54 protein-coding genes and 1 pseudogene (1 of these 55 cut by a window edge) are annotated in these 55,549 nt (G+C 65.8%); 23 read left to right on the forward strand and 32 right to left on the reverse strand.

Features of this window, described 5'->3' with window-relative positions:
* Positions 1–121: 121 nt before the first annotated feature.
* Both QRO95_RS04590 and QRO95_RS04595 read right to left on the reverse strand, forming a co-directional pair.
* Positions 122–1,087: a sodium:calcium antiporter gene (locus tag QRO95_RS04590; RefSeq protein ID WP_180838409.1), complete on the reverse strand. Its 966-nt coding sequence runs from the start codon at positions 1,085–1,087 to the stop codon at positions 122–124.
* Positions 1,088–1,160: 73 nt separating this feature from the next.
* Complete coding sequence (locus QRO95_RS04595; protein ID WP_049401679.1) at positions 1,161–1,814, reverse strand: hypothetical protein; 654 nt, start codon at positions 1,812–1,814, stop codon at positions 1,161–1,163.
* 125 nt (positions 1,815–1,939) lie between these two features.
* Here QRO95_RS04595 and QRO95_RS04600 point away from each other — a divergent pair, with 125 nt between their 5' ends.
* Positions 1,940–2,473, forward strand: a complete 534-nt coding sequence (locus QRO95_RS04600) for a hypothetical protein (protein WP_121504228.1) — start codon at positions 1,940–1,942, stop codon at positions 2,471–2,473.
* An 84-nt stretch (positions 2,474–2,557) separates the two neighbouring features.
* Here the strand turns inward: QRO95_RS04600 and hmgA are convergent, their stop codons facing one another.
* On the reverse strand, positions 2,558–3,856 hold the full coding sequence (hmgA, locus tag QRO95_RS04605) for a homogentisate 1,2-dioxygenase (RefSeq protein ID WP_285301770.1): 1,299 nt from the start codon (positions 3,854–3,856) through the stop codon (positions 2,558–2,560).
* Between the two features lie 103 nt (positions 3,857–3,959).
* On the reverse strand, positions 3,960–5,072 hold the full coding sequence (hppD, locus tag QRO95_RS04610; RefSeq protein ID WP_176433087.1) for a 4-hydroxyphenylpyruvate dioxygenase: 1,113 nt from the start codon (positions 5,070–5,072) through the stop codon (positions 3,960–3,962).
* A 66-nt stretch (positions 5,073–5,138) separates the two neighbouring features.
* On the opposite strand from hppD, the gene QRO95_RS04615 reads away from it, so the two are divergent.
* Positions 5,139–5,696 (forward strand): MarR family winged helix-turn-helix transcriptional regulator, encoded by a 558-nt coding sequence (locus QRO95_RS04615; RefSeq protein WP_005411341.1) that lies wholly within the window; start codon positions 5,139–5,141, stop codon positions 5,694–5,696.
* A gap of 380 nt (positions 5,697–6,076) precedes the next feature.
* Positions 6,077–7,132, forward strand: coding sequence for a YhcG family protein (locus QRO95_RS04620; protein WP_285301771.1), 1,056 nt, complete (start codon positions 6,077–6,079; stop codon positions 7,130–7,132).
* 31 nt (positions 7,133–7,163) lie between these two features.
* Here the strand turns inward: QRO95_RS04620 and QRO95_RS04625 are convergent, their stop codons facing one another.
* The 4 genes from QRO95_RS04625 to QRO95_RS04640 form a co-directional block, all read right to left on the reverse strand.
* Positions 7,164–8,303 carry a hypothetical protein gene (locus tag QRO95_RS04625; protein WP_285301773.1) on the reverse strand — a complete coding sequence of 380 codons (1,140 nt, stop codon included), beginning with the start codon at positions 8,301–8,303 and terminating at the stop codon, positions 7,164–7,166.
* 166 nt (positions 8,304–8,469) lie between these two features.
* Positions 8,470–9,078, reverse strand: a complete 609-nt coding sequence (locus QRO95_RS04630) for a thioredoxin family protein (protein WP_285301774.1) — start codon at positions 9,076–9,078, stop codon at positions 8,470–8,472.
* Positions 9,079–9,097: 19 nt separating this feature from the next.
* Positions 9,098–10,597, reverse strand: coding sequence for a peptide MFS transporter (locus QRO95_RS04635; protein ID WP_032127146.1), 1,500 nt, complete (start codon positions 10,595–10,597; stop codon positions 9,098–9,100).
* 181 nt (positions 10,598–10,778) lie between these two features.
* Positions 10,779–11,654: a tryptophan 2,3-dioxygenase gene (locus QRO95_RS04640; protein ID WP_121504224.1), complete on the reverse strand. Its 876-nt coding sequence runs from the start codon at positions 11,652–11,654 to the stop codon at positions 10,779–10,781.
* Positions 11,655–11,989: 335 nt separating this feature from the next.
* Between QRO95_RS04640 and pdhA the strand changes: the two genes are divergently transcribed.
* The 5 genes from pdhA (at position 11,990) to QRO95_RS04665 (ending at position 17,091) form a co-directional block, all read left to right on the forward strand.
* Positions 11,990–13,072 carry a pyruvate dehydrogenase (acetyl-transferring) E1 component subunit alpha gene (gene pdhA, locus QRO95_RS04645; RefSeq protein ID WP_285301776.1) on the forward strand — a complete coding sequence of 361 codons (1,083 nt, stop codon included), beginning with the start codon at positions 11,990–11,992 and terminating at the stop codon, positions 13,070–13,072.
* Positions 13,065–14,132 (forward strand): alpha-ketoacid dehydrogenase subunit beta, encoded by a 1,068-nt coding sequence (locus QRO95_RS04650; protein WP_019338598.1) that lies wholly within the window; start codon positions 13,065–13,067, stop codon positions 14,130–14,132. Before pdhA ends, QRO95_RS04650 begins: the two co-directional genes overlap by 8 nt.
* Before the next feature lies 1 nt (position 14,133).
* A complete protein-coding gene (locus QRO95_RS04655; protein ID WP_005411349.1) occupies positions 14,134–14,487 on the forward strand; it encodes an SH3 domain-containing protein in 354 nt (117 codons plus the stop codon).
* Complete coding sequence (locus tag QRO95_RS04660; protein ID WP_285301778.1) at positions 14,484–15,872, forward strand: dihydrolipoamide acetyltransferase family protein; 1,389 nt, start codon at positions 14,484–14,486, stop codon at positions 15,870–15,872. The genes QRO95_RS04655 and QRO95_RS04660 overlap by 4 nt, the downstream gene beginning before the upstream one ends.
* A 235-nt stretch (positions 15,873–16,107) precedes the next feature.
* Positions 16,108–17,091: a hypothetical protein gene (locus QRO95_RS04665; RefSeq protein ID WP_285301779.1), complete on the forward strand. Its 984-nt coding sequence runs from the start codon at positions 16,108–16,110 to the stop codon at positions 17,089–17,091.
* A 36-nt stretch (positions 17,092–17,127) separates the two neighbouring features.
* Here the strand turns inward: QRO95_RS04665 and QRO95_RS04670 are convergent, their stop codons facing one another.
* The 3 genes from QRO95_RS04670 to QRO95_RS04680 form a co-directional block, all read right to left on the reverse strand.
* Positions 17,128–17,514 (reverse strand): VOC family protein, encoded by a 387-nt coding sequence (locus QRO95_RS04670; RefSeq protein WP_285301780.1) that lies wholly within the window; start codon positions 17,512–17,514, stop codon positions 17,128–17,130.
* 324 nt (positions 17,515–17,838) lie between these two features.
* A complete protein-coding gene (locus QRO95_RS04675; protein WP_121504220.1) occupies positions 17,839–18,546 on the reverse strand; it encodes a YafY family protein in 708 nt (235 codons plus the stop codon).
* Complete coding sequence (locus tag QRO95_RS04680; RefSeq protein WP_134951860.1) at positions 18,546–19,181, reverse strand: NAD-dependent dehydratase; 636 nt, start codon at positions 19,179–19,181, stop codon at positions 18,546–18,548. The genes QRO95_RS04675 and QRO95_RS04680 overlap by 1 nt, the downstream gene beginning before the upstream one ends.
* 105 nt (positions 19,182–19,286) lie before the next feature.
* Between QRO95_RS04680 and QRO95_RS04685 the strand changes: the two genes are divergently transcribed.
* Entirely contained in the window at positions 19,287–20,825 is a 1,539-nt protein-coding gene (locus QRO95_RS04685) for a GGDEF domain-containing protein (protein ID WP_253144325.1), read from the forward strand.
* A 272-nt stretch (positions 20,826–21,097) separates the two neighbouring features.
* Here the strand turns inward: QRO95_RS04685 and QRO95_RS04690 are convergent, their stop codons facing one another.
* On the reverse strand, positions 21,098–22,024 hold the full coding sequence (locus QRO95_RS04690; protein ID WP_285301781.1) for a DUF808 domain-containing protein: 927 nt from the start codon (positions 22,022–22,024) through the stop codon (positions 21,098–21,100).
* A gap of 208 nt (positions 22,025–22,232) precedes the next feature.
* Here QRO95_RS04690 and QRO95_RS04695 point away from each other — a divergent pair.
* Positions 22,233–23,879: pseudogene (locus QRO95_RS04695) on the forward strand (ABC1 kinase family protein); the annotation flags it as partial.
* Between the two features lie 244 nt (positions 23,880–24,123).
* Positions 24,124–26,229 carry a phosphoglycerol transferase I gene (locus tag QRO95_RS04700; protein WP_285301783.1) on the forward strand — a complete coding sequence of 702 codons (2,106 nt, stop codon included), beginning with the start codon at positions 24,124–24,126 and terminating at the stop codon, positions 26,227–26,229.
* Positions 26,230–26,756: 527 nt separating this feature from the next.
* Here the strand turns inward: QRO95_RS04700 and QRO95_RS04705 are convergent.
* Positions 26,757–29,126: a DUF3772 domain-containing protein gene (locus tag QRO95_RS04705; protein WP_285301784.1), complete on the reverse strand. Its 2,370-nt coding sequence runs from the start codon at positions 29,124–29,126 to the stop codon at positions 26,757–26,759.
* Positions 29,127–29,273: 147 nt separating this feature from the next.
* Entirely contained in the window at positions 29,274–29,522 is a 249-nt protein-coding gene (locus QRO95_RS04710) for a hypothetical protein (protein WP_006399378.1), read from the reverse strand.
* A gap of 182 nt (positions 29,523–29,704) precedes the next feature.
* On the opposite strand from QRO95_RS04710, the gene QRO95_RS04715 reads away from it, so the two are divergent.
* The 3 genes from QRO95_RS04715 to QRO95_RS04725 all read left to right on the forward strand — a co-directional run bounded on the left by QRO95_RS04715 (position 29,705) and on the right by QRO95_RS04725 (position 32,030).
* Positions 29,705–30,199 carry a lipocalin family protein gene (locus tag QRO95_RS04715; RefSeq protein WP_285301785.1) on the forward strand — a complete coding sequence of 165 codons (495 nt, stop codon included), beginning with the start codon at positions 29,705–29,707 and terminating at the stop codon, positions 30,197–30,199.
* Positions 30,200–30,212: 13 nt separating this feature from the next.
* Entirely contained in the window at positions 30,213–31,421 is a 1,209-nt protein-coding gene (locus QRO95_RS04720; protein WP_285301786.1) for an FAD-binding oxidoreductase, read from the forward strand.
* Positions 31,422–31,547: 126 nt separating this feature from the next.
* Positions 31,548–32,030 carry a hypothetical protein gene (locus QRO95_RS04725; protein WP_285301787.1) on the forward strand — a complete coding sequence of 161 codons (483 nt, stop codon included), beginning with the start codon at positions 31,548–31,550 and terminating at the stop codon, positions 32,028–32,030.
* 123 nt (positions 32,031–32,153) lie between these two features.
* Here the strand turns inward: QRO95_RS04725 and QRO95_RS04730 are convergent, their stop codons facing one another.
* On the reverse strand, positions 32,154–32,588 hold the full coding sequence (locus QRO95_RS04730; RefSeq protein ID WP_032127132.1) for a PepSY domain-containing protein: 435 nt from the start codon (positions 32,586–32,588) through the stop codon (positions 32,154–32,156).
* Between the two features lie 151 nt (positions 32,589–32,739).
* Here QRO95_RS04730 and QRO95_RS04735 point away from each other — a divergent pair, with 151 nt between their 5' ends.
* The 3 genes from QRO95_RS04735 to QRO95_RS04745 are packed head-to-tail and all read left to right on the forward strand — an operon-like array spanning position 32,740 to position 35,005.
* Positions 32,740–33,030 (forward strand): PepSY domain-containing protein, encoded by a 291-nt coding sequence (locus QRO95_RS04735; protein ID WP_285301788.1) that lies wholly within the window; start codon positions 32,740–32,742, stop codon positions 33,028–33,030.
* A complete protein-coding gene (locus QRO95_RS04740) occupies positions 33,030–33,689 on the forward strand; it encodes a response regulator transcription factor (RefSeq protein ID WP_121504215.1) in 660 nt (219 codons plus the stop codon). Before QRO95_RS04735 ends, QRO95_RS04740 begins: the two co-directional genes overlap by 1 nt.
* Entirely contained in the window at positions 33,686–35,005 is a 1,320-nt protein-coding gene (locus tag QRO95_RS04745) for a sensor histidine kinase (RefSeq protein ID WP_285301789.1), read from the forward strand. Before QRO95_RS04740 ends, QRO95_RS04745 begins: the two co-directional genes overlap by 4 nt.
* A 258-nt stretch (positions 35,006–35,263) precedes the next feature.
* Here the strand turns inward: QRO95_RS04745 and QRO95_RS04750 are convergent, their stop codons facing one another.
* Together QRO95_RS04750 and speA are read right to left on the reverse strand one after the other, a co-directional pair.
* The gene (locus tag QRO95_RS04750) at positions 35,264–35,584 is read right to left on the reverse strand and encodes a DUF6122 family protein (RefSeq protein WP_005411369.1); all 321 of its coding nucleotides are present in this window, start codon (positions 35,582–35,584) and stop codon (positions 35,264–35,266) included.
* Between the two features lie 44 nt (positions 35,585–35,628).
* Positions 35,629–37,518 carry an arginine decarboxylase gene (gene speA / locus QRO95_RS04755; protein WP_005411370.1) on the reverse strand — a complete coding sequence of 630 codons (1,890 nt, stop codon included), beginning with the start codon at positions 37,516–37,518 and terminating at the stop codon, positions 35,629–35,631.
* A gap of 191 nt (positions 37,519–37,709) precedes the next feature.
* Here speA and speE point away from each other — a divergent pair, with 191 nt between their 5' ends.
* Positions 37,710–38,561 (forward strand): polyamine aminopropyltransferase, encoded by an 852-nt coding sequence (gene speE / locus QRO95_RS04760; protein WP_032127130.1) that lies wholly within the window; start codon positions 37,710–37,712, stop codon positions 38,559–38,561.
* A gap of 113 nt (positions 38,562–38,674) precedes the next feature.
* Here the strand turns inward: speE and QRO95_RS04765 are convergent, their stop codons facing one another.
* Positions 38,675–39,580 (reverse strand): aspartyl/asparaginyl beta-hydroxylase domain-containing protein, encoded by a 906-nt coding sequence (locus QRO95_RS04765; protein WP_029550749.1) that lies wholly within the window; start codon positions 39,578–39,580, stop codon positions 38,675–38,677.
* 436 nt (positions 39,581–40,016) lie between these two features.
* On the opposite strand from QRO95_RS04765, the gene QRO95_RS04770 reads away from it, so the two are divergent.
* Complete coding sequence (locus QRO95_RS04770; protein WP_285301790.1) at positions 40,017–40,676, forward strand: RIO1 family regulatory kinase/ATPase; 660 nt, start codon at positions 40,017–40,019, stop codon at positions 40,674–40,676.
* A gap of 132 nt (positions 40,677–40,808) precedes the next feature.
* Here the strand turns inward: QRO95_RS04770 and QRO95_RS04775 are convergent, their stop codons facing one another.
* Positions 40,809–41,147, reverse strand: a complete 339-nt coding sequence (locus QRO95_RS04775; RefSeq protein WP_005411374.1) for a P-II family nitrogen regulator — start codon at positions 41,145–41,147, stop codon at positions 40,809–40,811.
* Positions 41,148–41,302: 155 nt separating this feature from the next.
* Here QRO95_RS04775 and QRO95_RS04780 point away from each other — a divergent pair, with 155 nt between their 5' ends.
* Entirely contained in the window at positions 41,303–41,554 is a 252-nt protein-coding gene (locus QRO95_RS04780; RefSeq protein WP_285301791.1) for a ubiquinone biosynthesis accessory factor UbiK, read from the forward strand.
* 125 nt (positions 41,555–41,679) lie between these two features.
* Positions 41,680–42,114 carry an NAD(+)--rifampin ADP-ribosyltransferase gene (gene arr, locus QRO95_RS04785; protein WP_285301792.1) on the forward strand — a complete coding sequence of 145 codons (435 nt, stop codon included), beginning with the start codon at positions 41,680–41,682 and terminating at the stop codon, positions 42,112–42,114.
* Between the two features lie 173 nt (positions 42,115–42,287).
* Here the strand turns inward: arr and QRO95_RS04790 are convergent, their stop codons facing one another.
* The 5 genes from QRO95_RS04790 to QRO95_RS04805 form a co-directional block, all read right to left on the reverse strand.
* Positions 42,288–42,725, reverse strand: coding sequence for a hypothetical protein (locus QRO95_RS04790; RefSeq protein WP_285301793.1), 438 nt, complete (start codon positions 42,723–42,725; stop codon positions 42,288–42,290).
* Positions 42,726–43,125: 400 nt separating this feature from the next.
* Positions 43,126–43,314: a caspase family protein gene (locus tag QRO95_RS25295; RefSeq protein WP_343237321.1), complete on the reverse strand. Its 189-nt coding sequence runs from the start codon at positions 43,312–43,314 to the stop codon at positions 43,126–43,128.
* Entirely contained in the window at positions 43,311–45,473 is a 2,163-nt protein-coding gene (locus tag QRO95_RS04795; protein WP_285301794.1) for a hypothetical protein, read from the reverse strand. The genes QRO95_RS25295 and QRO95_RS04795 overlap by 4 nt, the downstream gene beginning before the upstream one ends.
* A 602-nt stretch (positions 45,474–46,075) precedes the next feature.
* The gene (locus QRO95_RS04800; RefSeq protein WP_285301795.1) at positions 46,076–46,441 is read right to left on the reverse strand and encodes a hypothetical protein; all 366 of its coding nucleotides are present in this window, start codon (positions 46,439–46,441) and stop codon (positions 46,076–46,078) included.
* Between the two features lie 55 nt (positions 46,442–46,496).
* Positions 46,497–47,099: a DUF998 domain-containing protein gene (locus QRO95_RS04805; RefSeq protein WP_285301797.1), complete on the reverse strand. Its 603-nt coding sequence runs from the start codon at positions 47,097–47,099 to the stop codon at positions 46,497–46,499.
* Positions 47,100–47,769: 670 nt separating this feature from the next.
* On the opposite strand from QRO95_RS04805, the gene QRO95_RS04810 reads away from it, so the two are divergent.
* Both QRO95_RS04810 and QRO95_RS04815 read left to right on the forward strand, forming a co-directional pair.
* A complete protein-coding gene (locus QRO95_RS04810; protein WP_049401575.1) occupies positions 47,770–48,126 on the forward strand; it encodes a hypothetical protein in 357 nt (118 codons plus the stop codon).
* Positions 48,123–48,596, forward strand: a complete 474-nt coding sequence (locus QRO95_RS04815; RefSeq protein ID WP_285301798.1) for a hypothetical protein — start codon at positions 48,123–48,125, stop codon at positions 48,594–48,596. The genes QRO95_RS04810 and QRO95_RS04815 overlap by 4 nt, the downstream gene beginning before the upstream one ends.
* A gap of 17 nt (positions 48,597–48,613) precedes the next feature.
* Here the strand turns inward: QRO95_RS04815 and QRO95_RS04820 are convergent, their stop codons facing one another.
* From QRO95_RS04820 to QRO95_RS04855, 8 genes are all read right to left on the reverse strand, one after another.
* A complete protein-coding gene (locus QRO95_RS04820) occupies positions 48,614–49,345 on the reverse strand; it encodes a hypothetical protein (protein WP_049463452.1) in 732 nt (243 codons plus the stop codon).
* A 104-nt stretch (positions 49,346–49,449) separates the two neighbouring features.
* The gene (locus tag QRO95_RS04825) at positions 49,450–49,671 is read right to left on the reverse strand and encodes a hypothetical protein (protein ID WP_049463373.1); all 222 of its coding nucleotides are present in this window, start codon (positions 49,669–49,671) and stop codon (positions 49,450–49,452) included.
* On the reverse strand, positions 49,668–50,291 hold the full coding sequence (locus QRO95_RS04830) for a nucleotidyltransferase family protein (protein ID WP_285301799.1): 624 nt from the start codon (positions 50,289–50,291) through the stop codon (positions 49,668–49,670). Before QRO95_RS04830 ends, QRO95_RS04825 begins: the two co-directional genes overlap by 4 nt.
* The gene (locus QRO95_RS04835; RefSeq protein WP_285301800.1) at positions 50,267–51,328 is read right to left on the reverse strand and encodes an XdhC family protein; all 1,062 of its coding nucleotides are present in this window, start codon (positions 51,326–51,328) and stop codon (positions 50,267–50,269) included. The genes QRO95_RS04830 and QRO95_RS04835 overlap by 25 nt, the downstream gene beginning before the upstream one ends.
* A gap of 9 nt (positions 51,329–51,337) precedes the next feature.
* Positions 51,338–53,542: an aldehyde oxidoreductase molybdenum-binding subunit PaoC gene (gene paoC / locus QRO95_RS04840; RefSeq protein ID WP_285301801.1), complete on the reverse strand. Its 2,205-nt coding sequence runs from the start codon at positions 53,540–53,542 to the stop codon at positions 51,338–51,340.
* The gene (locus tag QRO95_RS04845) at positions 53,542–54,492 is read right to left on the reverse strand and encodes a xanthine dehydrogenase family protein subunit M (RefSeq protein WP_285301802.1); all 951 of its coding nucleotides are present in this window, start codon (positions 54,490–54,492) and stop codon (positions 53,542–53,544) included. Before QRO95_RS04845 ends, paoC begins: the two co-directional genes overlap by 1 nt.
* On the reverse strand, positions 54,489–55,136 hold the full coding sequence (gene paoA, locus QRO95_RS04850; protein WP_180844257.1) for an aldehyde dehydrogenase iron-sulfur subunit PaoA: 648 nt from the start codon (positions 55,134–55,136) through the stop codon (positions 54,489–54,491). The genes QRO95_RS04845 and paoA overlap by 4 nt, the downstream gene beginning before the upstream one ends.
* A 367-nt stretch (positions 55,137–55,503) precedes the next feature.
* Positions 55,504–55,549, reverse strand: the final stretch of a protein-coding gene (locus QRO95_RS04855; RefSeq protein WP_032127302.1) for a hypothetical protein. 287 nt of this gene lie beyond the right edge of the window; 46 of the gene's 333 nt are visible here — the last part of the coding sequence; its start codon lies beyond the right edge, outside the window; the stop codon is at positions 55,504–55,506.

Below are 55,549 nucleotides of genomic sequence, written 5' to 3' on the forward strand. Positions count from 1 at the left end.
TCGGCGCTTTGTTTCCCTGAGTGCCAACCAAGGTTGGCAGCTACCGCATCATCGGCGAGGTGACCGGTAGGTGCCGACCTTGGTCGGCACGGAACCAACCGCATCCACGCATGGCGTGGATCTACAACGCCGGTGCGCCCACCAGCAGCAGCTCCAGCACGAACCAGCCCGCGAACGCGACCAGCAGGATCGCGCCTTCGCCGCGGCTGATCTTCAGGTCGCCGCGCAGCATGGGGTACAGCACCAGTGCGAAGGCCAGCAGCGCCGGCAGTTCCAGGCGCACGAACGAGGCCGGCAGGGCCAGCGGCTGCAGTACGGCCATCGCACCAATCACCAGCAACAGGTTGACCACGCTGGAACCCAGCACGTGGCCCAGCACCATGTCGCCATGACCACGGCGTGCGGCAGCAATCGCGGTTGCCACCTCCGGCAGCGCGGTACCGATCGCGACCGGCAGCAGACCGACCAGCAGCGGCGTCCAACCCAGTGCAGTACCGAAGTCCGCTGCGGCCCCCACCACCAGGCGTGCGCCCCAGTACAGGGCCAGCGCGGCGATCAGCACCCGCAGTACATTCAACGGCAGGCTGGTGCGGCTGAGTGCGGACTCGGCGATGGCTGCCTGCACCTCCGCACTCTCGCTGCGACCACGGCGCAGCAGCAGCACCTGCACCACGATGAAGCCGGCCAGCAGCACGCCGCCCTCCCAGCGCGCCAGGCCACCATCAAGACCGAACAGGATCAGCAGCACGCCGGCCGCCAGCAGCGACCACCACAGCACCGTCTGCAGGCGCGCGCGCAGCAGCAGTGGCACAGCCATGGCCGCCACGGCCAGGGTCAGGCCCAGGTTGACGATGCTGCTGCCCACCGCGTTGCCCAGCGCCAGCTCCGGCTGACCGACCGCCAGCGCGCGCGCGTTGACCGCCAGTTCCGGCAGCGAAGTGGTCACGCCGAGCAGCAACAGGCCAGCCGTGAACGGACTGGCCCCGAAACGTTGCGCCAGGCCGGACACGGCCTTGACGATGGAGTCCCCGCCCAGCGCCAGCAACAGCAGGCCGAGCAGGAACCAGGCAATGGCAATGGCGATCATCGAGCACTCCCCCAGCGGTCGTGGCGCGATTCTACGCTGGCCCCGCGCGCATGGCTGGGCCGTAGATCAAGGATCAGCCACAGCCTTCCACATAATCGACCTGCGGGGTCTGCCCGACCCGCCACGCGCCGACCCGGCCGTCCGCACCGAGCGCGAAGTCGATCACCGCCCCACCCTCCTGCGCCGGACGCACGCGCAGGTGCTGGGCCTTCTCGTCGTACTTGTCGGGGCCGACGTCACCGCGCTCGGGGTACAGCACCTGCAGCTCGCCCAGGGTCATGCCGACCTTGCCGCCGCCCGGTGCGATGATGGCGGCGCTGCGCACGTCGTAGCGCACCAGCTTGCGGCCCTCGATCATCAGGCGCGGGTCTTCGGCATTCTGCGGTCGCAGGAAATAGCAGCCATCGTTGCTGTCGTCGACCGGCAGCGGTTTGCCACTGGCATCGGTGCCCAGCCCCTGCAACGGCGCGCCGAAGCCACTGCGGACCTCAGCGATGCCGGCACCCAGCTTCGCGCCGGCGAAGCCCTCCAGGTGCGCGGGACTGTCCTCGCGGCGGTCATTGGCTGGACGGGCTGCCAGATCAGGATCCGTCGACTGCGCGGGCCCGGTCGCCGAGGCGGTTTCGGCCGGGGTATCGCTGCCGCTGCCGGCCGCCCCCTGTTTGTCCTGGCCGCCGCAGGCGGTGAGCGAAAGGAGCAACAGACCAGCAAGCGGAAGGTGCTTCATCGGTGCGGTTCCCTGGCACGAAGGTGGCTGCACGCTAGCCCATCCTGTGTGCAGGCGCTGCATTGTCATCGCGGTTTCATCGCCTTCGTTCAGGCTCGGCGAGCACCGATCTGGCCGTCCCTTCCATGCAACCGCGCAAGACCGATCTCGCCCGAACCGCGCTGCAGGCCCACCGCGCGCCGCTGGACATGCGCCAGCGACGGCTGCTGATCCTGTGCGACGGCCAGCGCACCATTGCCGACCTGACCGGCCTGCTCGGCCAGGACGCACCTGCGATGGTCATCCAGCTTGTGCAGGCGGGGTACCTGAGCACTGGCGTCCCAGCACCGTCGCCCGCAACCGCGGTAGCGCCGGTGCCCACACCGCCGGCAGCCGCACCTGCAGCACTTGCTGCACCCGCGGTCGAACGCCGCCGCTCGCTGGTGGCCGCGCGCATCTATGTGCTGGGCATCCTGGAGATGCAGCGCCACCCGCAGGCGGCTGCACTGTTCCGCGACCTGCAGCAGGCGCGTGCGGAAGACGAGGTGCTGCAGCGGCTGCAGTCGGCGATGCAGATGCTGCCCGGGCTGACCTCGGACGGCTATTGCCAGCGCGTACGCCAGCGCCTGCTGGAAGCGCTGCCGCTGGAGCATTGCGACGCGTTCGTCGAGGCCGCCTGAAGAAAAAGGGGACGGAGGGGATTAAGTCGTTTCGAACACAGGTGTGCTGTTTGCGACTTAATCTCCTCCGTCCCCTTTTCCGGATCAGCGGAAGTTGTTGCGCAGGCCGTTCCAGCACTGCTGGTAATCGCCCTGGCGATGGCCGGCGGCCAGCGCCTGTGCGGTCGGGCGGATCACTGCGCGGGTCTCGAACATGAAAGCCATCGTGTCCTTGATCACATCGGCCTTGGACAGGTCCGCATTGGAGGCCTTGTCGAAGGTCGGCGCGTCCGGGCCGTGGCCGCTCATGCAGTTGTGCAGCGATGCGCCACCCGGCACGAAGCCTTCGGCCTTGGCATCGTAGGCGCCATGCACCAGGCCCATGAACTCGCTGGCGATGTTGCGATGGAACCACGGCGGACGGAACGTGTTCTGCGCCACCAGCCAGCGTGGCGGGAAGATCGCGAAGTCCATGTTGCTGGTGCCGGGCGTGTCGCTGGGCGAATGCAGCACCAGGAAGATCGACGGATCCGGGTGGTCGTAGCTGATCGAACCGATGGTGTTGAAGCGGCGCAGGTCGTAGCGGTACGGCGCGTAATTGCCATGCCAGGCCACCACGTCCAGCGGCGAGTGGTCGATCGGCGCGCGCCACAGGCGGCCCTCGAACTTGGCGATCAGCTCGAAATCACCATCGATATCCTCGAACGCCGCGTGCGGAGTTTCGAAGTCGCGCGGGTTGGCCAGGCCATTGGACCCGATCGGACCGAGGTCCGGCAGTTTCAGCAGCGCACCGTAGTTTTCGCAGATATAGCCGCGGCTCGGGCCATCGGGCAGTTCGACGCGGAAGCGCACGCCGCGCGGGATCACCGCGATCTGCTGCGGCTCGATCTCGATCACGCCCAGCTCGGTCAGCAGGCGCAGGCCGCCCAGCTGCGGCACGATCAGCAGCTCGCCATCGGCATCGTAGAAGTAGCGGCCGACCATGTCGCGGTTGGCCGCATACAGATGGATGCCCACGCCGGCATGCGCGTCGGGCGAGCCGTTGCCACCCATCGTGTACAGGCCTTCGACAAAGTCGGTCGGCAGTTCCGGCAGCGGCAGCGGGCTCCAGCGCAGCTGGTTCGGCGAGGCCGGCTGTGCGCCGAAATCACACTGCAACCGCGACTGCGCGAACGGGGTGAACTCGCCATGGGTCACCGCCGGGCGGATCCGGTACAGCCAGCTGCGGCGGTTGCTGCCGCGCGGCGCGGTGAAGGCGGTGCCGGTCAGCTGTTCGGCGTACAGGCCGTGGGCCACCTTCTGTGGCGAGTTCTGCCCGACCGGCAGCGCGCCGGCGACGGCCTCGGTGGCGAATTCGTTGCCGAAACCGGACTGGTAGCCGCGGGCGGTGATGGCGGTGGACATGGGGGCTCCTGGGTACGGCGAGACCGGAACGGAAAGCAGCCGAGCATGGCTCGGCTCTACAGATGAGCAGGCGCCGGGCATGACCCGGCGCTACCGTTGAACGTTACAGTACGCCGCGGCGGATCTGGTCGCGCTCGATGCTTTCGAACAGCGCGGTGAAGTTGCCTTCGCCGAAGCCTTCGTTGCCCTTGCGCTGGATGATCTCGAAGAAGATCGGGCCGATGCAGTTCTGGGTGAAGATCTGCAGTAGCTTGCGCTGGTGGGTTTCCGGATCGGCATCGATCAGGATCTTGTTCTTGGCCAGGCGCGCCACGTCTTCACCGTGGTTCGGCACGCGCTGGTCGATCACGTCGAAGTAGGTCTCCGGCGTGTCGAGGAAGTCCACGCCCTGCGCGCGCATCGCTTCGACGGTCTCGTAGATGTTCTCGGTGAAGCAGGCGATGTGCTGGATGCCCTCGCCCTTGTACGCGTCCAGGTACTCGTTGATCTGGCTCTTCGGGTCGGACGATTCATTCAGCGGAATGCGCACGATGCCGTCCGGCGCGGTCATCGCCTTGGACACCAGGCCGGTCTTCAGGCCCTTGATGTCGAAGTAGCGGATCTCGCGGAAGTTGAACAGGCGTTCGTAGTAGTCCGACCACTGCTGCATGTTGCCGAAGTACAGGTTGTGGGTCAGGTGGTCGATGAAGGTCAGGCCGAAGCCCACCGGGTGCAGGTCGGCACCGGCGATCGGCTCGTAGTCGCCGTCGAAGATGCTGCCAGCGCTGCCGTAGCGGTCGACCAGGTACAGCATGCAGTCGCCGATGCCCTTGATGACCGGCGCGCTGACCGCCTTGCTGTCCGGCTTGAAGGCGATGGCTTCGGCGCCGTTGCCCAGCGCGGTCTGGTAGACCTCCTGGCCCGGCTTCTTGAAGCGGATGGCGAAGCCGCAGGCGCACGGGCCGTGCTTTTCGGCGAAGTCCGAAGCGAACGAATCGGGGTCTTCGTTGACCAGGAAGTTGACGTCGCCCTGGCGATAGACGGTAATCGGACGCTGCTTGTGCTTGAGCACCGCGCTGAAGCCCATCTTCCGGAAGTACTCGTGCAGCTCCTGGCCACGGCCGGCCGGGGCGGCGAATTCGACGAACTCGAAGCCGTCGATGCCCATCGGGTTCTCGAAGGTGGTGACCTGCATGCCGGGGTTGGGGTGCGAGGCGGTCGGGACTGCGGTATTCATGGCGTGGCTCCGAATCGGTACCGCATCGGTACAAACCAGGTGCGGGCAGGTAGGGACCCGGCGAGAATGCAGGGTCTGGACCTACCCCTTATAGTTACACTTGAAACCACCAGCAAGGTGCACCGCAACATGAGCCCCGCCGATCCCGTTTCGACCCGCCTGCGTTCCTCGCACGTCCTGCTCGACCTGGAACAGTTCCTGCCGTACCGGCTGAGCGTGCTGTCCAACCGGGTCAGCGGCAACATCGCCAAGCTATACGGCGATCGTTACGGTCTGGCGATCCCCGAGTGGCGGGTGATCACCATCCTGGCGCTGTACCCGGGCTCCTCGGCCAGCGAGGTCTCCGACCGCACGGCAATGGACAAGGTGGCGGTCAGCCGCGCCGTGGCCCGCCTGCTGGAGCGTGGCTTCATCAAGCGCGAGACCCACGGCGACGACCGCCGTCGCTCGGTGTTGGCGCTGTCGGCGGCCGGCTTCGAGGTGTACGAGACCATCGCGCCAATGGTGATCGAGATCACCCGCAAACTGATGTCGGTGCTGAGCGAAGAGGAAGAGCAGGTGCTGGAAAAACTGATCCTCCGCCTGGCCGGCGAAGGCCTGGAGCGGATGGGCGAAGGGGTCTGAAAGAAAAAAGGGGACGGAGGGGATTAAGTCGTTTTGGCCCCCCAGATCGCGGGTTCCGACCCCGACCGGCAGCGGAACAGTGGCTGGGCGATTGTCGTCCGCCCCCTTTGATCTGACGGGACCCGCTCTTTGGCGGACTGCGGACCGACCGCAAACGATGCCATCGGACGCATTACCCCCCGCAGGTCCCGTCCTGAAGTGTCGCCCTCGCCCGGCGACATTTCCGCATTGGCCCGATACGGCCCGTTTCCGCCAGGCTGGTGTATCGAAACGGGCTGATCCAGTGAATTCTCCTATTGGACTGCTCACGTGTGCGGCCTGACGGTAAACGTTCAACGGGTATCAGCCCGGCCATGGATCCACATCGGACGGGCCCCCTCATGGATGACTCGCATTCAACGCTGCCGCATGGCCAGGAATTGCTGGCCGATCTCAGAGAGCTGATCTGCGCGGCGCGCAACAGGATGCACAGAACCATCAACAGCGAGCTCACGCTGTTGTACTGGCGGATCGGGCGGCGCATCCACGCTGATCAGTTGAGGGGCCGACGGGCCCGCTACGGAGAGCTTGTCTTCACCCGGATAGCCAAGGCGCTGACGACCGAATTCGGTACCTCCTTCGGTGAAAAGAGCCTGCGCCGGATGGTGCAGTTCTCCACCGCATTTGCGGACGAGCAGATTGTCGTATCGCTGATACGACAATTGAGCTGGACCCACTTCATCGCACTGATCCCCCTGGCGGATCCGCTCAAGCGTGACTTCTATGCGCAGATGGCCGCCACCGAGGGCTGGAGTGTGCGCATGCTGCGCCAGCGCATCGATTCGATGTTGTACGAGCGCACGGCGCTTTCCAGTCAACCCGAGCAGACCATCGCCGATGAGTTGGCGGCACTGCGTGGCAACCAGCAGCTGTCTCCAGGGCTGGTACTGCGTGATCCCTACGTCCTGGATTTTCTTGGCCTGAAGGACAGCTGGGACGAGCAGGACCTTGAAAGCGCGATCCTTCGCGAGATGCAGGGCTTCCTGCTCGAACTTGGCACGGGCTTCAGTTTCGTCGCCCGCCAGAAGCGCATCCAGATCGACGGCGATGACTTCCACCTTGACCTGCTGTTCTACAACCGGCGCCTGCGCAGGCTGATCGCCATCGAGCTGAAGATCGGCGAGTTCAAGCCCGCCTATAAAGGGCAGATGGAACTCTACCTGCGCTGGCTGGACCGCTACGAACGTGAGGACGGCGAGCAGGCGCCGTTGGGCATCATCCTCTGCACGGGGAAGAAGGTGGGTCAGATCGAATTGCTGGAGCTGGATCGCTCAGGCATCCATGTTGCGGAGTACCTGACCACGCTGCCCTCTCGTGAGGTCCTCAAGCAAAGACTGCAGACCGCCATGGAGCGGGCCCGGCAACAGCTGCAGACTGCGGCACCCGGCCCCCTGTAGATCCACGCCGCGCGTGGATGGCGCTCATGCTTCAGCTCAGATGCTTGCGCCGCGCATGGATCCACGGCACCGCCAGCGCAGCGATGGCCCCCCCGGCGAAGCCGAGCGAGGCGGCAACCGTGGCCGCTTCGACCGCGCCCGGCAGCGCCAGCGCAGCAGCCACCAGCAGCAGCGACGGCAGGCCGACGAAGGTGCCCAGGAAGAAGTGCCAACGCGGTGACCAGGTGTTGAGCTGCAGCAGGCTGACCGGCTGCCAGGCGTCGGATGCGGTGTCTTCGGCGATCTTCGCCACGACCTTGCCCAGGTCCACTTCCGGCAGCGCGCGCCCATGCCGTGCGGTCGCCAGCAGTTCGGCCACCGCCTCCACCGGCGGGAAACTGGACGGCCACGCGACCGGTGCCGGCACGCCGTAGGCGGTCAGCAGCGGCACGCTCAGCCACGGCGCCACCAGCGGGCGCATGCGGCGGCGGCCATGCACGCACCAGATCTGCGGCTGGCCGTGCGCGGTGACGCTGTACAGCGCCAGTTCGTTGGCCGGCGGGTAGCCGAGCATGGTCACCCGCGCGGCCAGGCTCTCCTGGCCCATCGCGCGCAGGAAGCCGGGGCGGCTGCGCCCTTCCTGCATCCACGCCAGCCCCAATGCACCCACCAGATAGGCCTCCGCCACGTCCTTGCTGCCGGCGGTGGCGCGCTCGTCGCTGGCCAGGTACCAGGCCAGCGACTTTGGTTCAGAGACGTCCTCCAGGCCCCAGCGGCTGTCGTCACCCAGCACGTGGCGCACCGGCAGGCGCGCCGACGCGGTTTCGCCGCGTTCGCCCGGCTGCAGGAACGGCAGCACGCCCTGGATGAACGTGGACAGTTCGATCGCACGCACGCCTTGGCCCTGCCATTCCGGCGGCAGCAGCCCGGCCAGCTGGCCGTCGGCGGCCAATGCATCGAGCCGTGATTTCTGCTCGACCAGTTTCTGCACCGCCCCCTTCAGCACCACGTTGTCGGGCAGCGCGATCTGCGGCAGGCGGTGACGCGGCGGTGCCAGTTCAACGGTGTCCTCGCCGGTACCGGCGTCATCCAGCAACGCCTCCTGCGGCGGCAGGGTCACGCCCTCGCCTGCCCCAGCCTCGGCCAGGTCGCTGGCAGGTTCGGGCAGTCGTTCGGCGTGGTCGCTGTGCATGGGCGTTCCGGAAGGTTGCATCGACGGGATGTCGACTGAGGTCCTTGCCGGTAACGGCGTACGTGCGGTGAAGTTGAGACGCCGTTTCAGAGAGTGTGACCGCACCCACAGTAGAGCCGCGCCAGGCGTGGATGCACCTCTGTGCCGGCCAGCGGCCGGCACTACCCTATTCCGGTTTGTCAGGTGCCCACTGCTTGAGGAACGCGGTCACGCGCGCGGGCTGGAAGGCTTCGCCCTTGCGCAGCTCGCCGGTCGCCTGCGACACCAGCAGTCCGCCATCGGCATCGAGTACCAGCAGGTACGGGTAGTCGCGTTCCATCATCGGGAACTGGGCGAAGAAAGCGGTGTTGGGCTGTTCGTCGCTGGCGTTGACCTTCACCCACACGTAGTGGGCATCGCGGAAGCGGCGCAGGTCGCCGTTGCCTTCCACCACCTCGTCCAGCGCCCGGCAGCGCTCACAGGCGGCGTTGCCGACCTCGAGCAGGATGCGCTTCTTGCCGCGCTGGGCTTCCACCTTGGCGGTGGCCAGATCGTCGGCGGGGTTGCGGGCCGGGTCGAACTGCGCGCCGAGCCCTGCGATGGCGGCGATGTCCGCCGCCACCGGGGTGTTGCCCGAGGCCACCGGTTCGCTGGGGTCAGCGACCGGTGGCTCGGTGGGTCGGGTATCCAGAGGCTGCGTAGGCTCGGCGGCGGCGGCAGGCGGTTGCGGTTGGGAACAGGCGCCGATCAGCGCCACACAGACCACCACCACTGCACCACCGAGCTTGCTGCGCATGCCTACTACCCTCTCATCATCATTTGACGCCGTGCATCAGCTTGTTGATCAGCGGGGCCACCAGGAACAGCACCACGCCGGAGCCGATCAGGGCCCAGAACCCGAAGGTATACCCCTTCAGGGCCGACTCGACCGTCATGCCGCCTTCACCACTGACCACGCCAGCGAAGATGCCCGACAGGTTGTTGCCGATGCCGGTGGACAGGAACCAGCCACCCATGCCGAAGCCGACCAGGCGCACCGGGGCCAGCTTGGTCACCATCGACAGGCCGATCGGCGACAGGCACAGCTCACCCACCGACTGGATGACGTAGACCATGAACAGGGTCCAGAACGGGATCTTGCCGTCCACGACCATCTGCGACAGCGCGTACATCAGCAGGGCGAAGGCGGCGCCGTTGAACAGCAGGCCCAGGCCGAACTTGCGCGGAATGGACGGGTTGGCGCGGCCCAGGGCCACCCAGATCCAGGCGATGATCGGCGCCAGGGTGATGATGGCCACCGAGTTGACCGACTGGAACCACGCGGTCGGGAAGGTCCAGTCACCCATCTGGCGGTTGACGATGTTCTCGGCCAGGAAGGTGAACGAGCTGCCGGCCTGCTCGAAGAACATCCAGAACATCACGTTGAAGGCGAAGATGATCAGCATCGCGATCACGCGGTCGCGCTGCACCTTGCCCTCGCGGATGCCCTCGACCAGCAGCAGGATGGCCAGCGCGGTGAACATCGCGCCCAGGATCCAGGCCAGTGCGGTGGCGCCGGTGGCCAGCAGGAAGTAGGCGACCGGGATGGCGACCACGGCACCGGCCAGCACCATGATGATGCGGCCGAAGCCTTCAGCGCCGGCCGGCGGTGCACCGATGCCCTTCAGGCCGGCGCGACCGATGTAGAACCACACCAGCGAGATCAGCATGCCCACGCCCGAGGCGATGAACACGACCTTGTAGGACGGCATCGCGTCGGTACCGAAGACCTTGCGGGCCAGGTACTCGGTCAGCACCGGGGCGATCATCGCGCCGATGTTGATGCCCATGTAGAAGATGGTGAAGCCCGAATCGCGGCGCTCGTCCTTCAGGCCGTACAGCTTGCCGACCATGGTCGAGATGTTGGGCTTGAACAGGCCGTTGCCGACGATGATCGTGGCCAGGCCGAGCTTGAAGATGTGCTCCTGCGGCAGCGAGATCATGAACAGGCCGGCGGCCATGATGATCGCGCCGGTCAGGATCGATCGCTGGTAACCCAGTACCCGGTCGGCCACGTAGCCACCGAAGATCGCTGCGGCATACACCAGGGCCAGGTAGGCGCCGTAGATGCGGCTGGCGTCGCCTTCACCGGCAGCGCTGCCGTTGTAGAACTGGGCGACGATGTACAGCACCAAGGCCCAGCGGATGCCGTAGAACGCAAAGCGCTCCCAGAACTCGGTCATGAACAGCATCCACAACGGGCGCGGGTGGCCCAGCGTGGTCTTGAAGTCCGGCAGCGCCGGCTCTGGGGTGTTCGCAGTGGCGTTTACGCTCATGCGGATTTCCTGGTTCGGTGGATGACGAGCACGTCCGATGTGCAGTTGGAGCAACGCGCGAGGATCACCGACTTCTGGCGTTCACGTCAAATACACGCCGTTTGAGGCAGGTGCCAGCCTGCTCCCTGAACTTGCATCTGAAACGATCCAGCCGCCGGCCGGGATCCAAGCTGAATACGGATCAGCCCTGTTCTGCCGGGGGCCCGGCCTGCAGGCTGGTCCGCACCTGGAACAGTTCAGGGAAGAAGGTCAGTTCCAGCGCCTTGGCCAGGAAGCCCACGCCGGACGAGCCGCCCGTGCCGCGCTTGAAGCCGATCACCCGCATCACGGTGCGCATGTGTCGGAATCGCCACAGCTGGAACGCGGTCTCCAGGTCCACCAGGTCCTCGCACAGCGAATACTCGCGCCAGTAGCGGTCGGTGTCCTGGTAGATGCGTTCGAAGACCGGCTGCAGTGCGTCATCGGCCACATGCGGCTGGGTCCAGTCGTGGGCCTCGTACACCGCCGGGACGGCATGGCCGAAGCGGGCCAGGTATTTCAGGAATTCCTCGTACAGGCTGGGCGCCTCCAGCACGGTGCGCAGCTGCGCCTGCCCGGCCGCATCGTGCTCGAACACCTGCAGCATCTGTGCGTTCTTGTTGCCCAGCAGGAACTCGATGTAGCGGTACTGCAGCGACTGGAAGCCCGACGACGGGCCCAGCACGTCGCGGAAGCCCATGTACTCGGACGGGGTCAGCGTTTCCAGTACCGACCACTGCTCGGTCAGCTGGCGCAGCACCTGCTTGCTGCGCGCCAGCACCTTGCGGCACTGCCAGACTTCATCACGCTGCAGGAAGCCGATTGCGGCACGCAGTTCGTGGCCAAGCAGCTTCAGCCACAGCTCCGAGGTCTGGTGCTGGATGATGAAGAGCATCTCGTCATGGTGCGGCGGGTTGGACAACGGCTGCTGCGCGCTGAGCAGCTGGTCCAGCCGCAGGTAGCCGCCATAGGTCAGCCGCCCCTGCAGGTCGGTGTGGATGCCGGCTTCGAGATCGCGTTGGTTGTTGTCGACGGACATGGGCGGGACCAGATCGGGGGCGGCAAGGGTAGCGCGTTGCCGCCGCGCTGGCAGCCGCCGGGTCCATACCGGGGCGTGCGGTTGGTCGTGGAGCATCGGCCGATGCCGGGGCTGCGCGTGGAACCGTCCGCGCCGTTGTACTGGCGGTCAGCCAGAGGCGTATTCTGATGCTTTGCAGCAACGACTGAATACGTTGTTGTTATTGGCCCCCCACCCGCCGGCAGGGGTAAAACGGGGAATCGCCGTGTTGCGGCGCAGGAAGGCTATTCCGTACGCGTTCCTTAACATGGCGATTCATATCATTTGTAACTTCTCTGTCGAAGGTGCAGTACGCAATGACGGTTGCCGCTGAATTCAAGATCGAATACCTGCAGTACCTGGATACGGACGGCAAGCTCGTCCGCGATGACCTGCCCGCGTCGCTGCGCGACCCCAAGGTCCTGGTACCGCTGTTCAAGCAGATGCTGTTCGTACGTACGTTCGACAGCAAATCCATTGCGCTGCAGCGCACCGGCAAGCTCGGCACCTATGCCGCCTGCCTGGGCCACGAAGCCGCGCACGTGGGTATCGGCGCTGCGATGCAGAAGGACGACGTATTCGCACCTTCGTACCGCGAGTATGGCGCGATGTTCATGCGTGGCGTGCGCCCGCACGACGTGCTGATGTACTGGGGCGGCGACGAACGCGGCAACGATTATGGCGGCAACGCGGCCAAGGACTTCCCGTTCTGCGTGCCGATCTCCACCCAGTGCCTGCATGCCGCAGGCGCGGCGCTGAAGTTCAAGCTCAACAAGGAACCGCAGATCGCGGTGGCCGTGTGTGGCGACGGCGGCAGCTCCAAGACCGACTTCTACGCGGCCCTGAATTCGGCCGGCGCCTACAAGCTGCCGCTGATCCTGTGCATCGTCAACAACGGCTGGGCCATCTCGGTTCCGCGTTCGGCCCAGACCGGTGCCGAAACGCTGGCGCAGAAGGGCCTGGCCGGCGGCCTGCACTGCCTGCAGGTGGACGGCAACGACCTGATCGCAGTGCTGGCGGCAATGGAGCAGGCACGCGAACGTGCGCTGGCCGGCAACGGTGGCACCGTGCTGGAACTGATGACCTACCGCCTGTCCGACCACACCACCGCCGATGACGCGCGCCGCTACCGCGACGACGCCGAAGTGAAGGATGCCTGGCAGCGCGAGCCGATGCTGCGCCTGCGCAAGTACCTGATCAACGCCGGTGTGTGGAGCGAAGAAGAGGAAACTGCTTGGGTCGCCGAATGCGGCGCGCGCGTGGACGAGGAAGTGAACCTGTACCTCAACACGCCGGTGCAGCCGGTCGAGGCGATGTTCGATTTCCTCTACGCCGATCCGCCGCAGGACCTGCTGGCCCAGCGTGCCCAGGCGATCGCCCTGGAGAAGCGCCATGGATGAGATCAAGAACGGCGCGCCCGGCGCGCACACCAACGCCGCCGACAGCGCCGCCGTCGCGCGCGGAGAAGAGAGCATGACCACCACCCCCATCACCCTGATCGAAGCCATCACCCAGGCACTGGCCTGGGAGCTGGAGCACGATCCGTCGGTGCTGGTGCTGGGCGAGGACGTGGGCGTCAACGGCGGTGTGTTCCGCGCCACCGCCGGCCTGCAGCAGCGCTTCGGCTCCGAACGCATCCTCGACACCCCGCTGGATGAAACCACCATCGCCGGCCTGACCATCGGTCTGGCGGCACAGGGCATGAAGCCGGTGGCCGAGGCCCAGTTCGACGGTTTCATGTACCCGATGGTCGACCATATCGTCTGCCACGCCGCCCGCCTGCGTTACCGCACGCGTGGCCGCCTGCACTGCCCGATGGTGCTGCGCGTGCCGTGGGGCGGTGGCATCCGCGCACCGGAACACCACAGCGAAGCCAACGAGGCGATCTTCACCAACGTGCCGGGCCTGCGCGTGGTGCTGCCGTCGTCGCCGCAGCGCGCCTACGGCCTGCTGCTGGCCGCGATCCGCGAGCCGGATCCGGTGATCTACATGGAGCCCAAGCGCATCTACCGCCAGTACAAGGAAGTGGTCGTCAACGACGGCGAAGCCTTGCCGCTGGACGTCTGCTTCGTGCTGCGCGATGGCACCGATGTGACCCTGGTGACCTGGGGCGCGCAGGTGAAGGAAGCGCTGGAAGCGGCCGACAAGCTGGCCGGTGAAGGCATCAGTGCCGAAGTCATCGACGTGGCCACGCTGCGTCCGCTGGACTTCGCCACCATCGCCGAATCGGTGGCCAAGACCGGCCGCTGCGTGATCGTGCAGGAGGCCCCGAAGACCGCGGGCTTCGGCGCCGAAATCGCTGCGCGTCTGGCCGAGGAATCGATCTACGACCTGCTGGCCCCGGTCGAGCGCGTCACTGGCTACGACACCCACATTCCGCTGTTCCGCCTGGAAATGAAGTACCTGCCGAGCGTTGAGCGGATCGTGGCTGCGGCCAAGCGCGCGGTGGCGGCCGGCTGACATGCGGGCCCGCCTTCTGGGGGCTTACCGCAGCCAGTATCCCAACCCGCTCCGGTTCCACACCGGCCAGATCGTCGAAGTAGGTGTCCGTGACGAGGAATGGCCGGCGTTTGCCTGGGTACGCACCAACGATGGGCGCGCTGGATGGGCGCCCATCGCCTGGTTGCAGCTGCTGGACGAGGGTCGCGCCGAAGCGCTGTGCGACTACGACGCCCGCGAGCTGGATGTGGAAAGCGGCGAGATGGTGAAGCTTCATCACGAACACGGCGGGTGGTGGTGGTCCGAGCGCGCCAATGGCGCGACGGGTTGGCTGCCGGCCCGCGAACTGGAACTGCTGGAAGAGAACTGCAAATGAGCCAGACCAAGAACTTCAACCTGCCCGACCTGGGCGAAGGCCTGCCGGACGCGACCATCGTCGAGTGGTTCGTCAAGGAAGGCGATGTGATCAAGCTGGACGAGCCGCTGGTCTCGATGGAGACCGCCAAGGCCGTCGTCGAAGTGCCGTCGCCGTTCTCCGGCAAGGTGCTGAAGCTGTCCGGCGCTGCCGGCGACATCATCCCGACCGGATCGGTGCTGGCCAGCTTCGAACTGGACCCGAACCTGCCGCAGCGTGCCGATGGCCAGGACACCGGCCACAGCCATGGCCACGCTGCACCGGCCGCCGCACCGACCCCGCCGCCGCTGCCGGCCGCCGCTGCACCGGTGGCCGCCGAAGCCGCCAAGCCCGCCGCCGCCGAGCGTGATGACGCCGGTACCGTGGTCGGCGCGATGCAGAGCTCCAATGCCGTGCACGCCGAACAGGCGCTGGCCGTCGGTGGCGTCAAGGCCGTGCCGGCCGTGCGTGCGATGGCGCGCAAGCTGGGCGTCGATCTGAGCCGCGTGGCCGCTACCGGCACCGATGGCGCGGTGACCATGGCCGACGTCAAGCAGGCCGCCGCCAACGGCACCGCCAAGATCGGCGCCGCTCCGGCCCCGGCCGCTGCCGCCGCCTATGCCGCGCCGGCCCCGGCGCAGGTGTCTGCCACGGTGCAGAGCGAAGCCCGCACCCCGCTGTCCGCCGCCGGCAAGCCGATGCGCACCCAGCCGCCGGGCGTGGTCGCCAAGGGCCAGCCGGAACCGCTGAAGGGCGTTCGCCGCAACATGGCGCGCGTGATGGCCGATGCGCACAGCAAGGTCGTGCCGACCACGCTGAACGACGATGCCGACATCCACGCCTGGCTGCCGGGCAACGACGTCACCGCGCGCCTGGTGCGTTCGATCGTGGTCGCCGCGCAGAAGGTGCCGGCGATGAACGCCTGGTTCGACGGTGAAGCGCTGACCCGCACCCTGCACGCGCAGGTGGACATCGGCATCGCCGTGGACACCGACGACGGCCTGTTCGTGCCAGCACTGCGCAACGCCGACATGCTCGACGCACGCGGCATCCGTGAAGGCGTCAACCGCCTGCGCGAGCAGGTCGAATCGCGTTCGATCGCCGCCTCGGAACTGAGCGGCTACACCATCTCGTTGTCCAATTTCGGCATGTTCGCCGGCCGCTACGCGACCCCGGTCGTGGTGCCGCCGTGCGTGGCTATCGTCGGTGCCGGCCGTGCCCGCCACCAGATGACCCCGGTGATGGGCGGCGTGGAAGCGCACAAGGTGATCCCGCTGTCGGTCACCTTCGACCACCGCGCGGCTACCGGTGGTGAAGCGGCCCGCTTCCTGCGCGCGATGATGGACGACCTGGCCCTGGCCAGCTGATCGGCCACCTTATCGGTGGGTGCCAACCTTGGTTGGCACATGAATTGGAGAAACGCCGGGCAATGCCCGGCGTTTTTTTGTGCCTGCTCCGTCGCACCCCATCTACGCATGGACGTGGATCTACTGGGCTCTCCGACGGTCGGGCGAGAGCGCAAGGGGGCATTTTGAGAATAGTTGCATGGATTCCCAAGAGTAGCTCGATAGCATTGAGCCTCTCTGCAGACGTCGAATTTCCATGTTCGAGACACCACCCACACTCGAAGAAATCCGGAACAAGGTTGATGATTTTTTCCGCGCCTCCCCGTTCAGCACACTGCTGCCGAGAGATGAGGATCCATCGAGCACGAGTTGGGTTCTGGACATCATCTTCCTGCGTTGGCTCTCCCGAAATAGCGCGTTCCTTGACGCATCTGTCGGATCTGCGGTGGCGGCCGCTCTTTCGCCGGAAGATGCCTTGGCATGCATCGAAGCTGCTTTTCAGGACGAAATCCCCGGCGCGGCGTTCGACCCGGAACTGCTGGAGTTTACCGTTCGCTACTTCTGCAAACGCGCACCCTATTCCTCGGATTTCTTCTCCCTTTTTCTGCAAAGCGAAATGCCTTCACCGGACGCCATGTGGGACAAGCAGGAGCAGGTTTACGCGATTATCGATTCTCGTCTGCAGTCATGGCGCAATGGCGAGCCCATCGTCCGGGCACTCATCGCCAAAACCGATCAACAAGGAGACGCCGAACCGGCTACGCCGCTGGACGCTGACGTCTGGATCTCAACGCTGGCAACGCTATCGGATGCTGCAGTCACCCACGAAGGCTGCTGTGCATACGCCGACCACTTCTACAGGCCACTGACGAAACCACCGTCAGTAGAAGTCGTCCTGGCAGTCATGAGGGAATTTCTTCGCGACCCACCACATGATGCGTCGATCATGACTGCAACGGACAACTTCCTTTCGGATATTCCGTTCTCCCGCTACATCAAAGCCTATTCCATCCTCGCACCTGAACTGCTGGGCCGTTCTTCAGATGCCGCGCTCAATCTGTTTGATTATCCAGGTTGTGAACTGACGCCCCGTCAGATACGGCAGTTCATCAAGGAACTCAGGCGGTGCAATCCCGGCCGCGATGTGGTCGGAGAGCTGGCCCAGCTGGCCATTGAGCGGGATTCGGAAGACGACGAGACATTCTCAATCGTCATCGAAGCAGCGCAGAAGCAAGGGTAGGTCCAGGAGCCAGCAAGTGCCGGCCCCCTCCCTTGATCAGTTCCGCGCGACCATGCCCTCGGCGCGGCTATAGACACGCAGGCGATGGCCATCCGGATCGGCACCGACGAAGGTGTGGCCGAATTCCAGGGTCACCGGTGCCTGCAGAATCCACACGCCGAGCCCGCGCCACGCATCGTGCATCTGCTGCACGGCCTCCGGGTTGGCGACCACCATCGCCAGTTCGGCGGCACCGGCCTGCGCAGACACAGGTGGCTGCACGTCGTCGCGTTGCCACAGGCCCAGTGCGGCGCCATCGCCGAGCAGGAACAGGGCGAAACCGGGCGACTGCTCGACCGGTGGCTTGCCGAGAATCCCACTGTAGAAGGTGGCGCTGGTGGCGACGTCGCGCACGTACTGCAGCAGGGTGCTGGGCGTGAACATGGGGAAGCTCCGTTGTTGGGAGCAATCATGGTGGTACGGCCCTGCTGACAGATTCTGTCAGTAGCGTCGAGCTTGCTCGACCGCTGTTGCCCTTGCCCTGGTAGATGTCGAGCTTGCTCGACTGCTGTTGCCCTTGCCCTGGTAGATGTCGAGCTTGCTCGACTGCTGTTGCCGTTGCTCTGGTAGATGTCGAGCTTGCTCGACTGCTGTTCGCGAAGATCAAAGGCGGTCGAGCAAGCTCGACCTCTACCAGGAGCGAAGAGCGAAGGCCGCCGTCCCCAGGAGCCGGAAGCGATGCACGGAAGCAGTCGAGCACGCTCGACCCTACGAACGGTCCAGCCAGTCCGGTGCGATGCCCTGTGCCTTCTGCCAGCGCCGCAGCAGGGTGGCGCGCGGCACGAGGTAGCGATCCTCCAGCACGCGCACCTGGCGGATGCGGTCCAGCCGGAAATGGCGGAAGTCCTCGCGGCCTTCGCACCACGCCGCCAGCATCGGCACTTCATCGAAGTAGCCCAGTGCGAACGGCCAGACAATGCGCTCGCTGCGCTGGCCCTGTGCATCCTGGTAGCCGAACTTCAGGCGCTGCTGCGACCCCACAGCCTCACGCACGGCCTGCAGGCGTGCCGCCGGCACCTTGGCTGCCGCACGCGAGGGACCCACGCGCAGGCCGCTGTCACGCAGCGCTTCGCGCCGTGCTGCAGGCAATACATGCGCAATGCGGGCCAAGGCATCGCGTGCGGCCTCGGCCAACGCGGGTTCGGTGCGGGCCGCAACCCAGCGCAGGCCCAGCACCAGTGCATCGATCTCTGCGGGTGGCAGGGTCATCGGCGGCAGGGTATCGCTAGGTGCCAGCTGGTAGCCGACGCCAGCCTCACCACGCAGGTCGGCGCCTTGCTCGCGCAGGGTCTCGATATCGCGGTACAGCGTTCGCAAGCTGATGCCCAGCGCTTCGGCCAGCACCTGCCCGGCCACCGGCCGTCGATGGCGGCGCAGCAGCTGTTGAAGCTGGGTCAGGCGCAGCGCACGCGACATCAGCCGACCAGCGCGCTCGATGCCACCACATGCTCACCCGGTTGCGGGGCCAGCGCGGCCTCGACCAGTGCCTTGGCGATTTCGCTGGCCGGGTTGATCCGCCACGCCCGTGGCAGCAGCGGCCCCAATGCCCCCAACACCGTCAGCGCCAGGCGCTCGCCACGTCGCACCTCGGTGCGCTCGCCGCCGATCAGCCCGGGGCGGACCAGGGTCAACGAGTTGAAGCCCAGCGCGCGCAGGTCATGCTCCAGCTCGCCCTTCACCCGGCTGTAGAAAATCGACGACTGCGGGTTGGCGCCGGCTGCGGAATTCAGCACATAGGTCTGCGCACCCTGCGCCTGCGCCAGGCGGGCGAACGCCAGCGGGTAGTCATGGTCGATACGGTGGAAGGCCTCGCGGCTGCCGGCTTGGGCAATGGTGCTGCCGAGCGCGCAGATGACCGCGTCCACGCGCGTCCATTCGGCTGCGTCGGGCAGTGCATCGAAGGCCAGCACCGGGTTCTCCAGCTTGGCGTGGGCCACAGTCAACGGGCGGCGGGTCGGCGCGATCACGGCGCTGCAGCGCGGGTCGTCCAGCAGCCTGGACAGGGTCAGCCCACCGACCAGCCCGGTCGCCCCCAGCAACATCACGCGCATCACCACCTCCACTGCGGCATCCTGTCGCCCATCCTAGCCGTTCAAGCCGTCGGCGGCCGCGCCGATATGCTGGAACCAGTCCCTGCCAGCCCCAGGATTTGCTCCATGACGGACCAGCCCGACCACCGCCCTGCCCCCGGTACCGCCCTTGGGCCGCCGGCACGCGTGCGCGCGGTGGTGGACGATGGGCTGGGCGACCGCGTGGTGCTGCAGGGTGGCGGTGGCGTGGCCCTGCAGCAGCTGTTCGCCGGGGCCGACGCACCGGAGCCGCTGCTGGCCGCGTTCGCCAATGGCATGGCCACCCTGCCCGGCGAACTGGGCGACATGGGCGACCGCCTGCAGTCGGCGCAGGCCAGCGCCGATTGGCCGCGCTATGGGCGCGCAATGCGGCAGCTGATCGACAAGTACATCCGCACCATCGAACAGCATTCGCCGGATGGGCAGCCGGAAAGCCTGCGCCTGTCCGAGCAGCTGCGCCTGCTGCTGGGCGGCGCGGTGGTGGCCCTGCTGCAGCACGATCCGGACCTGCGCGAGCAGGCGCAGACGCTGGCCATGCAGCTGCGCCAGTGGCAACCGGGCACGGCGCTGGAACCGATCGAACAGGGCGTGCGCGAGCTCGGCCACCAGGTCGGCGTGCGTGCCGAGAGCTGGCAGGAGCAGCAGGCGCTGCTGCTTGAGCTGTTCGCGCTGCTGCTGGAGAACGTGAGCGAGCTGCTGGATGACCGCAGCTGGCTGCAGGGCCAGATCGCCGCAGTACGCCAGCTGCTGGACGGGCCGTTGGAAGCTGAGGCGGTCGAGCGCACCCGCGCCGAACTGCGCGAAGTGATCTACAAGCAGGGGCTGCTGCGCCAGGGCATCGACGATTCGAAGGCGGCGATGCGCGGGTTGATGGGCGAGTTCATCGAGCGCATGGATGGCATGGCCACCAGCACCGGCGAATACCACGACCGCATTGGCAGCTATGCGCTGCAGCTGCGCGAAGCGCGCAGCATCGCCGACCTCAATCAGCTGCTGCAGGACGTGATGCGCGATACCGGCAAGGTGCAGCAGCAGGCCGCACAGGCGCGCGATCACCTGGCCAACGCGCGGCAGGAAGTGGAGCGTGCAGAGCAGCGCATCGCCGAGCTGGAGCAGGAACTGCGCGCCGCCGGTGACCTGGCGCGCATCGATCCACTGACCCAGGCGCTGAACCGCCGTGGCCTGGACGAACTGCTGCAGCGCGAGCTGGCGCGCGCCGCGCGCAACAACTCGCCCCTGGGCGTGGCGGTAATCGATCTGGATGATTTCCACCAGACCAACGATGCGCACGGCCATGCCGGTGGCGATGCGCTGCTGCAGCACCTGGTAGCCGTGTGCAAGCTGCTGCTGCGCGCCACCGATGGCATCGCGCGGCTGGGTGGCGACGAGTTCGTGCTGGTGCTGCCGGAAACCCAGGGTGCCGACAGCATGGCCACCGTGCAACGCCTGCAGCGTTCACTGGCGCACCGCGTGCTGACCGTGCAGGACCAGCGCGTGCCGGTGCATTTCAGCGCCGGGCTGGCGCAATGGCAGCCGGGCGATGACACCGAAGCGCTGCTGCGGCGCGCGGATGACGCGCTGTATGCGGCCAAGCGGCAGGGCAAGAACCGGGTGCAGGCGGGTTGATCGCCCGGCCCACCGCGAACCGCTTCGGTAGGTGGCAACCTTGGTTGGCACACGCCGGAACAAAGCGCCGACCAAGGTCGGCCTCTACCAACGCAAGGGACAGCGCTTTGGTAGGTGCCAACCTTGGTTGGCACACGCCGGGGCAAAGCGCCGACCAAGGTCGGCCTCTACCAACGCAAGGGACAGCGCTTTGGTAGGTGCCAACCTTGGTTGGCACACGCGGAAACAAAGCGCCGACCAAGGTCGGCCTCTACCGGGCAATGGGCCGCCGCTTACTTCCCGCGCAGCTTCTGGAACCCGGTCACCGCCGCCAGCACGATGGCGCCGGCGATGATGCCCACCACCATGTTGGCCGCAGCGCTGATCAGCCAGCCCCACTGCCCTTCGCCACCCAGTGCCTGCACCGCGTGGTGCAGTGCCGGCACGTTGTGCACCAGGATGCCGCCACCGACCAGGAACATGGCGATGGTGCCGGCCACCGACAGGAACTTCATCAGCCACGGCGCCGAGGCCACCAGGCCACGACCGAAGGCGGCGATGGCACCGCCCTTGCGCGACAGGTACAGCCCAACGTCATCGAGCTTGACGATGCCCGCCACCAGTCCGTAGACGAACACGGTCATGGCCAGCGCAACCACGCTCAGCGTCAGGATCTGGTTGGTGAACGGTTCGGTGGCGACCACGCCCAGGGTCAACACGATGATCTCGGCCGAGAGGATGAAGTCGGTGCGGATCGCGCCTTTTACCTTGTCCTTCTCCCACGCCACCATGTCCACCTGGGTATCGGCCAGCGCCTTGCGCCGCTCGGCCTGATGCTCGGCATCGTCGTCAGCCGAATGCAGGAAGCGATGCGCCAGCTTCTCCACGCCCTCGAAGCAGAGGAAGGCACCGCCGATCATCATCAATGGCACGATCAGCGGCACGTTCCAGCCACGGCTGTGCAGCCACGCCTCCAGTGCACTGATCGCCAGCGCCGCCGGTACCAGGATCACCTTGTTGACCAGCGAGCCCTTGGCCACCGCCCACACCACCGGCAGTTCGCGGTTGGCGTTGACTCCGGTGACCTGCTGCGCGTTCAGCGCCAGGTCGTCGCCCAGCACACCGGCGGTCTTCTTGGCCGCAACCTTGGTCAGGACCGAGACGTCGTCCAGCAGGGAGGCGATATCGTCGAGCAGGGCGAACAGGCTGGCACCGGCCATGGCGGATCCAAAAGAGGGAATGGGCGGATTCTGACCGATCCGGCGTGGGCTGCGGAAGAGATCGGGTTCACCGCATGCCTACCGCCCCCCGGCGACACTGCGTAATCCGGACATTGCCGGCCAGCGGCCGGCACTACCTGTATCCGTCGCATGGGAGTGTCGCTTGAGCAATCCGCCCACCGCCAATGGCAATCCCCCGCTGGTCAAAGGCATGAACCGGCGCAGCCAGATCCTGCGCCTGCTGATGCGCTACCGCCATTCGGGCGTGTTCTCGGGCATGAACCTGGACGCCGCCAGCAACCAGGCCGACGTCCCCGCCGATGGCAATCCGGAACAGTTCGTCAGCGACCTGGAGGCGCTGGGGCCGACCTTCGTCAAGCTGGGCCAGATGCTGTCCACCCGCCCGGACATGGTGCCGGTGGAGTTCGCCACGGCGCTGGAGCGCATGCAGGAAAAGGTGGCCGAGATTCCGGTCGAGCGCATCCATGCCATCGTCGAACAGGAGCTGGGCGCGCCGGTGAACAAGCTGTTCGCCGCGTTCGATCCCGAGCCACTGGGCTGTGCCTCGATCGCGCAGGTGCATCGCGCGGTGCTGCACGATGGGCGCCAGGTGGCGGTGAAGGTGCAGAAGCCCGAGGTGGCCGCGCAGCTGCGCTCGGACCTGGAGGCACTGCGCAGCTTCGCGCTGGCCGCGGACCATCTGACCCAGGTCGGCCGCCGTGTGCGCCTGCGCGACTGGCTCAACGAGTTCGCCAAGACACTGATGCAGGAGCTGGACTACCACGCCGAGGCCGAGAACCTGGCCCGTTTCGGCCGACACCTGAAGCCGTTCCGCCGCCTGTGGATTCCGCAGCCGCTGTGGGACTACAGCAGCCAGCGCGTACTGACCATGGAACTGGCCACCGGCGTGCGCGTGAATGCGATTCCCGATGTGCGCCGCACCGAGCAGTCGATGGACCCGCTTGCGGCGGCGCTGATCCGCGGCTACCTGGACCAGATCTTCGTGCACGGCGAGATCCATGCCGACCCTCATCCCGGCAACCTGCGGGTGATGCCAGATGGACGGCTGGCGATCTTCGACCTGGGCATGGTCGCGCACATGCCGCCGCGCCTGCGCGAGCGGCTGCTGAAGATCCTGTTCGCCGCGGTCGATGGCCGTGGCGAGGAAGTAGCCGACGATCTGATCAGCATCAGCACGCGGCTGGAGGCCTTCGACGAAGAGCGTTACCTGCGCGAGACCGGACAGCTGATCGCGCGCTACGCCGCCAGCGGTAGCTTCTCCGAAGGCCGCGTGGTGCTGGACATGGTGCGCATCGCCACCGCCTGCGGCCTGCGCACGCCGCCGGAACTGAGCCTGCTGGGCAAGGCGCTGCTCAATCTGGAAACCGTGTGCCGGCTGCTGGCACCCGAGCTGGAAACCCGCCGCATCGTTGAGCGCCAGCTGCAGCACGTGATGCGTGCGCGCCTGAAGAAATCGCTGTCTGCCGCCAACCTCGCCAGCGAGGCGATGGAACTGCAGCAGCTGCTGCGCGATGGGCCGCGCAAACTTTCGGACATCATGGCGCTGCTGGCCGAGAACCGCCTGCAGATGAAGGTGACCGGCCTGGAAGAATCGCGGTTGATGGAGAACCTGCAGAAGATCGCCAACCGCGTGGCTGCCGGCATCATCAGTGCCGCATTGATCATGGCTGCGGCGATGATGATGAAGATCGACACCGGCTGGCACCTGTTCGGCTACCCGCTCATTGCGCTGATTCTGCTGTTCATCGGCGTGGTGCTCGGCCTTGGCATCGTGACCAGTGCATTGCTGTTCGACCGTCGTGCGCGGGCACGCGAAGAACGCGGGCATCGCTAGCGCATCAGCGAAAACCGCCGTATTCATGCGGTTTTTAATGTAATCCAACGAAGCCCTTCACGCTCGTTTTACCTTCTGAGCGCGATTGCGCGCGTGTTCTTTCAACAAACATTTCAGTCAGGTTCGTGCATGCACTATCGGGTCATCGGCCTGTCATGTACATGTGCTTGTGGCAGCGTCGGTCGGATGGACACGCGTCGGTACGACGTCCATCACCACCACCCCGTCACTGCCGAAGCTGCCTATGCTCTGGATACTGCTGCTGTCGTTGTTGCTGCTGTGCTGGTTGTTCCTCGCGTCCGACAAGTGGGTGTGGTGGAAGGCTGGTGCGTTCTCGCTGCTGCTGCTCATGCTCAGCGCGTGGTGGCTGATCGACAAGCTGTCCGGTGATGGGCTCAATGCCGCCACCCTGTACCACCTGGGCGCCGACATGGAAGGCGCCGGTGTCTCCGACTTCAAGGGCTATATCGCCGGCTTCATCGTGCTGGCGCTGGTCTCGCTGCTGCCGCTGTTCGCCACGCGGGTGAAGCGCTGGCGCCGGCCCGGCCATGGTGGCGCATTGTTCGCCGGTTTCGCGGCCGTATGGGTGGCCACGATCATGATCAGCCCGCTGGCCCGCGACGGCCAGCGCCTGTACCAGCAGCTGCGCCCGGTCGACTTCGCCCGCATCGCCCCCGAGTACCAGGTGCCGACGCAGCCGCTGCAGCGCCCGCGCAACATCGTCTGGATCTACGGCGAGAGCCTGGAACGTACCTACCTGGACGAGGCCGTGTTTCCCGGCCTGATGCCCAACCTCAACCGCCTGGCGTCCGAGTCACTGGACGTGCGCAACCTGGCCTCGGCCGAGGGCAGCGGCTGGACCATCGCCGGCCTGGTCTCGTCGATGTGCGGCGTGCCGCTGACCACTTCGCAGGGCGATGAGAACAGCATGGACCGCATGGGCAGCTTCCTGCCCAAGGCCGTGTGCCTGGGCGATTACCTGAAGCAGCAGGGCTATACCAACCACTATCTGGGCGGTGCCAACGGCCAGTTCGCCGGCAAGGGCCAGTTCCTGGCCAGCCATGGTTTCGATGAAGTGCATGACCTGGCGTGGTTCAAGCAGCAGAAGAAGATCGGCCGCATCCACTACTCGGCCTGGGGCGTGCACGATGACGTGCTGCTGGATACCGCCTACCAGCGCTTCGAGCAGCTCTCGCGCGCCGGTTCGCCGTTCATGCTGACCACGCTGACCATGGACACCCACCACCCGGCGGGTCACCTGCCGGTGTCGTGCAAGGGCGAGCGCTACCAGAGCCAGTACGGCAACATCAACATGCTCAACGCGCTCAAGTGCAGCGACCGCCTGATCTCGCAGCTGGTGCAGCGCATCCAGGCCAGCCCGTACGGCAAGGACACGCTGATCGTGATCGCCTCCGACCACCTGGCGATGCCCAACGATCTGACCCACATCCTGACCCGGCAGAAGCGCGAGAACCTGCTGCTGTTCCTGGGGGATGGCATTGCCCCGCAGCAGCTCAGCGCCGACGCCGGCACCACCCTGGATTCGGGTGCGACCCTGCTCAGCCTGCTGGACCCGAACCTGAAGACGATGGGCTTCGGCCGTTCGCTGATCGACGGCCAGCGCGCGCCCAGCGCCAGCGTGGCCACCCAGCGCGATGGTGGCCGTGACTATCCACAGTATCTGGCCTTCGCGCGTTCACTGTGGCTGGGCGAACCAACCCGCGAGCTGAAGATCGATGGCGATGACCAGGTGGTGGTCGGCCTGCAGCACGTGCAGCCACCGGTGTTGCTGGAGTACGACAAGGACTGGAGTCTGAAGTCCGTGTACCTGGAAAACACCTCACGCCAGTTCGACGATGCCAACCCGGACAACACCCTGGCCTACGTCGACCGCTGCACCGCGTTCGAGGACGGCTCGGCCGACGGTGACTGGTGCGCCCTGCTGGTCAACCGCGACAACGGCATCAAGCTGTACCGCGACAACGACCTGCGTGGCGGCATCGCGGTGGATGCACCGCTGGACGCGTTCCAAGGCCCGCGCCCGAGCGTGCGCCAGGCGCACATGATCACCCAGAAGGGTCGTCGTACCCGTGCCGGCCAGTACATGCTGCAGCTGGTGGCGAGCACGCGCCCGGATCGCGGCTTCTGGATCGAGGCGGTGTCCTCGCAGCGCAAGGTGGTACTGGCGCAGCAGTGGGTGCAGCCCGATGCCAACGGCAAGATCAACGTGTCGTTCGGGCTGGACCACGAAGTGGATGATCTGGAGATCCGCGCGTGGTTGAACCACGCCGAGAAGCTGGCGGTGGACACGTTCGCACTGGTGCCCTCGCGCAGCCGACCACGAGGATAGGGTTCTTTGCAGGGCTGCGCCCTGCACCCGTGGTAGTGCCGGCCGCTGGCCGGCAACCTCAGAAGCAACAGCAACAGAGTGCATTCCGTGGTTTGGCGGGGCGGTGCCGGAGTGCGGGGACGCCGCAAGTACGTCCCTGTAGGCTTGGCAGCCGCATCCATGCGGCTGACACCCCGCACTCCGCCACCGCCCCACCTTTGACAGATTCCTGCGACTGTTTGTAGGTGTCGACCTTGGTCGACACTTCTGTCAGATATCGAAATCAATCCGGGGTCAGATCCGTTTTCCTCCGGAAAACGGATCTGACCCCAAGAGCATGTCCAGCAGATCACGGAAATCTGTCGAAGGCGGGGTGGGTCCGGTTGCGGGAGTGTCCGCGGCATGGATGCCGCGGCCAAGCCCCCATGGACGGGTTTACGGCGTCTCCCGCAACCGGACCCATCCCGCCAAACCACGGAATGCACGCTGTTGCTGTTGCTGTTGCTCCGGCTCGTAGCGGGTGCAGGGCACAGCCCTGCAGCCCCCCCCTACTCCTGCGGATCGCGGGTGATGTGGATGTCGGTCGGGGTCGACAGCGGAATGTTCCGCTCCGCCAGGATCTGCAGCAGGCTGAAGTACAGATCGCTGCGGGTGGCATACACCTGCCGCGGGCTGGCCACGTACGCGAAGCTGTTGATGGTGATCTGGCCACCGGCAATGCTGTCGATGTAGACCGTCGGCGCCGGCTGCTTCAGCACGTTGGTGTGCGCGGTGTACGCATCCAGCAACGCCTGCCGCAGGTTGCCGACATCGGTGCTGGGCGGCACCGCGAACTGGATCTGGATGCGACCCTGGTTGTTGCCCATCGTCATGTTGCGCACGGTCTTGGTGACCAACTCGGAGTTGGGCACGATCAACGTCGACTTGTCGCCCACCTGGATCTCGGTCGAACGCAGGCTGATGCGGCGGATGTCGCCCTCCTGGTCGCCCAGCTTTACCCAGTCGCCGATCTTCACCGGACGCTCGGCCAGCAGGATCAGGCCGGAGACGAAGTTCTGTGTGATCACCTGCAGGCCGAAACCAATACCCACTGACAACGCACTGACGAGCAGCGCCAGCTTGGTCAGCTCCAGCCCCATCGCCGTCAACGCCCAGATCACGGCGAGGATGATGCCGACGTAGCGGGCGACGGTACTGACCGAGTTGCGCGCCCCCAGGTCCAGTTCGGTCTTGGGCAGGTAGGTATCGGTCAGCCAGCGCTGCACCAGCTGGGTGATCGCCAGGCCGGCCAGGAGCACCACAACCGCCAGCACGATCTGCATCGGCTTCAGGGTGGTTCCGCCCAACGGAATGCCCGTGGTGAGCAGCGAAGTGAATCGCTCCACCACCGCACCGATGTTGCCGAACGGCGCCACCAGGGCAAGCAGCGTGAGCAGCACGACCACGGTACGCAGCGCCGCCGACAGCAGCACGCCGGCCTGCTCCAGCCGCGACACGCTCAGGCCGGTACTGAGCAGGATGGTCTGGCCCACTTTGCTGTCGGCGTTGAGCATCCACGTGCTCAGGTCATCGACGAATTTGAACAGCAGCGTCGCCGCCAGCACCACGATGCTGCCGCCGATCAGCTGCTGGTTCACGAATTTGGCGAAGTTCAGGTAGCCCAGCAGGGTGGCGATGATGGCCGCCACCACCGCGACATTGCCCGCCACGCGCGCCAGCACCAGCCAGCTGCTGCGGCGCACCGGCGTACTCGGGCCCTGCCCGTCGGCCTGCGCCTCCAGCTTGGCTTCGGCCTCGGCGGTCTGCCGCCGATGCAGGCGCGCCAGGGTCACCAGCATGGCCATGATCAGGCCGAGGTAGGTCAGCGCAATCAGGCCGTCCAGCGCCACCGTGGTGACGTCGCTGGTACGTGTGGCCTGATCGAGGGCGACCAGCACCGTGCTCAGCCAAGCCAGCGCCGCCGCGCACCACGCGTACTTGCGCAGTTTGAGTGCGGCGGTGTCATCCAGATTCAGCAACCGCCACGACGGACGCTTGGGAACCAGCATGCAGGCGCTGAGTGCAGCGATGAAGGCGGCGCGGAAGGTCGCGGTTTCCAACCCATCGGCCACCACCTGCAGGCGCGGCGCGATGGCATCGATCGCATCAAGCGCTGCCATCAGTACAACCACGGCATAGCCGGGCAGCAGTGTCCCCACCAGCAGCAGCCACATGGCCAGGCCGGAACGGCGCAGGCGACCGTCCGGCGCGCGCTCGGACTCCGCAAAGCGCCGCCCCAGCCTGCGCAGCCACAGCCGCAGCGGGAACATCATCACCAGCGCGGCCACCAGGCCCAGCAACGGCGTGCCCCAGCCATTGGCCCGGACGCCAGCGACAAACGTATCGCGCCCCTGCTCGGCCAACGGCGCGACGCGTGCGATATCGATCGGCAGGCGTTCGGCCACCTTGCTCCACAGTGCTGGAGACAACGGCGAGGCGACCTTCTTCCCCATGTCTTCGGCGCGTTGCGCAGTGCGCTGCTGGTCGATGTCGGCTGCCAGCTGCTGGGCACGCACGGCACTGGTCTTGGCCTGCGCTAAGGACGCGGCCAGGCCGTCGCGCTGCTTGTTGATGGTGCGCCGTTGTGCCGCCAGTTCAGGCGGCTCGGTGGTGCCTTCGGCAGGTGTGCCCAGCTGCGCCAGTTGTTCGTCGAGGCGAACCAGCTGTGGCTGCAGCTCCTTTTCCAGTGCCTCAGCATCCCGCCGCGCCTGCGAGGCATTCTCGGACAGCATCGCCAGCGTCTCGATGGCGGCCGCATCACCACGCTTGCGGTCGACTTCCTTCAGCTTCGCATCGATATCTGCCAGCTGCTGCTTCGGCGTGGGCTCATCATCCTGTGCCAGCACCGGCGCGGACAGCAGGAGGGCAGTGCACAGCATCAGGACCCACCAGGGCCCCCGTGCACGGATCGATCGCAGGAAAGAAGACAAGCCAGCCACACCGGTTCGCGCGGACCACCGCGCCTGCGCGCGACTATACGGCAGAGCCGGTCAAGGGCGGATGGACGGCCCTGGCAGCGTCGAGCATCAGTACTTCAGGCGCAGCTCTTCCACCGTCGGCTGCTGCAGCGCGTACCAGTCCTGGAACTCTTCCTCGGTAATCTCATCGGGCGCATACACCGCCACCGGGTGCCAGTCGTGGTCGGTCGGCAGCGGCTGGCGCGGGCCGGCACGCAGGCTGTAGGCCACGCCTTCGTAGTCGACCAGGTCATCGACCTGCGGCCACTGTTCGCGTGCGAACGCGGATTCACTCTTCAACAGGATCACCTGGTACATCGGCACCTCCACCTCGGTTGGATCAGGAAAACACGGCGCTGGCAGCAGGATACCGCCACGCCGGTGACAACGGGCGCTCCGCCGGGGCGACGGAACGTTCTGGACACGGCCATCGCCCCGGCTTCACCCGCCCATGGCAAGGCCATCGGCATCGTGGAGGCCCACCCCTGCCACGACTGCTGATGACCGAGCACCCGCCGCTGAAAACCGTCGCCGACCTCAAGCTGCCCCGCTACCTGGGCACCTGGTACGAGATCGCACGCCTGCCGATGCGCCATGAACCGGAAGGCTGCACCGACGTGTCGGCGCACTACACCCTGCTCGACAACGGCAACGTCGGCGTCACCAACCGCTGCCGTATGGACGGCGAGGTCGAGGAAGCCACCGGCGAGGCCTGCGCCGTCGACAACGACAGCGCGCGCCTGGAAGTGAGCTTCCTGCCCAAGGGCCTGCGCTGGCTGCCGTTCGCCAAGGGCGACTACTGGGTGATCCAGGTCGCGCCGGACTACAGCGTGGCACTGGTCGGCAGCCCCGATCGCAAGTACCTGTGGCTGCTGGCCCGCGAACCGCAGCTGGACGCTACCGTGCAGGACCATTATCTGGCCGCCGCCCGCCTGCAGGGCTTCGATCTGTCCGAACTGATCCAGACCCCGCATACCGGCCGTCCCACCGCCTGAGCAGCACACGGCCATGGACCTGAAGAGCGGTTACCCCTGGTGGGCGATACGCAATGGATTGATCCAGGCGTTTCCGCCATTGGAAAAGGATCTGCGCTGCGACGTGCTGGTGGTCGGCGGCGGCATCACCGGTGCGCTGATTGCCGACGAACTGTCCCGGCATGGCCACGACGTGGCGGTGATCGAGCAGCGCGACATCGGCTGGGGCAGCACCGCCGCCAGCACCGCGCTGCTGCAGTACGAGATCGATACCCACCTGCTGGAGCTGACCGAGCGCTACGGGCAGGACGCCGCCGCGCTTGCCTATCGGGCCTGTGCCGAGGCGATTCCGGCCCTGGGCGACGTGGCTCGCGGCCTGAAAGACGTTGATTTCCAGCGCATGGACAGCCTGTACCTGGCCAGCCGCCATCGCGACGTGCCGCGCCTGATGGCCGAAGGTGAGGCGCGGCGCGGCATCGGTCTGGATGCCCGCTGGCTCGGCCCGGAGGCACTGCAGGAACGCTTCGGCGTGGACGCCGGCGGTGCCCTGCTCACGCGCCAGGCGGCGCGGGTCGATCCCTATCGCCTGACCTATGCGCTGCTGCAACGCGTGCGCCGGCGCGGCGGCAATGTGCATGACCGTACGGTGCTGCACACGCTCACGCCCAGCGCGCGCGGGGTAACCGCCCTCACCGAGGACGGCGCCACGATCCACGCCCGCCACGTGGTGCTGGCAATGGGCTATGCCAACCAACGCTGGCTGCATCAGCGCGTCGCACGCAACCGCAGCAGCTATGCCTTCATCACCGACCCGATCGATGCGGACGTGCTGGGCCGGCTGCGCAACACGATGGTGTGGGAGAGCGCACGCCCGTACCTCTACCTGCGCGCCACCGGCGATCGCCGCCTGCTGGTGGGCGGGCTGGACGACGCCATCGACATCCCCGCCCGCCGCGACAGGCGCGTAGAGCGCAAGGCGGACAAGCTGATGAAGCAGCTGCTGCATTGGTTCCCGCGGCTGGACCCGGTGCCGGCGTTCTCCTGGGCCGGCACCTTCGCCGAAACGGCGGACGGCCTGCCGTTCTTCGGCCCGCACGATCAATGGGGGCCACGGGTGCACTTCGCCATGGCCTACGGCGGCAACGGCATCACCTATTCGATGATCGGCGCGCAGCTGCTGCGGGCCCGGATCGAGCGCCGCAGGCATGCTCTGGAAGGGCTGTTCGGGTTCGAGCGGTTGTGACCTGCAGCCAGGCATGGCCTGGCTCTACCCCAATCCGGCGCCGACAGGCATCATTCAAGCAACCCCTGCTAGCGTCGGCCTGTACCGCCGCGTGTTGCGCGGCCACCTGTCCGCTGGAGCGCCGTCATGATCCGCCCCCTGACCCTGCTGCTGTGCCTGACCCTGCCGGGAACCGTGCTGGCCCAGTCCGCCGCTGGCGCCACCGCGCCGCAGGCCGCCGGCCTGGACCTGACGCTGCCGCAGGCGCCGATGCGCTACCTCAACGACCCGGCCCTGCAGCAGGACCCGCCGGGCACGTACTACGGTGACAAGAGCGGCCCGCGCGTGCACGACGACGCGAAGATCGCCGACGTCACCGACGACAAGGTCAAAGTGTCCGGCAGCTTCACTACCGGCATCGGCTATTCCAAGAACGGTGGCAACAGCCACTACAACGCCGCCACGCTGAACCTGAGCAAGAACTACACCACCGATGAGGGCAAGACCCACGGGGTCAACGTCAACATCCACGTGAGCGAAGGCAAGGGCCCGGGCTTCTACGGCCCGTACGGCGGCTACTACGGCCGCGGCCCGGGCTACTGGGATTACCCGCCGCCGTTTGGCTGGTAAGCGCCGCGTCGGGCCTGGGCCGACCAGGGTCGGCCGCTACCGATGCGTACGTTTGGCAGGTGTCGACCTTGGTCGACACGCTTTCTCCCCGTGTGCCGGCCAGCGGCCGGCACTACCAGCAGGTCAATCCAGCCAGCCATCGCGCTCGCTGTGCAGGATGCGGCCGTCATAGCCGCTCAGGCGCACGTCCACCTTCTGGTTGCGGGCGTTGCGGGCTTCCAGCGACCAGGTCGCACCATCGCGTTCCAGCGAATGGATCTCGCGCAGGCCATGCGCCTGTGCCCGTGCCAGCACCTGCTCGGTGGTCAACAGCGCGCGACCGCTGTGCTCGTCGAAGATCTCGCCGGTCTTGGGGTCAACGTAGACCTCGCTGAAGCGGCCATCGGCGCGGCTCACGTCAGCCTCCCACAGGCCATCATCGCGTTCGATCTCGTGGATCTGGGTGTAGCCGGCCTTGCGCAGGGTCTGTTCGACCTGGGCCATGCCCAGCGGTGCAGCCTGTGCGGCCGGTGCGATGGCCAGCAGAGCAACAGTGGCGAGGGTGAGCGACTTCAACATGGGGGTTCTCCTGTTCGTGTTCGTGGCCGGACCATCCCGGCAACGCCACAATGCACCCCGTGGTTAACAGCTCCTTAGCCGGCACTGTTAGCCCGCTGTTAGTCAGCCCCGGCACACTCACGCCTGTTCCTACAGCCCGCCCTGCGCCCCGATGCTCTCCACCCTGCCCCTGCTGCTGGCCCTGGCCAGCGCCTCGACCACCGCCGCGCCGGCACAGGACCCGGCGCAGCAGGTCGCGCGCCGCGCCGTGCAGCAGGGCCGCTACGTACCGTTGGAAAGCGTGGTGCGCGATGCGCTCAAGCGCTTTCCGGGCCAGCTGCTGGAAGTGGAGCTGGACGACGGCGTCTACGAAGTGGAGATTCTGCGCGGCGACGGCGTGGTAGTGGAGCTGGACTATGATGCGCGCAGCGGAAAGCTGCTGAAGACGGAGCTCGACGACTGATGCGCATCCTGTTGGCCGAAGACGATGCCGCGCTGGCACAGCGCCTGCTGCCCCTGCTGGAGCAGGCGGGCTACGTGGTGCACGTGGTTGCCGACGGCCGCCAGGCCGAGGAGATCGGTCAGATCGAAGACCTGCAGGCCGCCATCGTCGACCTGGGCCTGCCCGGATTGGACGGACTGAGCGTGATCGAGCGCTGGCGCGGCAACGGCCGCAGCTTTCCGGTGCTGGTGCTGACCGCGCGCGGGCGCTGGCACGACAAGCTGGCTGGGTTCGATGCCGGTGCCGATGACTATCTCACCAAGCCGTTCCAGGCCGATGAGCTGGTGCTGCGCCTGCGCGCCCTGATCCGCCGCAGCCACGGCCACGCCAGCCCGCGCCTGCACTGCGGCCCGCTGCAGCTGGACGTCAACGCCGGCCGCTTTGAACTGGATGGGCAGGCGCTGTCGCTGAGCCCGCAGGAGTTCCGCCTGCTCAGTTACTTCATCCACCACAGCGGCCAGGTGATCGGCCGCGACCGCCTGGGCGAACAGGTGTTCGATGGCGGCCACGATCCGGACTCGAACGCACTGGACGTGCTGCTCGGGCGGGTGCGCCGCAAGCTCGGCATCGATCTGATCCAGACCGTACGCGGCCAGGGTTGGCGGCTGGCCGCGCCGTGAGCCGGCAACCCTCGCTGCGACGGCGCCTGCTGCTGGCTGGCGGTGTCGGCCTGCTGCTGGTCTCGCTGCTGGCCAGTGCACTGCTGGGCGAGCTGTTCAAGCGCAGCGCGCGCGATCGCTTCGACCATGAACTGCAGCAGGACATGCTGACCCTGCTGGCGCAGGCCGAAGTGGATGCGGACGGACAGCTGCGCCTGCGCCAGGAACCGAATGACGCACGCTTCCAGCGCGTGTTCTCAGGTGCTTACTGGCAGATCGCCGGTGCCGATGGCCGTGTGCTGCTGCAATCGCGCTCGCTGTGGGATGAAACGCTGCCTGCCACGGCCATGGGAGCGGCCACCCGCAATCTGGCTGGACCGCTGCAGCAATCCCTGCGCGCACGCGTGCAGCAGGTGCGCCTGCCACGCGCCAACGAACCGTTCGTGGCCGTGGTTGCCACCGATCGCAGCGCGCTGGATGCAGACGTTGCCGCGTTCCGCCAGCGTACTGCCATCGCGCTGGGTGTGTTGGTCGCGGCGTGGCTGGCGGTGCTGGCCAGCCAGGTGCGCTTCGGATTGCGTCCATTGCATCGCCTCGGTGCACAGCTGGAACGGGTGCGGCGCGGCGACGCGCAGCGCATCGATACACAGGGGCTGGGTGCGGAGGTCGCACCGCTGGGCGAGGAGCTCAACGCGCTGCTGGAGCATCAGCAACGCATGGTCGCGCGCGCGCGAACCAGTGCACAGGATCTGGCGCATGCGCTGAAAACCCCGCTGAGCGTGCTGGCCACTGAGGCCGACGGCGACGGCGCGGACTGGCGCGCCACCGTACGCGAGCAGAGTGCGCGTATGCAGGCCAGCGTCGACCGTTACCTGGCCGCAGGGTTGGCCGCCGACCATCGCCAGCGCACCGACGTGGCGGCAGTCGCACAGGCGATGTGCCGGCTGATGGCACGCGTGCATGGCGAACGTGGCATCACGTTCACGGCGGCTGGTATCGATCCGGCACTGCAGTTCGCCGGTGCCAGTGCGGACCTGGAGGAGATGCTGGGCAATCTGCTGGACAACGCCGGCAAGTGGGCGAAGCAACAGGTGGACGTCACTGCAGACACCAGCGAAGGGCAGTTGCGCATTGAGGTACGCGACGACGGCCCCGGGCTGGCTGCAGACGCGCTGGAACAGGTCACCCAGCGTGGCGTGCGCCTGGATGAGCGCGAGGGCAGCAGTGGGCTGGGGTTGGCGATTGTGGGTGATATCGCTGCCAGTTATGGCGGACGCGTTGCGCTGGAAAATGCGCAGCCGGGCCTGCGTGCGACGTTGTGGTTGCCGGTGGCGTGAAGCGGCCAACCTGACGGTGGGTAGTGCCGGCCGCTGGCCGGCAACCACGTGATCACCGGGAACGCCCTGCGGAAGCCGGCCAGCGGCCGGCTCTACCAAGCGCCAACCCGACCGGTCGCCGTGCTCCAGGTAGGTGTCGACCTTGGTCGACACGCATCAAAAGCGCCGACCAGGGTCGGCATCTACCAAAGCAGTACATCAGTTCCGTCGGCCATCGCCCCCCGGTAGGTGTCGACCTTGGTCGACACCCACCCAGCATCAACGGTGATGCATCCACCAGCAATCAATCGCGTCCAGCACGATGTGGATGATCAAGCCGATGCCGAACAACCGCGTTTTCTTCGGCACGCACAACCCCGCGTAGACGGCAATCGCCGGTGCGGTATGCAACGGATGGAAACCGATGCTGCAGCGGTTCGGTGCATAGATCGGGTCGGCCAGCAGATGGTCCAGATCGATGATCCAGCCCAGCAGCATCAGCAGCCACGCCGAGGCGAAGCGCTTGCGCCAGAACAGCCATGCCAGCAGCGCTGGCACGGCGGCATGCAGGAACAGGTGGAAGATCGCGCGCGCGCTCATCGGGGCCGGTAGCGCCGGGCCTATGCCCGGCGTTCCCGTTGACCTCAGACCAGCGGTTCGTCGGACAGGTAGGTGTAACCGGTCAGGCCGGCTTCCAGCGCCTCCGACAGCTCCTGCGCGCGCTCCGGCGACAGCTGCGCCTCGGCCACGCGCTGCGCATAGGTCGCACGCAGTTCGTCCAGGCGGTAACCCACGTAATCCAGCATCACATCGGTGGTGTCGCCACGGCGCTGCTGGGTAATGGCATAGCCATCGGCATCGGCCAGCACTTCCACCGCGTCGGTATCGCCGAACAGGTTGTGGATGTCGCCCAGGATCTCCTGGTAGGCGCCGACCATGAAGAAACCGATGCGGTAGCTTTCGCCCGGCTTCATCTTGTGCAGCGGCAGCGAGCTGTCCAGGCTCTCGTTCTCAACATAGGTTTCCACCATGCCGTCCGAGTCGCAGGTCATGTCGGCGATGATGCCGCGGCGGTCCGGGGTTTCGTCCAGACGCTCGATCGGCACGATCGGGAACACCTGGTCGATCGCCCACACGTCCGGGATCGATTCGAACACGCTGAAGTTGACGAAATACTTGTCGACCAGGCGCTCGTTCAGTTCGTCCAGCACCGGGCGATGGCTCTTCTCGTCATAGCTCAGGCGCGCACGCACGCCGTGGGCGATGGCGTAGAACAGATCGTCGATGCGCGCACGCTGCGGCAGGTCGATCTGGCCCAGCGCGTAGCTGGCCAGGCCTTCGGCATGGAAATGCTGCGCTTCCTGGAACAGCTCCACCGCCGGGCGCACGTCCAGCTCGTCGTGGATCTCGCGCAGGTGGCGGATCGCCGCCGGCTCGTCGTCGTGCTGGTCCGGCACGCGGCCTTCCTGCGCCTCTTCCACTTCCGAGACATTGGCGATCAGCACCGCGTGGTGCGCGGTCATCGCGCGGCCGCACTCGGTGACGATGCGCGGCGGAGTCAGGCCGAACTCTTCGCAGGCATTGGCCAGCGGCTGCACGATGTTGCTGGCGTAGGAATGCAGGCCGTAGTTGATCGAGCAGAAGCTGCGCGAACGGGTGCCTTCATAGTCCACGCCCAGGCCACCGCCCACATCGACGTGGGTGATCTTCGCGCCCAGGCGCGACAGCTCCACGAAGTAGCGGGTGGCTTCGCGCATGCCGTTGGCGATGTCGCGCACGTTGGAGATCTGCGAGCCCATGTGGAAGTGCAGCAGGTTCAGGCAGTCGGCGTACTCGGTGTCACGCAGCGACTTCCACAGATCCAGCAGCTGGCGCGGCGACAGGCCGAACTTGGCCTTGTCACCACCGCTGTTCTGCCACTTGCCGGCGCCCAGCGAGGCCAGGCGCATGCGCACGCCCAGGCCCGGCTTCACGTCCAGCGCCTTGGACTCTTCCAGCACCAGCTTCAGCTCGGACGGCTTCTCGATGACGATGAAGGTCTGCAGGCCCAGCTTGCGGCCGATCAGGGCCAGGCGGATGTACTCGCGGTCCTTGTAGCCGTTGCAGACGATCAGGCCACCCGGGCGCGACAGCGCCAGCACGGCCATCAGCTCGGGCTTGCTGCCCGCTTCCAGGCCGAAGCCCTCGCCGTGGTGGCTGGCCAGGGTGCCGGCCACGCCGCGGGTCTGGTTGACCTTGATCGGGTACACGGCGGTGTAGCCGCCGCTGTACTCCCAGTCCTGCTGGGCCTGGGCGAAGGCCGCCTGCAGCTTGCCCAGGCGCTGGCCGAGGATGTCCGGGAAGCGCACCAGCAGCGGCAGCTTGGCACCGGCCGCGCGCGCAGCATCGACCACCTTGGGCAGCGACACCACCGGGCCGTCCGCCCCGGTCGGTCTCACCACCATGTGCCCGGCCTGATCCACGTCGAAGTAACCGTCCGCCCAATGCGGGATCGAGTAGGTCTTGCGGGCTTGGTCGAGGGACCAATCGGTCATTTCAGTCGGCCTTGTTGGCAATAAAAGGGGGGGCATGATAACGCCTATATGCCCACAGGTTCGTTATCATGCGCGCCCGCGCCCGTGACAGGTTCCAACCTGAACGGGCCGATCCGTCCGGATGTGGCATCTGTGCCACGCGGCCCCGCCCGCCAGCCCGGCTCCACCCCTCCGAACAGGACTGTTTTCCAATGACTGACAGCAACAACTGGTACATCGAACACTTCGAGCGCACCGGCTCGGCCATCGGCTACCGCATCACCGGCAAGCTGGACGAGGTGCAGTCGCCGTTCCAGAAGATCGAGATCTTCCAGACCACCGACTGGGGCAACCTGATGACCATCGACGGGGCCATCATGCTGACCAGCAAGGACAACTTCTTCTATCACGAGATGATCAGCCACCCGGTGCTGTTCACCCACGCCGCGCCCAAGCGCGTGGTGATCATCGGTGGCGGCGACTGCGGCACCCTGCGCGAAGTGCTCAAGCACACCGGCGTGGAGAGCGTGACCCAGTGCGATATCGACGAGCAGGTCACGGTGATGGCGCGCAAGCACTTCCCGGAACTGTGCGATTCCAACGACGACGCCCGCGCCGAGCTGCTGTTCGACGACGGCGTGGCCTACATGGCCAACTGCCCGGCCGGCAGCGTGGACGTGGTGATCGTCGATTCGACCGACCCGGTCGGCCCCGGCGAAGGCCTGTTCAACAAGGCCTTCTACGAGAGCTGCTTCAAGGCCCTGAAGGACGACGGCATCCTGGTGCAGCAGTCCGAGTCGCCGCTGATGCAGCTGGACCTGATCAACGAAATGCGCACCGAGATGGGCAAGGCCGGCTTCGGCTCGTTCAAGACCCTGCCGTTCCCGCAGCCGTGCTACCCCACCGGCTGGTGGAGCGTGACCATGGCGCGCAAGGGCGACAGCAGCTTCGACTTCCGCCAGGCCGACTCAGCCGCCAAGACCTTCAACACCCTGTACTACACCGCCGCGCTGCACACCGGCGTGCTGGTGACCCCGCCGTTCGTGCAGGCCGCACTGAAGTAAGGCGTGCCGACCAACGGTCGGCACCCACCCAAAAGAAAACCCGCGCTGGCAACAGCGCGGGGTTTTTCATGGTCCGGTAGTGCCGGCCGCTGGCCGGCAACCGCATGTAACGATCAGAGCGCCCAGATACCGGCGATCACCGCCACCACCAGGCCCCACTTGATGACCTGATACGCCACCACGCTGCGCTCGCGCAGTGCCTTGGCCTTCAGGCGCACCTTGTAGACGCTGCCAAAGGCCTTGTTGACGCCACCGGTCGGGTCACCCGGCAGGTTCGGAGAGGCACCACCGGCCAGCAGCGTGGCCGCCACCGCGCGGTTGAACAGCCCCGGCAGGCCGAAGCGCAGCGGGCGGGCGATGTCGCAGAACAGGATCACGCGGTCATCCGGCGTCTCGTTGTGCGCGTGGTGGATGTAGGTCTCGTCGAACATCATCCACTCGCCGTCGCGCCAGCTCTTCTTGATGCCGTCCACTTCGATGTAGCAGCCGTCGTTGTTGGGCGTGGCCAAGCCCAGGTGCAGGCGCAGCGAACCGGCGAAGGGGTCGCGGTGCGGGCGCAGTTCGCTGCCCGACGGCAGCTGCGCGAACATCGCCGCGCGCACATCCGGCAGCGACTCCAGCAGCGCGGTGGTCTTGGGACACATCGCCTTCGCCGACGGGTGCGACGGGCCGTACCACTTCAGGTAGAAGCGCTTCCAGCCACGGCGGAAGAACGAGTTGAAGCCGGCGTCGTTGAACGTGCTGGACGCAGCGATCTTCTGTGCATCGCGCAGCGCCAGCGCCTCGTCGCGGATCATCTGCCAGTTCTGGCGCAGCGGCTCCAGCTGCGGGAATTCCTTGGCCGGGTCCAGGAACGGCGTGGTCGGCACCTTCGAGAACATGTACATGACCACGTTGATCGGGGCCATGAAACTGGAGTGGTCCAGCAGCTGGCGCGACCAGCGCGCGCGGACCTTGCCACGGAAGTGGATGTACAGCACGCAGGCGACGAACAGCGCTGCAATGACGATTTTGATGATCAAAACACTTTCCTCCAGCCGCAGCCGGAACGGGAAACAGGGCGATGCACGGCCGGACGGCCAGCACCGGTGGGGACCGCGGCAGGGGACGGGGACGTGCCAGGAAGGGGCGGCCGCCGATGTCGCGAATTAACAGCTTATGGTCGGCAGGCCGTGCGTCGGGGTCAAGCTGGACGTGCGTGACGTTCAGCGGGCCGCGGATGAACGAAATAGAGCGAAGCGCAACCTATTGATTCTGAAAGAATCACCGACCAAGTGAGACAGAATTGTCCGATTGGGCGCGACGAACTGTTCCAGCCACGACCCCGACATTTCTCCGACAAATCGTGGAATAGCGAACTGGCGAGTACTAAAATTAACGAAAACTTAGTAACTCCCTGTAACACCGGTTCGCTTGACGCTTTGCGCCACCCACCGGGTCGTCCGAGACCCCGACATGTATCTTCCCGCTCTGCCCCCCTCCTCCTGCGGCGATGACGCCGCCACCCCGCTGCTGCTCAAGCGCGGCGAACGCTTCTTGGCCCCCGACGTCTACCGTACCTGCCTGGACGGGCGCGAGGCGGTCATCAAGGACTATTCCCGCTACCGCGGAACTCCCGTTTCACTGATCGCGCGGCTGATGGTGCGCCGTGAGGCCCGCATGCTGCAGCGCCTCGGCGGCTGGAAGCATGCCCCTGCACTGCTCGGCACCCTCGGTGGCCTGGCGCTGGGCATGGAGTTCATTCCCGGCCAGACCCTGAGCACCGCGCAGGCCGTGGGCAATGAAGTGTTCGAGCAGCTGCAGCACGCGCTCAGCCGCCTGCACGCCGCCGGCATCACCCACAACGACCTGCATGGCACCAACGTGGTGGTCAGCAGCGGCGTACCGGTGCTGCTGGACTTCACCTCGGCCTGGCGCGTACCCCGCTGGCTGCGCCGCGGCCCGCTGAGCCGGCAGATGCGCCGCAGCGACATGAAGAACCTGCTGAAGATCCGCCAGCGCGTAACCGGCCAAGCGCCGAGCCCCGCACAGGCCGCACTGGTGGCCGACCCGGGCTGGGTGGCCGCCGTGCGCCAGGGCTGGAAGCGGTTCTACAAGTGGGCGAAGCGGCGGTAAGCGCTTTGCTTTGGTAGGGGTCGAGCTTGCTCGACCGCTTTACCGCTCCTTGTAGAGTCGAGCCATGCTCGACTGCTCTTCCTGCATCGCGCGAAATGCAGTCGAGCATGGCTCGACTCTACAGAAACCGGGTTACAACGCGTCCGCGTCCAGTTCACCGGTACGAATACGCACCACACTGCCCAGGTCGTACACGAACACCTTGCCGTCACCAATCTTGCCGGTGCCGGCCGCCTTCACGATGGCCTCAACCACGGCCTCCACCTGGTCATCGGTCACTGCCACTTCCAGCTTCACCTTCGGCAGGAAATCGACCACATACTCCGCGCCGCGGTACAGCTCGGTATGACCCTTCTGGCGACCAAAGCCCTTCACTTCCGTCACCGTGATCCCAGTGACCCCACGCTCGGCCAGCGCTTCGCGCACGTCGTCGAGCTTGAACGGCTTGATCACCGCCATGACCATCTTCATCGTCTATCTCCTGTCTTCCGGCGTGGAGGATAGCGCCTGAACGCGGCCCGTGCGAAGCCGCTGCCGCCTGTCCGGGCAGTGGGTGCCAGCAGTATCCTTGTGCCCGAATGGCCTGCCCGCGCCGGATGCACGGGCCCACCCCCACGGAGCACCCCATGATCGACCTGAATCACATCGATGACCTCGCCCGTCGCCTCAGCGACCTGGTGCCGCCGGGCCTGCGCGAATCGCGCGAGGAACTGCAGGCCACCTTCAAGAGCGCGCTGCAGGCCGGCCTGGCCAAGCTCGACCTGGTCACCCGCGACGAGTTCGAAGTACAGCGCGCGGTGCTGCTGAAGACCCGCGAGAAGCTGGATGCGCTGGAAACCGCCGTGCGTGAACTGGAAGGGCGCGGCGCCGCAGAATGAAAAAAGGAGGCGCACTGCGCCTCCCACTACAGAGTATTTCCCGGATAGGGCCTTGCAGCAAGGCCCGCCGGGCGCCCTAGACTCGCCGGCCTGTCGATCCGGCAGGACACGCAGGGGCAGTGCCGATGGCGCAGGACACCGAATGGACACCCGTTTCGCATGACACCTGCGACCAGGTTGCCGGGCCGTTCTACCACGGCACCCGCGCTGATCTGGCGGCGGGCGAGTTGCTGAGTGCGGGCTACCGCTCCAACTATCGCGACAGCGTGGTGATGAACCACATCTACTTCACCACGATTGCCAAGGGCGCCGGGCTGGCTGCGGAGATGGCCCGCGGTGAAGGGCGGCCGCGCGTGTATGTGGTGGCGCCGACCGGGCCGTTTGAAGACGATCCGAATGTGACCAACAAGAAGTTTGCTGGGAACCCGACGCGGTCGTATCGGAGTGCGGAGCCGTTGCGGGTGGTTGGGGAGATTGTGGAGTGGGAGCTGTACGACGCGGAATTCGTTCGGCAGTTGAGGGCGTTTGTTGCTTCGGGGAGTGGGGAGATCATCAATTGAAGGAAGGAGAGACCCGTGCTTTGGCTGACGGAAGATCAATGCAGCAGGTCGTCGAACGATGTCCGCTTTCGGCCAGAAGCAGACATTTTCGGCGACAACCATTTCTGGGGAAACTTCACAAGAGGCCAGGACACAAAGCACCCGGGATTGACGAATGTATCGCTAACGAATTGCTAGACATCAGAATGCTTGCTAACAGTGAGGTCGACGATGCCACCGCGAGCACGAAGAAGATCAACGTAGTAGTTGGCAGTATCTCCGCGCACTATGATCCTGCCGCCAATTGCTACACTCTTGAAAAGCTGAGGCGGTGCGGAGCCAAGAGTCACGCTTAGGGATACACCGGCTTCAGCTGCTGATATGACATGAACTGTGCACAGCCCGTCTGTTGTCGTAGCCGAATTTCCAGTATTGACCCCAGTCTCTAGTAGAACGATTGGTGAAGGCGCCGATAGCGCTTCGCGAGCAGAAAGCTGATCTTTCAAGCGGGTGATCTCATCATTGCGCGGTGCTACGAGGAGGTGATGGCTAACTGCCCAAGTGCTGGCGACCACAACAGCGCAGAGACCGAAGAGTCTGACGAAAGGGTGCTTTTGAAATTTATCGAGCAAGATAATTCTCCATGAGGCCTAACTACCTAGTAAACGGACTCAAAGGTCCGACCATACGACTTACCAACAGCGCAGCGCATGGCCTTTCACCTTGAGATCATTCGATCTTATGGTGGGCTCTTCCGGCAAACAAACCAGTCTGTAGCCCGAGAGAGAGCTAGGCCTGGAGACCTCGCCCAGTCACAACCCGTCAGCAGACAGAGCCCATTGCGGTTTGCATGACGGCCAGCGGCCAATAGCCAACATATCGCCCGCGCTCGAAATTTGAGATCACGCGTACCCTAGAATCTGCCAACAACGGACCGTACCCGCGCTCTTTCCCTATCATCCAGGAAGAGCAACACTACGTAGTTGCCTGCCATCGTCTGATCAAGCTCTATCGTGCCATCACGCCCTATCGTCACGAGCGTGTCCCGATCGGCGCTCCTGCCTGTAGCGCATCCAACTTGGAGCTCGCTGAGCTCGTCGGGAAGCCGCATTCGATGAGCTTCGCGGCAATGTCCGTCGCATCGTTCCTGGGATTCTTCAGTTTTCGGGCATTGACATAGTTTGCATTGCCGATGACCAGAGCCGTGAGTCGACGACTCATGGCTGCATGACCCCGCCGCTCTCAACCACTGCGGCGCGAACCAGCTCTCGGACCCCGCGCATGAACTCGATCGCCGACGATGTGTTGACAGTGCCGGGAATCGGCGCCGCCAGTTGATAGATCCCCCGGATATCGATGGCGCGACGCGACGCTGAACCCTTGCCTTTATGTTCCATGCCACGGCGCCACTGCGTCAGGTGTTCGTCGACCAGCCGTTTCAGCGCAAGCTCATGCAAATGCCGGAATACGATCTGGCGAATCGGCGCGATGGCCTGCTGAGCTTCATGTGCGTCAACCAGCGGCCTGGACCAGCCGATTGGGTTGTCAAGGAAGTTCGCAACCTCTTCGATGATGCGGCCGACGAGATCGGCAACTGGCCGCAGCGAGTCGTACTCGATACCGGTCTCGTTCGAAATCTTCCGATTGAGCGCCTTGATGCGGGTCCAGTGCTCCGCCGGCAGCGTGGCACCGATCGCCAAGCCCAGGCGCGCCGCCCATGCTTTCTGGAAGCTGTCGGCGGCGCGCTGGACGGCAAAGCCTAGCCCGGAGGCGTCGTAATGGGGCTTTGCATCCGGTGCCGGCAACGGCTCGACCAGCCTCTCAGCGCCCGCAACCAGCTTGCCGAGCTGCGCCTTCACGCCAGGCGGAAGCTTGGTGCTCGGCCCATCGAGCGCCCCCAGCATGAAGCTCTGGTCGTCGATCATTCGTTCCATCGCTGCCACAATGGCGGGGGTCAGCACTTCCTTGAGCTTTGAAAGGTAGTTATGAACAGAACCTAGGACATGCGAACGCTTGTCGGCGAAAGTTGGGAGGTTGAGCCCCTTGACCTGGTCAAAGTGCGTGAATGCGAGCAGCAACTTGTTGTAGTTCCCGCTAGAGGCGACAGCTCGCAGAACCGATTGAGCTGCCGCCTGCACGGGCTGCTCGGCGTTGTCCACCAGCAGGATGGCATCGACTTCCGAGAAGCGCCGCGTGATGTGCGTCGTCACACTCGTTGAGGAATCCGGCGTGTGGCCGAGTCCCTGGCCATCCAGCAGCACGACCTTGGCCTGATGGTCTGTGAAGGTCGGAAACAGAGGGCCCATGACACGGATCCCATCCACCAGCGGCGTTAGTAACTTCCCGAAGGACGGCGCGAAGTTGCTCGAGAACCAGCGCACCTGCTTGAGGAACTCAGTCCGATCATTTGTACTGTACGTCCACATCAGCGGCCATCGCGAGCTGGCGCTGCGGTAGGTTCGCTCGCCGCTCTGCATGGCATCGAAGCGCTGCAGTGCGTCGTCGATCACGTCTTGGACGATGTCGTGGAACTGCTCATCGGCAAACAGCTCGCTTTGGAAGATTTCAAGCGCCGCCTCGCGGTCTTCGGCGTTCGCCGAGTGCGGATCGGGAAGCAGTTCCTTGGTGATGGCCTCCGCCTTAGCTGCGGCCAAGCTCGTGATGCGGCAAACATAGTCGACCAGCCTGGCCTGCTGGGCTTCGGCGTCAGCGCTGGAAACGGCCTCGTCGCTGCTCGCCGCAGCCGTGGCCGCTGGGTCGGGTTCGCCGAAATCCCAGTCGTCGGCGGCGGGCTCGACGGCCACGTTCTTACCCCATGAGCCCAGTAGATAGCTCAGTCGAAAGCGCTGGTCCGGGTGATGCAGAAAGCGATCCGCGACCTTGTCCTCAGGAAGCTTGTCCCACACGGCGGCACAGGCGCTGAGCACGCAGTCTTCGACGTTGGCTTGGATGACGCTCTCGGAGAAGAAGGTCACCGCTGCCCGGAATTCGCCAGCGGCCGGAATCACCTCTATGTCCGAGACGGTGGTCTTGGCCGTGGAAGTGGAAGGGAAGCGATCTAACTCAGGGTCCGAGCCGATCAGGTGGCGCAGCAGCGAGGTCTTGCCCGCCCCTGTCGTGCCGACGAAGAGCATCCTTGCATAGCCCTCCTCCTTGCCCGGCAGGGGGATGACGCTGTTGCGGGTTTCGAAGGAATTGGTGACGCCGGCTTGGATACCGTCATAGAAGGCATCAACAATGCGCTGGTCGAAGGCTTGGAGCGCCTCATGATGTTTAGCCGCCGTCCACCAGATTTTATCCTGTAACAGCAGGTTCATCTGAGCGACGAGAACTTCCGCCCTGACCTTGTCGTCGGTGCCCAGGCCACGCCGCATCTTCAAGCCAGGCCTGCCCTTTGAGTCGAGCTTCAGAGGATGCCGGAAGCTGATACTGAAACCCGGCCGCCCGGGGGTCGTCGATAGAGATGCTGTGTAGCCCATAACCTTCGCCCCTTGTTGTTCCATGTTGTACCGAAAGCAACTCTATCCTCCGCGCGACTCGCCGTCAACAAATTTGGTACAACGCGGAACAACGGAACTCCCGGAGCGATGACTTAGCCCCGTGCGAGCTCAAAGCGGCGAATTTCGCCTCACGACCGGCATCCCGAGTTGCCTGACCAGGAAGGTTCACATGCGTCGCAGCCACCCTTGTCGATGCCGGCGGTAGCTGGCACGGCTGCCGTCAGTCCGGCACCGCGCGACTGCTCTAGCTAGCACCTAGGTATCGGAAGCGCGAGTGACATTTCGGGTGGCCATTGTCCGCGACTGCCGCCAACGCCGGAGTCGATAGTCACACGCCGAACGTTCACAACGGGTCGAGCACGGACTGAAGCACTGCTGATGACAGGGGAAAAGTGTCCGCTTTCGGCCAAGAGCGGACTCTCGCAGTGCCTCGAACCGGCCCAAGAATCTGCGTGGCCTAGAACGAAGTATCGGGCCGAACCCTATTTGAACATCTCCAAGAGATCCCTATCTTCATGCCGCTGCTCCCACGTGGAGAGAAAACAGAAGCTCACACCACTTCGCATGGCAGCTTTCTGAAACCCGGCCAGTTCCTCCTTCGTAACCGGGTACTCAACCGGATCAAAGTGCAGAATCCCCCACGGCTTGACGAGAGAGAACCCAGGCAGGAGTTCCGAGAAGATGGTCTTAAGCTGGGGCTGGAGAGTAGAGAAGTCCTTGATCGGACCCGCGCGATTGCCAAGGGCATGACACTGACGACGGATGGTCCTGTCTCCACCCACCACGCGAGCAATGAAGTGGTCCTGGTGCACTCGAACGTAGATCAGCTGACGGCGAAAAATCCTCATCCCCTTCTCAACCCCACACGCTCAATAGTCGTCCATGTAGCTGCACGCCCGCCCATCAATACGTCGGCTCCGCCTTCAGCGCGCTTGAACCCCTGCGCAGCAGGTACAGCGCCACCAGGAACGGCCACAGCGAGTTGATCGATGAGAACAGGCGCTGGGTCAGCCCCCTGAAGCCCTCCGGGTCCGCTCCCACCACGTTCAACCAGAGATAGACGATGCCCCCGATGCTCACCACAGCAGTCACGGCGTACGCCCTTCGGTTGGCAGACCACGCGCTCATCTCGATGTGCGACATCGCAGGTGCAATGATGTTTGCGATACCGATGGTGTAGAAGCCGTGCATCGGATGGCCCATGGGCCAGAGCCCGTTGGTCAGCATGGAGATGCCAAAGATCATCCAACAGATCGCTCCTAGGGCGATCCGGCGACCGGACTCCCGCCATACACCGATGGAGAACGCCACGAAACCCACACCGGAGCCGATAGCCGCGATCCTGCCGCAGATGCTTGCGAGCGTTGGCGCTTGCAGCAACTCGCTGGCGTGCTGTGCAAGCGGGTTGTAGCCCGGCGCGAACACGGCGGCAACGCTGGTCCAGAACAGGAACCACGGAAGCGGGACCAGACCGGCGGAAAGGAGAAGTCGATTGCGGCGTAGCACGTACAGTGATCCTTGTTTTGGCCTACGCCAGTGGGTGGAATCCGTTCAAACGCCGCAGAGCCTTCCTGCTCCGGGCAGGACAGTTCCGGGTGACTACAGCAGTAGTCAGATTCTGCGTGACGCCCTGTGGGGTCAATAGGCAGAAAGTCACTCATGCATGGAGGCGAAGTACGCGGCACTCATCAGCTGCCCTCGCACCGGTTCCTTCGCAATGGCGATCACACATTGCCGTCGGCCCGATGTTGTCGCATTTGCCGTGCCTTGCGTCTCTGGTGGAAGGTTCTGACGACTCCGTTCCAGAAGTGCCGCTGCGCCTAGCACGCCAACGCTCTCGCCGCTTCCGGCGCTATGCGACAATGCCAAAAGCGTCTCGGGTTTTGGCGGCATTGCCCCCAACCCGTTGGCATTCCGAACAACAGCAGGTAATCGTTACTGCGCCACCGTGCATCGGTGGTCGGGACTCGAAAACCCGGATTGCTAGACGTAAGTTTGCGCTTGCCAGCCGGCATCACCTCGCGTGGTGCCGGCTGGCAATCCGTCTGCCGGCTATGGCGGGCGGGGCGTGGGGGTCTTGTACCCGCCGGTTTTGTCTAGCAACCGGTTTTCGAGCCACGCCCTGTCCGCCACCTTTATCGGTGGCGGCTTCTGCATGCACGCAAGGAGCCCAGCCATGACCCAGCCCCACTCCCCTGCCCCGCACGCGATCCACGACGCGCCCGCCAACGGCCCCGTGCTGGATCCGAACACGCTCGTCGCCCTGCTGCACAGCATCGGTTCGGGTGCCGCCTCCGATGGTCAGCCCTGGCCAGAGCGCCACCAAATGCCGGGCCGACGCATCGCCCTGGCCGACACCGACTGCTCGCTGGCAGGTCTTCGCGTGGTGCTGGAAATCCTGCTGGCCGCACAGCGCGCCCGCGAGAACGGTGAGTTGGAGCAATACGTTGGCCCGCGCGTCATGGAGGGCCTGATCATGGCCGGGTTGGGACTCACGGCGCATGCCATCGATCGAGTGCGCCCGGAGGGTTGAGTGGCCTGCTGCCGCTGGGCGGCCATGGCGCTGTCCATGGTTGCAGTGGTTACGGCGCAGTGCCAGTGGCCTGTGCCCCCCTACCTTCGCCTCTCGCGTTCGAGACGATCCCTGGCTATCGCTTCTCAAATCTGCGCCGCCAGACGATCCAGTTCGTGGACGCTCGGCAATGGCAGGGATTCCACTTCGTGGAACGTAAAGAACACGGCAGCTTTCAGGTTCACTGCAGAGGCGTTCCGGTGCTGTGGCTGGAGAATCGCCCAGAGCACGTGCTGATGCAGACGTCGCTGGATGCGGAGCAGCGGGCGCCCGAAGTTCTGCAGTTGCGGGGGTTTCTTCAATGGCAGCTGCAGCCAATGGACTATCTGGAACAGGTGCTGATTGGCGTGCCGGAGCCTGTTCTGATGGATCGGGTGCTGGGGAAGCTCACTGGTGTAGTGCCCGATGGGGCGCGATGTGCGGCGGAGTAGCCGAGCATGGCTCGGCTTTACAGGTGCGCGGTCTCGGCCGGTTCGGGCTCTTGTATGGAGCCTTCGAGAAGTGCGACGTAGGTGTCCAGGCGCGTGCGCAGGCCGGTCAACAGCCATCCTGTGAGGTAGAGCAGTACGAGCGCGTAGATGAGGAATGCGCCCAGCTGGCCGACGTCAAAGGCGCTGCTCCAGTCGCCCCATTTCCACTGCCGAAACTGCAGGTAGAGGGCGATCAGCAGCGGAAATGGCCCGAGGCGTTGCAGGCCGCCGTAGATCAGCCCCATGCGCTCGATCATGCTTGTGCGCAGGTGGGTGACGTACTTGAGGCGGCGCTCACGCTCGACCCTGGGGAATCCTCGAAGCTCGGCGATCACCGCTTGCCACTGGGCAAACTCGCCGTCCATTTCCTGCGCGTGCGACAGCCGTGGCTGCACGAACTGGCGGATTCCGCGGCGGGCCGCGAGAAATCCGCCGATGACAAAGCCTCCGATCTCCACCGCCAGGCACACCCTGACCAGAAGCAGCGCGGCCGTAAGCGGAAGCCATCGATCAGGCAGCTGGCTGCCGAGAATGCCGATGGCGGCCGCCAGCGCGCCCACGCGCAACGACCACCTCTCCAGCCGGCCGGCCTTGGGGTAGATGCTGTGCTGAGCCAGCCGCTGTACCCGCTGGTAAAGCCAACGGAAGGTCAGTTCCTGCTGCTTCGTCTGGTCCGGCGAATCGACTCCGCCCCCTGCCTGCATGTCCATTGCGTCCCCTGCCCCGCCGGCGCGCATGCCGGCGGCATCATCCTAGCCGAGCCAGAGCTATCTGAGCAGGTCCGGCAGGGGGTATTGGAAAGGTACGGCGGCGCTCAACCTGTGCCCCGCTCGCCTGACGACTTCACCGCTGCACGCCACGCCGGCCACGCCTGGCCCATCACGTTCAGCGCAGATCGGAGGAACCACAGCGCAATCACTGCACCCGCTGCGATGTCCGGCCAGCCGCTCCCGGCCAGTGCAACACCAGCGGCAGCCGCCAGCACGCCGAGGTTGGCGGCAACGTCATTGCGCAAGCGCTCGAGGGTGCGACTCACTCAGCATCGATCCAGCCCGCAAGGCGAGCACGCGCGAGATCTTCCGGCGTGTCGATATCCAGGCCCAGCTCCGGCGCTTGAAGGGCATGCACGGCATCGATGGGAAGCTGCCTCAAGCGCGCTCCGAAGCCGCGGTCACCGGCTGCGCCCGCAGCGTTGAACCATGCGCTCGGCACCACTGCAGGAACGCCAAGGACGTTTCCGTGACGAGTGCCCGCGCACCCTGACGCCGAGGCGCGGGCGCTCGAAAGCAGCGCCTGCAGATGGAAGCGCTCGATTGCGGGCTGGTCGCATGCCACGACCATCACGGCGGCCACCGCGGGCAGCAGGTGTGTGCCTGCCACCTGCAGGCTGCTGGCCAGGCCGCTTTCCCAGTGGTGGTTGGTTACCGGGGTGGCATCCAGCCCGGCAATGCTGGATGTCACCGCCTGTGCGTTCGCGCCCACCACGACCAGCACCTGCGCTGGCACGAGCTCCAGCGCCAGCCGCACCACGCGATGTACCAGGGTCTCGCCCTGCCGGGTCAGTAGTTGCTTGGGCTGGCCAAGCCGGGTGCTCCCGCCCGCAGCAAGCACGACGACTGCATGCGCGGCGGTCACGTGCCGGCGGTGCTTCGCCATTGCTGCAGCTGCGCCGCGATGCTGAGCGAAATCGCCTCCGGCCCCCGCCCTCCGATGTTGAGGCCGACCGGTGATCGAAGTCTGGAAGACAGGCGGTTGCGCTGATCCGGTGTCAGCAGCTTGAACAGATCCTCACGCCTTCGCCGCGGCCCCAGAAGTCCAATGAAGGCAACCTCGGTATCGGTCAGGGCCACCAGTGCCTCGCGGTCCAGCTCGAAGTCGTGGTGCATCACCAGTACCGCGTCGCACGGGTCGGCATGAAGGGCCTCGGCCGGGCTCACCTGGAGCTGTGCATCGGCGCCCTGCCCCGCTGAGGACCAGCGCGCTCGTCGTTCGGCCACGCTGACCCGCCATCCCAGTCCCCGCAGCAACGGAACCAGGAAGGGCGTTTCTGGACCGCCACCCAGCACCAGAGCCCGCGGAAGCCGGGGCAGCGGCAAACGCCATGCGCCCTCGCCAAAGGGCTGCGCCCCGTCCATCGGATGCAGCTGCCATGCCTGCTCGCAATTGCCGGCGCGGAAAGCGATCTGCCCCGACGTGCGAAGGTCGCGCTGGAGTGACACGCCGTCGCGCAACCAAGCCTCGATCACGTCGTCGATGCCGGCCATGGCACGCAACGGCAGAAGCGCAATCCGAAGCCGGCCGCGGCAGCCGAGCGCGGACCCGCTCAACAGGTCGTCGTCACTGCGGGTGTCGATCTCGATCCAGTCGACCCGCCCTGCCGCGCTCACCTGCTCCGCGCGGCGCGCGAGCTCGGGCTCCAGGCATCCGCCGCTGAGCCAGCCGACCTGGCTGCCGTTGCAGAACAGCACCATGTCGCCGGCGCCGGCGTAGGTGGAACCAGCGGTTTCCAGCACCAGCGCGAGCACGGCGTGCTCCCCCGCGCGCAGACGCGTCAAGGCCGTCTCGAGCACGCCGCGCGGGCTGCCTTCGGTGAGGAAGCCCGGCGCCGCGGACACGTCCCCGGCAGGATCCCTGGGCTCCACTCCCTCTGCCGCAGAGTCCTCCAGCACGGGTGAGGCCACGGGTCGGTCCATGCGCAAGGGTCAGCCCACGTCGGGCAAGCCGGGCAACAGCTTGTCCAGGGTGATGGGATAGTTGCGCACGCGCACGCCGGTGGCGTTGTAGACCGCATTGGCGATCGCGGCGCCGACCCCACAGATGCCCAGCTCACCCACGCCCTTGGCCTTCATCGGCGAGATCACCGGATCCAGCGTGTCGAGGAAGACCACCTCTTGGTACGGAATGTCGGCGTGCACGGGAACCTCGTAGCCCGCAAGGTCGTGGTTGACGAACAAGCCAAGCCGCTTGTCGACCACCAGTTCCTCCATCAGGGTCGCGCCCGCACCCATCACCATCCCGCCGATGACCTGGCTGCGTGCGGACAGAGGGTTGAGGATCCGGCCGCCATCACATACGGCAAGCATCCTGCGGATGCGCGTCTCTCCGGTGTAGGCATGCACGGCAACCTCGCAGAAATGTGCTGCATAGGTACCGACGTCGTACTCCTGCTTGAACTTGCCGAAGGCAATGCCGTCCTCTGCCGACAGTGTCCCCGCTTCGGCCAGGTCGATGGTCCGCCCACCCGCTTGGATGTGGCCATTGGCGAAGTTTGCGGTGTCGCCGTCGAAGCCCAGTTTCTCGCCCACCTTGCGGCGCAGGCTGACGCACGCCGCGTACACGCCGGCGGTGGAGCTTGCCGCGCCCCACTGGCCGCCGGAACCGGCGGAGGCGGGATGACGGGAATCGCCGAGGGTCACCTGGACCCGGTCCAGCGGCACGCCCATGGTCTCGGCTGCCGTCTGCGCGATGATCGTGTAGGAGCCGGTGCCGATGTCGGTCATGTCGGTTTCCACGATCACCCCGCCCTGGCCGTCAAGCCGGACCCGCGCCGCCGACTTCATCGTCGGCGCGCCGCGATAGCCCGCGGACACGCCCATGCCGACCAGCCAGTGCCCGTCCCGTACCTGCGCCGGCTTGGCGTTGCGCTTGTTCCAGTTGAAGCGTTCCGCGCCCTCGCGCAGGCAGCGCACCAGGTTGCGGTCGGAGAACTTCTTGCTCGGATCGCCGGGCACGACCTCGGGCTCGTTGAGGATGCGGAACGCGATCGGGTCGAGGCCCAGCTTCTCGGCCATTTCGTCCATCGCCACTTCCAGTGCCATGTGGCCCGGCGCTTCGCCCGGCGCGCGCATCGCATTGCCTTCGGGCATGTCGAGCGTGGCGATGTAGTTGGCCGCCAGGCGGTTGGCGCCTGCATAGAGCTTGGGCGTCTGCAGGGTGCCGTTCTCGCCGTCCTCGCCGTTGATGTTGCCCGACCAGTTCTCATGGGCGATGGCGGAGATCGTGCCGTCTTTCGCGCAACCGATCCGGACGCGTTGGATGGTCGCGTGCCGGTGCGTGGTGTTGTTGGGCATCAACGGGCGTTGCAGCGCGATCTTCACCGGCCGCCCGACCTGCTTGGCGGCCAGTGCGGCCAGCACGGCGTCGGCACGGATGAACAGCTTGCCGCCGAAGCCGCCGCCGATATAGGGCGAGTCCACGCGCACCTTGTCGGGATCGATGCCGAGGATCGCGGCCATGCCCTGTTTGGCCCAGTCGATCATCTGGTTCGAGGTCCACAGGGTGAGCGTGTCGCCTTCCCAGGCGGCGATGGTGGCGTGCGGCTCCATCATCGAATGACTTTCGTCGGCTGTGTGGTAGGTCTCGTCCAGCTTGGCCGCCGCGCTCGCGTAGGCGGTGTCGAAATCGCCGAGCGTCTGCCGGTCGGGCTTGCCACCGCGCCCCTTGGCCAGCGGCGCGGACGGCGCCAGCGCCGGGAAATCGAAGCGCCCCTTGCCGCGCTCGTAACGGGTGCGGATCAACGCCGCAGCGGCGCGGGCCTGCTCGAAGGTCTCTGCCACCACGCAGGCAATGGCCTGGTGGTAATGGGCGACCTCGGGCCCGCCGAACAGTGGCGCATTGTTCCAGTTGGAGGTGCCGACCGGTTTGGTTTCCGGTGCGGTGATCACCGCCAGTACGCCGGGGGCGGCACGTGCGCGGGAGGCATCCATCGAAATGATGCGCCCCTTGCCGATGCCCGCGCCGACGATGTAGCCGTAGACCTGGTTCGGCGCCACGTCATGGCGCTCGTACGCATAGGGGGCGGTGCCAGTGGTCTTGCGTGGGCCATCAATGCGTGGCGTCGACTTGCCGACCACCTTGGCCTTGTCGAACAGGTTGTCACCGGCGGGGGCGTTGAATTCGAGGGGCATCAGCGCTCTCCTTCGGCCAGAACGGCTGCGAGCGTGCGTTCGGCGAGCGCGATCTTGAACGCGTTCCCCTGCGTTGGACGGGCACCAGCGAACACCTGCCGGGTCGCAGCCTTGACGCTGTCGCGCAGCAGGGGTTCGGCTGCTTCGATGCGCCACGGCTTCGGCGCGACCCCGCCAAACGCGAACCGCGCCGAGCCGTCACGCTGCACGACCGCGGCGACCGACACCAGTGCGAACGCATAGGACGCGCGGTCACGTACCTTGTGGTATACGTGCCGGCCGCCCAGCGGTTCCGGCAGCGTGACGTGGGTGATCAGCTCACCGCGCTGCAGCACGTTGTCCTGCTGTGGCGTGTCGCCCGGGGAGCGATGGAAATCGGCAATCGGGATGCTGCGCGTGCTGCCGTCACCCTTGACGGTCTGGACCGAGGCGTCCAGCACGCGCAGCGCCACCGCCATATCGCCGGGATAGGTCGCGATGCAGCTGTCCGAGGTGCCGATTACGCCCATCTGCCGGGAGAACCCTTCGAGCGCGCCGCAGCCGGATCCGGGCAGGCGCTTGTTGCAGGGCAGGTGGGGGTCGTAGAAGTACGGGCAGCGGGTGCGCTGCAGCAGGTTGCCGCCGGTGGTGGCCTTGTTGCGCAGCTGCCCGGACGCGCCTGCCACGATCGCGCGGGTCAGCACACCGTAGTCGCGGCGCACGCGCTCATGCGAGGCCAGCGCGGTATTGGTGACCAGCGTGCCAATGCGCAGGCCGCCGTCGTCGGTGGGTTCGATCCTGTCTAGGCCGATGTCCTGCACGTCGACCAGGTGCGCGGGCGTCTCGACCTCCAGCTTCATCAGGTCGAGCAGGTTGGTTCCTCCCGCCAGGAACTTCGCGCCCTCGGTGCCGGCGACGGCCTTGGCGGCCTCGGCAGGAGACTTCGCGCGCTCGTAACTGAAGACCTTCATGAGCGCCCCCTTCCAGACGCCGCGCCAGCGACCTCTTGCATCGCCTCGGCAATGTTGGAATACGCGCCGCAGCGGCAGAGGTTGCCGCTCATGCGTTCACGCATTTCCATGTTGGTGGCCTGGGGCCGTGCGCTGACATCGGCCTGCGCATGGCTGGGGACACCGCGCTTGATCTCGTCCAGTACCGCCACCGCCGAACAGATCTGCCCCGGCGTGCAGTACCCGCACTGGTAACCGTCATGCTTGATGAAGGCGGCCTGCATCGGATGCAGGTCATCCGGGGTTCCGAGGCCCTCGATGGTAGTGATGGTATCGCCCTGATGCTGCACCGCCAGGCTGAGGCACGCATTGATGCGTTCACCGTTGACCAGCACGGTACAGGCGCCGCACTGACCATGGTCGCAGCCTTTCTTGGTGCCGGTCAGTTTCAGATGTTCGCGCAGGGCGTCGAGCAGCGTGGTCCGCGTGTCGAGCTCAAGCTCACGATGCGTGCCGTTGACCGTCAACGCCACCGTGCTGATGACCGGCGGCCTGGGCGGTGGGGACGCCGCCAGTTCGGCGGCGAGCGATGATGCCCCCGGTGCGGCAGACATCGCCATGGTCGTGGCGCCGCCGGCGATCACCTGGCGACGCGTCAACTTCATTCCTTCGTCCCAACTTGGCACAGTGACCTCCTGGCGTTCGGGGAAACCCCGTGGCTGGATGGACGCGCTCAGACTACCGAAGGGGCACTATGCCCGTCTGGGTAGTACAGATCTGTGAAGCCTGTCCATGGCGTGCCGGTATCGCCGGCCGAGCCTGCTGGCCGGTCATCTTCAGCGCCGCCTCTGGCAAACGTGCGCCTGGTGGACAGCGTATTGATGCCCAGGTAAAGCCGCCCAGGCAGGCCCAAAGCGCGCCGTGGGCTGGTCTGCGGAACTGCGCCATGCGGCGCTCGGATACGGTGCTGCGTCGGTGGTCAGCAAACGCTGTGGTCCGGGCGAGCTGCCACGGCCGTGCGTGATGCTGGACTCATTGCCGTGTGGATCGACTGCGGGAAGACGCCAGAAGGATGAGC

The sequence above is a fragment of the Stenotrophomonas maltophilia group sp. Smal13 genome (genome assembly GCF_030236855.1).
In the GTDB taxonomy this organism is placed as follows: Bacteria; Pseudomonadota; Gammaproteobacteria; order Xanthomonadales; family Xanthomonadaceae; genus Stenotrophomonas; species Stenotrophomonas maltophilia_A.

Bases quoted from the DNA above. Each gene is read 5' to 3' on its own strand.
- QRO95_RS04625 (WP_285301773.1), bottom strand. From the start codon at position 8,303: ATGCACAGCGACCACGCCGAACGACTGCCCGAACCTGCCAGCGACCTG.
- QRO95_RS04735 (WP_285301788.1), top strand. From the start codon at position 32,740: ATGCTCTCCACCCTGCCCCTGCTGCTGGCCCTGGCCAGCGCCTCGACC.
- QRO95_RS04675 (WP_121504220.1), bottom strand. From the start codon at position 18,546: ATGTCGCGTGCGCTGCGCCTGACCCAGCTTCAACAGCTGCTGCGCCGC.
- QRO95_RS04830 (WP_285301799.1), bottom strand. From the start codon at position 50,291: ATGGCGAAGCACCGCCGGCACGTGACCGCCGCGCATGCAGTCGTCGTG.
- QRO95_RS04640 (WP_121504224.1), bottom strand. From the start codon at position 11,654: ATGTCCGTCGACAACAACCAACGCGATCTCGAAGCCGGCATCCACACC.
- QRO95_RS04595 (WP_049401679.1), bottom strand. From the start codon at position 1,814: ATGAAGCACCTTCCGCTTGCTGGTCTGTTGCTCCTTTCGCTCACCGCC.
- QRO95_RS04710 (WP_006399378.1), bottom strand. From the start codon at position 29,522: ATGTACCAGGTGATCCTGTTGAAGAGTGAATCCGCGTTCGCACGCGAA.
- QRO95_RS04655 (WP_005411349.1), top strand. From the start codon at position 14,134: ATGCGGGCCCGCCTTCTGGGGGCTTACCGCAGCCAGTATCCCAACCCG.
- arr (WP_285301792.1), top strand. From the start codon at position 41,680: ATGGCGCAGGACACCGAATGGACACCCGTTTCGCATGACACCTGCGAC.
- QRO95_RS04740 (WP_121504215.1), top strand. From the start codon at position 33,030: ATGCGCATCCTGTTGGCCGAAGACGATGCCGCGCTGGCACAGCGCCTG.
- hmgA (WP_285301770.1), bottom strand. From the start codon at position 3,856: ATGTCCACCGCCATCACCGCCCGCGGCTACCAGTCCGGTTTCGGCAAC.
- QRO95_RS04665 (WP_285301779.1), top strand. From the start codon at position 16,108: ATGTTCGAGACACCACCCACACTCGAAGAAATCCGGAACAAGGTTGAT.
- QRO95_RS04750 (WP_005411369.1), bottom strand. From the start codon at position 35,584: ATGAGCGCGCGCGCGATCTTCCACCTGTTCCTGCATGCCGCCGTGCCA.
- QRO95_RS04775 (WP_005411374.1), bottom strand. From the start codon at position 41,147: ATGAAGATGGTCATGGCGGTGATCAAGCCGTTCAAGCTCGACGACGTG.
- QRO95_RS04620 (WP_285301771.1), top strand. From the start codon at position 6,077: ATGGATGACTCGCATTCAACGCTGCCGCATGGCCAGGAATTGCTGGCC.
- paoA (WP_180844257.1), bottom strand. From the start codon at position 55,136: ATGAAGTTGACGCGTCGCCAGGTGATCGCCGGCGGCGCCACGACCATG.
- QRO95_RS04730 (WP_032127132.1), bottom strand. From the start codon at position 32,588: ATGTTGAAGTCGCTCACCCTCGCCACTGTTGCTCTGCTGGCCATCGCA.
- QRO95_RS25295 (WP_343237321.1), bottom strand. From the start codon at position 43,314: ATGAGTCGTCGACTCACGGCTCTGGTCATCGGCAATGCAAACTATGTC.
- QRO95_RS04660 (WP_285301778.1), top strand. From the start codon at position 14,484: ATGAGCCAGACCAAGAACTTCAACCTGCCCGACCTGGGCGAAGGCCTG.
- QRO95_RS04600 (WP_121504228.1), top strand. From the start codon at position 1,940: ATGCAACCGCGCAAGACCGATCTCGCCCGAACCGCGCTGCAGGCCCAC.
- hppD (WP_176433087.1), bottom strand. From the start codon at position 5,072: ATGAATACCGCAGTCCCGACCGCCTCGCACCCCAACCCCGGCATGCAG.
- QRO95_RS04770 (WP_285301790.1), top strand. From the start codon at position 40,017: ATGTATCTTCCCGCTCTGCCCCCCTCCTCCTGCGGCGATGACGCCGCC.
- QRO95_RS04715 (WP_285301785.1), top strand. From the start codon at position 29,705: ATGACCGAGCACCCGCCGCTGAAAACCGTCGCCGACCTCAAGCTGCCC.
- QRO95_RS04820 (WP_049463452.1), bottom strand. From the start codon at position 49,345: ATGGACATGCAGGCAGGGGGCGGAGTCGATTCGCCGGACCAGACGAAG.
- QRO95_RS04725 (WP_285301787.1), top strand. From the start codon at position 31,548: ATGATCCGCCCCCTGACCCTGCTGCTGTGCCTGACCCTGCCGGGAACC.
- pdhA (WP_285301776.1), top strand. From the start codon at position 11,990: ATGACGGTTGCCGCTGAATTCAAGATCGAATACCTGCAGTACCTGGAT.
- QRO95_RS04630 (WP_285301774.1), bottom strand. From the start codon at position 9,078: ATGCGCAGCAAGCTCGGTGGTGCAGTGGTGGTGGTCTGTGTGGCGCTG.
- QRO95_RS04615 (WP_005411341.1), top strand. From the start codon at position 5,139: ATGCAGGGTCTGGACCTACCCCTTATAGTTACACTTGAAACCACCAGC.
- QRO95_RS04800 (WP_285301795.1), bottom strand. From the start codon at position 46,441: ATGAGGATTTTTCGCCGTCAGCTGATCTACGTTCGAGTGCACCAGGAC.
- QRO95_RS04720 (WP_285301786.1), top strand. From the start codon at position 30,213: ATGGACCTGAAGAGCGGTTACCCCTGGTGGGCGATACGCAATGGATTG.
- QRO95_RS04690 (WP_285301781.1), bottom strand. From the start codon at position 22,024: ATGGCCGGTGCCAGCCTGTTCGCCCTGCTCGACGATATCGCCTCCCTG.
- QRO95_RS04835 (WP_285301800.1), bottom strand. From the start codon at position 51,328: ATGGACCGACCCGTGGCCTCACCCGTGCTGGAGGACTCTGCGGCAGAG.
- QRO95_RS04780 (WP_285301791.1), top strand. From the start codon at position 41,303: ATGATCGACCTGAATCACATCGATGACCTCGCCCGTCGCCTCAGCGAC.
- speE (WP_032127130.1), top strand. From the start codon at position 37,710: ATGACTGACAGCAACAACTGGTACATCGAACACTTCGAGCGCACCGGC.
- QRO95_RS04705 (WP_285301784.1), bottom strand. From the start codon at position 29,126: ATGCTGTGCACTGCCCTCCTGCTGTCCGCGCCGGTGCTGGCACAGGAT.
- QRO95_RS04670 (WP_285301780.1), bottom strand. From the start codon at position 17,514: ATGTTCACGCCCAGCACCCTGCTGCAGTACGTGCGCGACGTCGCCACC.
- QRO95_RS04700 (WP_285301783.1), top strand. From the start codon at position 24,124: ATGCTCTGGATACTGCTGCTGTCGTTGTTGCTGCTGTGCTGGTTGTTC.
- QRO95_RS04635 (WP_032127146.1), bottom strand. From the start codon at position 10,597: ATGAGCGTAAACGCCACTGCGAACACCCCAGAGCCGGCGCTGCCGGAC.
- QRO95_RS04650 (WP_019338598.1), top strand. From the start codon at position 13,065: ATGGATGAGATCAAGAACGGCGCGCCCGGCGCGCACACCAACGCCGCC.
- speA (WP_005411370.1), bottom strand. From the start codon at position 37,518: ATGACCGATTGGTCCCTCGACCAAGCCCGCAAGACCTACTCGATCCCG.
- QRO95_RS04590 (WP_180838409.1), bottom strand. From the start codon at position 1,087: ATGATCGCCATTGCCATTGCCTGGTTCCTGCTCGGCCTGCTGTTGCTG.
- QRO95_RS04810 (WP_049401575.1), top strand. From the start codon at position 47,770: ATGACCCAGCCCCACTCCCCTGCCCCGCACGCGATCCACGACGCGCCC.
- QRO95_RS04845 (WP_285301802.1), bottom strand. From the start codon at position 54,492: ATGAAGGTCTTCAGTTACGAGCGCGCGAAGTCTCCTGCCGAGGCCGCC.
- paoC (WP_285301801.1), bottom strand. From the start codon at position 53,542: ATGCCCCTCGAATTCAACGCCCCCGCCGGTGACAACCTGTTCGACAAG.
- QRO95_RS04680 (WP_134951860.1), bottom strand. From the start codon at position 19,181: ATGCGCGTGATGTTGCTGGGGGCGACCGGGCTGGTCGGTGGGCTGACC.
- QRO95_RS04685 (WP_253144325.1), top strand. From the start codon at position 19,287: ATGACGGACCAGCCCGACCACCGCCCTGCCCCCGGTACCGCCCTTGGG.